General features: G+C 63.5%; 50 protein-coding genes and 1 pseudogene (2 of these 51 running past the window's edge). 17 read left to right on the plus strand and 34 right to left on the minus strand.

Translation table 11 applies throughout. The annotated features are described in order from the left end of the window. A protein-coding gene (locus AT302_RS20545; protein ID WP_058375608.1) for a chloride channel protein crosses the window boundary here: on the plus strand, window positions 1-123 show its 3' portion. Its footprint begins 1,632 nt before the window's first position; 123 of the gene's 1,755 nt are visible here — the last part of the coding sequence; the start codon falls outside the window, past its left edge; its stop codon occupies window positions 121-123. 79 nt (window positions 124-202) lie between these two features. Here the strand turns inward: AT302_RS20545 and AT302_RS20550 are convergent, their stop codons facing one another. Next, a complete protein-coding gene (locus AT302_RS20550; protein ID WP_058375609.1) occupies window positions 203-1,585 on the minus strand; it encodes an MFS transporter in 1,383 nt (460 codons plus the stop codon). Between the two features lie 238 nt (window positions 1,586-1,823). Further along, window positions 1,824-3,002: a 4-hydroxybenzoate 3-monooxygenase gene (locus AT302_RS20555; protein WP_058375610.1), complete on the minus strand. Its 1,179-nt coding sequence runs from the start codon at window positions 3,000-3,002 to the stop codon at window positions 1,824-1,826. Between the two features lie 253 nt (window positions 3,003-3,255). Here AT302_RS20555 and AT302_RS20560 point away from each other — a divergent pair, with 253 nt between their 5' ends. After that, on the plus strand, window positions 3,256-4,209 hold the full coding sequence (locus AT302_RS20560) for a helix-turn-helix domain-containing protein (protein WP_058379816.1): 954 nt from the start codon (window positions 3,256-3,258) through the stop codon (window positions 4,207-4,209). 20 nt (window positions 4,210-4,229) lie between these two features. Here the strand turns inward: AT302_RS20560 and pcaD are convergent, their stop codons facing one another. From pcaD to pcaH, 5 genes are all read right to left on the minus strand, one after another. Further along, on the minus strand, window positions 4,230-5,024 hold the full coding sequence (pcaD, locus tag AT302_RS20565; RefSeq protein ID WP_058375611.1) for a 3-oxoadipate enol-lactonase: 795 nt from the start codon (window positions 5,022-5,024) through the stop codon (window positions 4,230-4,232). 13 nt (window positions 5,025-5,037) lie between these two features. After that, window positions 5,038-5,463, minus strand: a complete 426-nt coding sequence (gene pcaC / locus AT302_RS20570) for a 4-carboxymuconolactone decarboxylase (protein ID WP_058375612.1) — start codon at window positions 5,461-5,463, stop codon at window positions 5,038-5,040. Next, complete coding sequence (locus AT302_RS20575) at window positions 5,460-6,836, minus strand: 3-carboxy-cis,cis-muconate cycloisomerase (RefSeq protein ID WP_058375613.1); 1,377 nt, start codon at window positions 6,834-6,836, stop codon at window positions 5,460-5,462. Before AT302_RS20575 ends, pcaC begins: the two co-directional genes overlap by 4 nt. Before the next feature lie 129 nt (window positions 6,837-6,965). Further along, window positions 6,966-7,565, minus strand: a complete 600-nt coding sequence (gene pcaG, locus AT302_RS20580) for a protocatechuate 3,4-dioxygenase subunit alpha (RefSeq protein WP_058375614.1) — start codon at window positions 7,563-7,565, stop codon at window positions 6,966-6,968. Window positions 7,566-7,568: 3 nt separating this feature from the next. Next, the gene (pcaH, locus tag AT302_RS20585) at window positions 7,569-8,279 is read right to left on the minus strand and encodes a protocatechuate 3,4-dioxygenase subunit beta (RefSeq protein WP_058375615.1); all 711 of its coding nucleotides are present in this window, start codon (window positions 8,277-8,279) and stop codon (window positions 7,569-7,571) included. A 140-nt stretch (window positions 8,280-8,419) separates the two neighbouring features. Here pcaH and pcaQ point away from each other — a divergent pair, with 140 nt between their 5' ends. Continuing rightward, the gene (pcaQ, locus tag AT302_RS20590; protein ID WP_058375616.1) at window positions 8,420-9,367 is read left to right on the plus strand and encodes a pca operon transcription factor PcaQ; all 948 of its coding nucleotides are present in this window, start codon (window positions 8,420-8,422) and stop codon (window positions 9,365-9,367) included. Window positions 9,368-9,376: 9 nt separating this feature from the next. Here pcaQ and AT302_RS20595 read toward each other — a convergent pair whose 3' ends face one another. The 14 genes from AT302_RS20595 to AT302_RS20660 form a co-directional block, all read right to left on the minus strand. After that, the gene (locus tag AT302_RS20595; protein WP_058375617.1) at window positions 9,377-10,285 is read right to left on the minus strand and encodes an amidohydrolase family protein; all 909 of its coding nucleotides are present in this window, start codon (window positions 10,283-10,285) and stop codon (window positions 9,377-9,379) included. After that, entirely contained in the window at window positions 10,282-12,003 is a 1,722-nt protein-coding gene (locus AT302_RS20600) for an acyl-CoA dehydrogenase family protein (protein ID WP_058375618.1), read from the minus strand. Before AT302_RS20600 ends, AT302_RS20595 begins: the two co-directional genes overlap by 4 nt. Window position 12,004: 1 nt before the next feature. Next, window positions 12,005-13,924 carry a feruloyl-CoA synthase gene (locus AT302_RS20605; protein WP_084656364.1) on the minus strand — a complete coding sequence of 640 codons (1,920 nt, stop codon included), beginning with the start codon at window positions 13,922-13,924 and terminating at the stop codon, window positions 12,005-12,007. Window positions 13,925-14,001: 77 nt separating this feature from the next. Further along, window positions 14,002-15,453, minus strand: coding sequence for an aldehyde dehydrogenase (locus AT302_RS20610; RefSeq protein WP_058375620.1), 1,452 nt, complete (start codon window positions 15,451-15,453; stop codon window positions 14,002-14,004). Between the two features lie 60 nt (window positions 15,454-15,513). Beyond that, window positions 15,514-16,344: a p-hydroxycinnamoyl CoA hydratase/lyase gene (locus AT302_RS20615; RefSeq protein WP_058375621.1), complete on the minus strand. Its 831-nt coding sequence runs from the start codon at window positions 16,342-16,344 to the stop codon at window positions 15,514-15,516. Window positions 16,345-16,505: 161 nt separating this feature from the next. Next, entirely contained in the window at window positions 16,506-17,642 is a 1,137-nt protein-coding gene (locus AT302_RS20620) for a porin (protein WP_058375622.1), read from the minus strand. A 151-nt stretch (window positions 17,643-17,793) separates the two neighbouring features. Beyond that, entirely contained in the window at window positions 17,794-19,050 is a 1,257-nt protein-coding gene (mhpT, locus tag AT302_RS20625) for a 3-(3-hydroxy-phenyl)propionate transporter MhpT (protein WP_084656365.1), read from the minus strand. A 328-nt stretch (window positions 19,051-19,378) separates the two neighbouring features. Continuing rightward, window positions 19,379-19,957 (minus strand): MarR family winged helix-turn-helix transcriptional regulator, encoded by a 579-nt coding sequence (locus AT302_RS20630; RefSeq protein ID WP_237171979.1) that lies wholly within the window; start codon window positions 19,955-19,957, stop codon window positions 19,379-19,381. A gap of 163 nt (window positions 19,958-20,120) precedes the next feature. Further along, window positions 20,121-20,486 carry a response regulator gene (locus AT302_RS20635; RefSeq protein ID WP_058375623.1) on the minus strand — a complete coding sequence of 122 codons (366 nt, stop codon included), beginning with the start codon at window positions 20,484-20,486 and terminating at the stop codon, window positions 20,121-20,123. 57 nt (window positions 20,487-20,543) lie between these two features. Beyond that, window positions 20,544-21,185: a chemotaxis protein CheX gene (locus AT302_RS20640; protein WP_058375624.1), complete on the minus strand. Its 642-nt coding sequence runs from the start codon at window positions 21,183-21,185 to the stop codon at window positions 20,544-20,546. Window positions 21,186-21,219: 34 nt separating this feature from the next. Further along, window positions 21,220-21,786 carry a hypothetical protein gene (locus AT302_RS20645; RefSeq protein WP_058375625.1) on the minus strand — a complete coding sequence of 189 codons (567 nt, stop codon included), beginning with the start codon at window positions 21,784-21,786 and terminating at the stop codon, window positions 21,220-21,222. A gap of 12 nt (window positions 21,787-21,798) precedes the next feature. Next, window positions 21,799-22,527: a methyl-accepting chemotaxis protein gene (locus AT302_RS20650; RefSeq protein WP_058375626.1), complete on the minus strand. Its 729-nt coding sequence runs from the start codon at window positions 22,525-22,527 to the stop codon at window positions 21,799-21,801. 74 nt (window positions 22,528-22,601) lie between these two features. After that, window positions 22,602-25,049, minus strand: a complete 2,448-nt coding sequence (locus AT302_RS20655; protein WP_058375627.1) for an MCP four helix bundle domain-containing protein — start codon at window positions 25,047-25,049, stop codon at window positions 22,602-22,604. Between the two features lie 283 nt (window positions 25,050-25,332). Further along, window positions 25,333-26,265 (minus strand): LysR family transcriptional regulator, encoded by a 933-nt coding sequence (locus tag AT302_RS20660; protein ID WP_064674983.1) that lies wholly within the window; start codon window positions 26,263-26,265, stop codon window positions 25,333-25,335. A gap of 122 nt (window positions 26,266-26,387) precedes the next feature. On the opposite strand from AT302_RS20660, the gene AT302_RS20665 reads away from it, so the two are divergent. Both AT302_RS20665 and AT302_RS20670 read left to right on the plus strand, forming a co-directional pair. Then, window positions 26,388-27,653 (plus strand): flavin-dependent oxidoreductase, encoded by a 1,266-nt coding sequence (locus tag AT302_RS20665; protein ID WP_058375628.1) that lies wholly within the window; start codon window positions 26,388-26,390, stop codon window positions 27,651-27,653. 140 nt (window positions 27,654-27,793) lie between these two features. Next, window positions 27,794-29,161 (plus strand): MFS transporter, encoded by a 1,368-nt coding sequence (locus tag AT302_RS20670; protein ID WP_058375629.1) that lies wholly within the window; start codon window positions 27,794-27,796, stop codon window positions 29,159-29,161. On the opposite strand, the gene AT302_RS20675 is transcribed toward AT302_RS20670, so the two are convergent. From AT302_RS20675 to AT302_RS20700, 6 genes are all read right to left on the minus strand, one after another. Continuing rightward, window positions 29,162-30,799, minus strand: coding sequence for a gamma-glutamyltransferase family protein (locus AT302_RS20675; RefSeq protein WP_058375630.1), 1,638 nt, complete (start codon window positions 30,797-30,799; stop codon window positions 29,162-29,164). Between the two features lie 102 nt (window positions 30,800-30,901). After that, on the minus strand, window positions 30,902-31,840 hold the full coding sequence (locus tag AT302_RS20680; RefSeq protein WP_218918970.1) for an ABC transporter permease: 939 nt from the start codon (window positions 31,838-31,840) through the stop codon (window positions 30,902-30,904). 22 nt (window positions 31,841-31,862) lie between these two features. Beyond that, complete coding sequence (locus AT302_RS20685) at window positions 31,863-32,807, minus strand: ABC transporter permease (protein WP_058375632.1); 945 nt, start codon at window positions 32,805-32,807, stop codon at window positions 31,863-31,865. 16 nt (window positions 32,808-32,823) lie between these two features. After that, entirely contained in the window at window positions 32,824-34,326 is a 1,503-nt protein-coding gene (locus tag AT302_RS20690) for an ABC transporter substrate-binding protein (protein ID WP_058375633.1), read from the minus strand. A 45-nt stretch (window positions 34,327-34,371) separates the two neighbouring features. Next, on the minus strand, window positions 34,372-35,451 hold the full coding sequence (locus AT302_RS20695) for an ABC transporter ATP-binding protein (protein WP_058375634.1): 1,080 nt from the start codon (window positions 35,449-35,451) through the stop codon (window positions 34,372-34,374). Further along, window positions 35,448-36,479, minus strand: coding sequence for an ABC transporter ATP-binding protein (locus AT302_RS20700; RefSeq protein WP_058375635.1), 1,032 nt, complete (start codon window positions 36,477-36,479; stop codon window positions 35,448-35,450). Before AT302_RS20700 ends, AT302_RS20695 begins: the two co-directional genes overlap by 4 nt. Window positions 36,480-36,600: 121 nt before the next feature. Here AT302_RS20700 and AT302_RS20705 point away from each other — a divergent pair, with 121 nt between their 5' ends. Beyond that, the gene (locus tag AT302_RS20705) at window positions 36,601-37,482 is read left to right on the plus strand and encodes a LysR substrate-binding domain-containing protein (protein ID WP_058375636.1); all 882 of its coding nucleotides are present in this window, start codon (window positions 36,601-36,603) and stop codon (window positions 37,480-37,482) included. Between the two features lie 75 nt (window positions 37,483-37,557). Here AT302_RS20705 and AT302_RS20710 read toward each other — a convergent pair whose 3' ends face one another. After that, the gene (locus AT302_RS20710; protein ID WP_058375637.1) at window positions 37,558-38,892 is read right to left on the minus strand and encodes an MFS transporter; all 1,335 of its coding nucleotides are present in this window, start codon (window positions 38,890-38,892) and stop codon (window positions 37,558-37,560) included. A gap of 159 nt (window positions 38,893-39,051) precedes the next feature. On the opposite strand from AT302_RS20710, the gene cyoA reads away from it, so the two are divergent. From cyoA to AT302_RS20735, 5 genes are read left to right on the plus strand one after another with little or no spacing between them, the layout of a single operon-like run. Further along, a complete protein-coding gene (cyoA, locus tag AT302_RS20715; RefSeq protein WP_084656366.1) occupies window positions 39,052-40,155 on the plus strand; it encodes a ubiquinol oxidase subunit II in 1,104 nt (367 codons plus the stop codon). Window positions 40,156-40,208: 53 nt separating this feature from the next. Beyond that, window positions 40,209-42,212, plus strand: coding sequence for a cytochrome o ubiquinol oxidase subunit I (cyoB, locus tag AT302_RS20720; protein ID WP_058375638.1), 2,004 nt, complete (start codon window positions 40,209-40,211; stop codon window positions 42,210-42,212). Then, window positions 42,205-42,873: a cytochrome o ubiquinol oxidase subunit III gene (cyoC, locus tag AT302_RS20725; RefSeq protein ID WP_058375639.1), complete on the plus strand. Its 669-nt coding sequence runs from the start codon at window positions 42,205-42,207 to the stop codon at window positions 42,871-42,873. Before cyoB ends, cyoC begins: the two co-directional genes overlap by 8 nt. After that, the gene (gene cyoD, locus AT302_RS20730; protein ID WP_058375640.1) at window positions 42,870-43,277 is read left to right on the plus strand and encodes a cytochrome o ubiquinol oxidase subunit IV; all 408 of its coding nucleotides are present in this window, start codon (window positions 42,870-42,872) and stop codon (window positions 43,275-43,277) included. The genes cyoC and cyoD overlap by 4 nt, the downstream gene beginning before the upstream one ends. Before the next feature lie 12 nt (window positions 43,278-43,289). Then, window positions 43,290-44,105: an SURF1 family protein gene (locus AT302_RS20735; protein ID WP_305790814.1), complete on the plus strand. Its 816-nt coding sequence runs from the start codon at window positions 43,290-43,292 to the stop codon at window positions 44,103-44,105. On the opposite strand, the gene pdxR is transcribed toward AT302_RS20735, so the two are convergent. Then, window positions 44,074-45,522 carry a MocR-like pyridoxine biosynthesis transcription factor PdxR gene (gene pdxR, locus AT302_RS20740; RefSeq protein WP_058375641.1) on the minus strand — a complete coding sequence of 483 codons (1,449 nt, stop codon included), beginning with the start codon at window positions 45,520-45,522 and terminating at the stop codon, window positions 44,074-44,076. The two genes, AT302_RS20735 and pdxR, sit on opposite strands and share 32 nt — an antisense overlap. Before the next feature lie 169 nt (window positions 45,523-45,691). Here pdxR and AT302_RS20745 point away from each other — a divergent pair, with 169 nt between their 5' ends. Further along, window positions 45,692-46,351, plus strand: coding sequence for a M24 family metallopeptidase (locus AT302_RS20745; RefSeq protein WP_058375642.1), 660 nt, complete (start codon window positions 45,692-45,694; stop codon window positions 46,349-46,351). 570 nt (window positions 46,352-46,921) lie between these two features. After that, complete coding sequence (ggt, locus tag AT302_RS20750) at window positions 46,922-48,544, plus strand: gamma-glutamyltransferase (RefSeq protein ID WP_371328738.1); 1,623 nt, start codon at window positions 46,922-46,924, stop codon at window positions 48,542-48,544. A gap of 87 nt (window positions 48,545-48,631) precedes the next feature. Here ggt and AT302_RS20755 read toward each other — a convergent pair whose 3' ends face one another. From AT302_RS20755 to AT302_RS20765, 3 genes and pseudogenes are all read right to left on the minus strand, one after another. After that, complete coding sequence (locus tag AT302_RS20755) at window positions 48,632-49,276, minus strand: methionine ABC transporter permease (protein ID WP_058379821.1); 645 nt, start codon at window positions 49,274-49,276, stop codon at window positions 48,632-48,634. Between the two features lie 73 nt (window positions 49,277-49,349). Beyond that, window positions 49,350-50,150, minus strand: a pseudogene (locus AT302_RS20760) (methionine ABC transporter ATP-binding protein); the annotation flags it as partial. 18 nt (window positions 50,151-50,168) lie between these two features. Further along, entirely contained in the window at window positions 50,169-50,999 is an 831-nt protein-coding gene (locus AT302_RS20765) for a MetQ/NlpA family ABC transporter substrate-binding protein (RefSeq protein ID WP_058375643.1), read from the minus strand. Window positions 51,000-51,355: 356 nt separating this feature from the next. Between AT302_RS20765 and AT302_RS20770 the strand changes: the two genes are divergently transcribed. Further along, window positions 51,356-52,600, plus strand: coding sequence for a serine hydrolase (locus AT302_RS20770; protein WP_064674984.1), 1,245 nt, complete (start codon window positions 51,356-51,358; stop codon window positions 52,598-52,600). Window positions 52,601-52,633: 33 nt separating this feature from the next. Here the strand turns inward: AT302_RS20770 and AT302_RS20775 are convergent, their stop codons facing one another. Then, complete coding sequence (locus tag AT302_RS20775) at window positions 52,634-53,416, minus strand: IclR family transcriptional regulator (RefSeq protein ID WP_058375644.1); 783 nt, start codon at window positions 53,414-53,416, stop codon at window positions 52,634-52,636. Between the two features lie 226 nt (window positions 53,417-53,642). Here AT302_RS20775 and AT302_RS20780 point away from each other — a divergent pair, with 226 nt between their 5' ends. Together AT302_RS20780 and AT302_RS20785 are read left to right on the plus strand one after the other, a co-directional pair. Then, window positions 53,643-55,082 carry an MFS transporter gene (locus AT302_RS20780; RefSeq protein ID WP_084656369.1) on the plus strand — a complete coding sequence of 480 codons (1,440 nt, stop codon included), beginning with the start codon at window positions 53,643-53,645 and terminating at the stop codon, window positions 55,080-55,082. Between the two features lie 34 nt (window positions 55,083-55,116). Continuing rightward, window positions 55,117-55,563 (plus strand): type II 3-dehydroquinate dehydratase, encoded by a 447-nt coding sequence (locus AT302_RS20785; RefSeq protein ID WP_058375645.1) that lies wholly within the window; start codon window positions 55,117-55,119, stop codon window positions 55,561-55,563. Window positions 55,564-55,624: 61 nt separating this feature from the next. On the opposite strand, the gene AT302_RS20790 is transcribed toward AT302_RS20785, so the two are convergent. Next, the gene (locus tag AT302_RS20790; protein ID WP_058375646.1) at window positions 55,625-57,139 is read right to left on the minus strand and encodes an MFS transporter; all 1,515 of its coding nucleotides are present in this window, start codon (window positions 57,137-57,139) and stop codon (window positions 55,625-55,627) included. Between the two features lie 327 nt (window positions 57,140-57,466). Here AT302_RS20790 and AT302_RS20795 point away from each other — a divergent pair, with 327 nt between their 5' ends. Further along, on the plus strand, window positions 57,467-57,671 hold the 5' end (the start) of the coding sequence (locus AT302_RS20795) for an OPT family oligopeptide transporter (RefSeq protein ID WP_058375647.1). Its footprint extends 1,877 nt past the window's final position; 205 of the gene's 2,082 nt are visible here — the first part of the coding sequence; the start codon lies at window positions 57,467-57,469; the stop codon falls past the right edge of the window.

The following is a 57,671-nucleotide window of genomic DNA, read 5'->3' on the forward strand; positions in this document are numbered from 1 at the left end:
GCCACCTCGCGCCGTCTCATCGGCATCATCAGCCGCAGCGATCTGGTCAAGCCTGCCGAGCACTGGCGCGCCGAAGAGCAGGTGCGCGAGCGCATGCTTCATCTCGGACGTAAGCACAACTGAAGCCTGCCAATTCAGCGTCCCATAAAAAACGCGGCGCACAAGGCGCCGCGTCAACACTGCTACTACGGTCAATCGGTTGTCAGTGCATCGCCGCCGACTTGTGCGCCTGAGCGGCGTCGTCGGACGACAGTTGATCGCCACGTGCACGCTCCCACGCATTCTTAGCGAGCAAGGCGATGGTCGCAATCACTGCCGGAATCGCCAGCAGCGAGAACGTTGCCGAGAAGCCCAGATGGCGGCGCATCAATTCCGCGCCGAGCAACGCACCGGCAATGCCGCCAAAGCGGCCGATCCCGAGCATCCACGCCACGCCGGTGGCACGGCCGTGCGTCGGGTAGAACATCGCGGCGAGCGACGGCATCGACGACTGCGCACCGTTCATCGCGGTGCCTGCGAGGAAGATCAGCGTGACGAGCATGCCGATGTCGCCCATCGCCTGCCCTACGGCGTAGACCAGTACGGCCGTCAGCGCGTAGCCGACCGCCACCACTTTCTGCGCATTGAACTTGTCCATCAGCCAGCCCGACAGAATCGTGCCGACGCCACCACCCAGCGGGAACAACGCGGTAATCAATGCGGCACGTTGCACGGTGAAGCCAGCATCCTTGAACAGAATCGGCATCCAGCTCGTGAGCAGGTAGAAGATCACGAGTCCCATGAAGTACGTCAGCCACAGCATCACCGAGCCGAAACCGTATTGCTTCGAGAGCACCACGCCGATGGGGGAACCCGCACGCTTCGGTGCGGCCTCGTTGACGGTAAACGTCGTCACGTCATCCATCGACTCCCCGGCAATGCGCGACAGAATGCGACGCACGCGCTCGACCGGCTTCTGATGCACAACGAGATACTTCACCGACTCGGGCAGCAGGAAGATCAGCAACACCGAGAGCAACAGCGGCAGCACGCCGCCAAGCACCAGCACGCTGTGCCAGCCGAACGTCGGAATCAGCCACGAGGCGACAAACCCGCCGACCGATGCGCCCAGCGGAAACCCGCAGAACATCGTGTTGACGATCACGGCGCGGCGCGCTTCGGGCGCAAACTCCGAGATCAGCGTCACGGCATTGGGCATGGCTGCGCCAAGGCCGAGCCCGGTGAGAAAGCGCAGTACCGTCAGCGTCGTCAGATCCTGCGCGAAGGCGGTCGCCAAACTGGCCACGCCGAAGAACACAACCGACAGCACGAGCATCGTCTTGCGACCGACGCGGTCGGCGAGCGGGCCGGCAAAGATCGCACCGCCAGCGAGGCCAAACAGCGCCGCCGAGAGCACCGGGCCGAGCGAGCCCTTGTCGATATGCCATTCCTGCACGAGGGCGGGCGCGATGTAGCCGATGGCTGCGGTGTCGAAACCGTCGATGGCGACGATGAAGAAACACAAGATCAGCACCAGCCACTGAAAGCCGGAAAACCGTTGTGCGTTGATATAGGCGGGCACATCCACCGTGCGCGTCTGGGTCATGAAGCTGTCTCCTCGGAGCTTTGCCGCTCCGTATGTCGTCGTTCTGAAACCGGGTTACGTCCCTCTGGGGGCCGCGGGGGGTCCCGATTTCTGCCGCTACTGTACGTGTTTCGCCCGCCTCTCGAAATGATCTTTCGTCAGATCATCCATAACGGGCGGTTATGCCCCCGGCAGGTGCCACCGGGGTGCGAGAACCTTATAGCACGGCCAGTCATCAAGCCGTCTGGCCATCAAGCCATCAGGCCAGCGGCAGCCCGACGTAGTTTTCCGCCAGCGTCATCGACGCCGCACGCGAGCTCACCACGTACTCCAGCTCGGCGCGCTGCATCTGTTGCTCGAACGGCGACGCGTCGTCCAGACGGTGCAGCATGCGCGTCATCCAATACGAGAAGTGCTCGGCACGCCAGATCCGCTTGAGCGCCGCCTCGGAATACCCCTTGAGCGCGCCTTCCGTATCGCGATGGAAGAAGTCGTCGAGCGCACGGGCCAGACGCCACACGTCGGCGACGGCCAGATTCATCCCCTTGGCGCCCGTGGGCGGCACGATGTGCGCGGCATCCCCTGCGAGAAAGAGCCGGCCGTGTTGCATCGGCGTTGCCACGAAACTGCGCATGGCGATGACCCCCTTCTGAAAGATGCGCCCTTCCTTGAGTCGCCAGCCATCGTCGCTTTCGGTGCGCGTGTGCAGTTCGTGCCAAATGCGCTCGTCGCTCCACGTCTCGGCACGCTCGGTCGGGTCGCACTGGAAGTACATGCGCTGCACCATCGGCGAGCGCGTGCTGATGAGTGCGAAGCCACGTTCGTGCGCGGCGTAGATCAGTTCGTCGGATGACGGCGGTGCCTCCACCAGCACGCCGAACCAGCCGAACGGATACACGCGCTGGTATTCGTTGCGCACGTCCGACGGCACCGCTGCACGGCACACGCCGTGGAACCCGTCGCAACCCGCGATGAAATCGCAGTTGAGGCGGCGCGTCTGTCCGCCCACCGTGAACTGCACACTCGGTTGCGTGCTGTCGACGTCGTGCACTGAAACGTCGGACACCTCGAACAGAATCTCGCCCTGCGCCGCCTCGCGGGCCGCGATCAGGTCCTTGATGACCTCGTGCTGCGCGTAGACCGTGATGGCACGCCCGGTCAGTTCGGTGAGCGCAATGCGGTGGCGAGCGCCGCCGAATGCCAGCTCGATCCCGTGGTGCACCGCGCCTTCGCGACGCATGCGCTCGCCCACGCCCGTCTCGTTGAGAATGTCCATCGTGCCCTGCTCCAGCACACCGGCGCGAATGGTCGATTCGACGGCTTCACGCGAGCGCGATTCGAGCACGATCGATTCGATGCCTTGCAAGTGCAGCAGATGGGAAAGCAGCAGGCCGGCGGGACCGGCACCGACGATGACGACGGGGTAATGGGTACGCATGAGGTTGTCTCCTTAAATTTGCGTCGCCCTCTCCAGACACAAACGGCATGCGCGAATGTTGTATTTCTTGACCGCGCTTCACGCATTGCACCAACTTAGGACTGCGCGTAAACGAGCATGTCGAAACACGCGCGCACGCCTTGTCATGAGGGGCGAATGCGTCATATCTTATGGACCGCGCGCGTCGCATTGAATGGATGAATCGACGAGTTTCTTGTACTTTTTCGACAACTTCGCCCAAGGGAAAACCAGTATGTCAGGCTCGTCATCCCGGCTGCGCGCGGCGCGCGACACGATTCCGGAGTTTTCGCTTTACGGTGAATTGCACGAGACCGACAGTGCCGATTTCGTCCACATCGAGTGGATCGAAACGCGCAGCCGTCTGTACGACTGGCACATCGACACGCATCGCCATCTGGGACTGTTTCAGGTACTCGCGATCTTCGAGGGCACCGTCGAGGCGAATGTCGACGACGAGACGTGGGAAGTCGAAGGCCCGGCAGTGATTACCGTGCATCCGTCAGCCGTGCATAACTTCCGTTTCAGTCGCGGCGCGCACGGCTTTGTGCTGACGATGGCGCAGAGCGTGCCGTTCGATGCCGCGTTCGGGGTCGATGCCGATGTCGAATCGCTGCTGCGTAAGCCGTGGCTCTTCGCGCTGGCCGACGCGCCGCAAACACGCGACCGTCTCTATACCCTGCTGGGCCTGATCATGGACGAGTTTTCGCGCCCGCAGCTCGGGCACGCGGAGATGGTCGGCTGGCTCACGCGCAGCGTTCTGCTGCTGCTCACGCGGCTGCGGGCGCATCACGATTCGGCCACGCGCACCGGGCGGACCGAGCTCGATCTGTTTGCACGATTTCGCGCACTAGTCGAAACGCACTACACCGAGGCGTGGAGCGTGCCCGCGTACGCGGAGCGGCTGCATGTGACTGAGAGCAAGCTCAACCGCCTATGCCGGCGCATCGCGGGCAAATCGGCGTTCGATCTGGTACAGGACCGGCTCATGCTCGAAGCCCGCCGCAAGCTCATCTACATCCCCGCGCCGGTCTCGCACGTCGCCTACGAACTCGGCTTTCAAGACCCGGCGTACTTCTGCCGGGTGTTCAAACGGCACGTGGGCGTCACGCCCTCGGCATTCCGGCGCTCGGCCCAGCATGAACATCTCGGCGACGAAGTGCCGGCCGAGATGTCAGACGAGACCTAGGACGAAATTTAAGTCGAAATTTATGCCGCCCCGCGCAGGAACGACGACAGCGCGGTCGTGACCGCCGATGCGCATTCGATGTTCGACAGATGCGCGCCCGGCACCACCACCTGCTGCGCGCCGGCAATGCGCTCGACGATGGCCGTCGACATGGCCGGCGGCGTCGCCATATCTTCCGACCCGGTAATCACCAGCGTCGGCGCCTTGATGGCGGCAATCTCATCGAGCTGATTCATATCGCGCACCGCACCGCAGGCCGCCGCGTAGCCTTCCGGCGACAGCGAGCGGAACATGGCCTTCATGCCGTCCACGGTGGCGGGCTCACGCTGCGGATACGACGGCGTGAACCAGCGCGACACGACGGCATCGGTCACGGCGCCCATGCCGTCAGCAAACACGGTACGGATACGGCCGTTCCAGCCATCCTCACCGCCGATGTGCGCCGACGAGCAGACAATCGCCAGACGCTCAAGACGCTCCGGCGCGTGAATGCCCAGCCACATACCGGTCATGCCGCCCATCGACACCCCTGCCAGACTGGCACGGGCAACGCCGAGGGCATCGAGCAGTGCCACCACGTCGCGCCCGAGTTGCGCGATGTTGTATGGCCCCGGCGTCACCGACGAGCCACCGTGTCCGCGCGTGTCGTAGCGAATCACACGGAAGTCGCGCGCCAGCGCGCTCACCTGCGGCGCCCACATTTCAAGCGTGGTCCCCAGCGAGTTGGACAGCACCAGCGCCGGGGCGTGGTCGGCTCCGTCAATCGCCACGCGCAGCGTGGCGTCACCCACGTCGATCAGACGTTCTACGGTCATTCGAATCGTCTCCTCAACCTTGTGCGTCGTCACGCACACGCGTGGTCGAACCCGGCTCGGCCGCTTCCATTTCCGCGAACACCTTCTCGGCATCGTGAATGGCCTGATTCGCCGCAGGCAAGCCGCAATACAGCGCGGCGTGCATGAACAACTCCTTCATCTCGTCGCGGGTCACGCCGTTGTTGAACGCGGCGCGCACGTGCATGCGGAATTCGTCGCCGCGATTGAGGGCGATGAGCAGAGAGAGCGTGATCATGCTGCGCATATGGCGCGTCAGCCCCGGACGCGTCCAGATATCCCCCCAAGCAAAGCGCGTGATGAAGTTCTGAAATTCGTCGTTGAATTCATTGCGCCGCGTAAGCGTGCGATCGACGTGTGCGTCGCCAAGGACGGCGCGACGCACCTGCATACCGTTGTCGTAGCGTTCCTGATCGTTCATTGAGATGTCCCGCCTTGAAGAGAGTCAGGTGCCGCCGCGTCTGCGAGCGCCAATACGCGGCTCACGAACGTCTCGGCAGCGCCCAGATAGTGTTGAGGGTCCGTCAGACGCACGAGGGCGTCGTCGGAGAGAACGCGCGTGATCTCGTCGTCTTCGCGCAGCACGTCGAGCAGATCGCGCTGCTGGGCCACGGCGTCGCGGCAGCGGGCTTCGATGCGGCGATGCGCTTCGAGCCGTCCCATTGATTCGCCAAGCGCCATCGTGACCGCTTCCGCCATGATCAGGCCGTGCGTCATGTCGACGTTGGCGCGCATGCGCACACTGTCCACCGTCCATCCGTCGATCAGCGTGCGCGATGTCGCCAGCGCACCGCCGCACAACATGAGCAGTTCGGGCAACGTTTCCCACTCGGCGTGCCACGTGCCCAGCCCGCGCTCGTGGTCCTGCTGCATCGCGCCGAACAACGTCGCGACGAGTTGGGGCGTGCGTGCTGCGGCGGCAAGAATGGCGGCGCACCCGACCGGGTTGCGTTTGTGCGGCATGGTCGACGAGCCGCCCCGGCCCGGACCGGATGCCTCGCCGATCTCGCCCACTTCCGTTTGCGTAAGCATGGCCGTATCGCGCGCAAACTTGCCGAGCAGACCCGTGAGCGATGCCGCCCAACTCCCCACGCGCACGATGCGATCACGCTGGCCGTGCCACGGCGTGGCAGCGTCCGACAAACCGAGATGTTTCGCCAGTGCAGCGCTCACGGCCGGGCCTTGCGTGCCGAGCGAAGCCAGCGTGCCCGCCGCACCACCGAACTGCACGCACAGCACTTGCTCCCGCAACGCGAGCAGGTCCGTGCGCGCGCGCAACAGCGCGTCGAGCGTGCCGGCCAGCTTCAGGCCGAAGGTGATGGGCAACGCGTGTTGCAACCACGTGCGGCCAATCATGAGCGTCGCACGATGCGCGCGCACCTGATCGGCGAACTGTGCAATCAGACCGTCGAGGTCCGCGCCGAGATCGTCGAGCGCGCCACGCACTTGCAGCATGAGACCGGTATCGATCGCATCCTGACTGGTCGCGCCCCAGTGCACGAAGCGGGCCGCTTCTGGGTCGAGCGCTTTCACGCGCGCGGTCAGTTGCTTGACCAAGGGAATGGCGAGATTGCCCGCGCACGCGGCGGCGTCGCGCAGGGCGGGCCAATCGAGATCGGCCGCGCGGGCAGAGGCGGTAATGGGGGCGACGGCGGACGCCGGGATGAGGCCGGTATCGGCTTCGGCGTGCGCGAGCGCCACTTCGAAGTCGAGCATGCCCTGAAGCGTGGCGTCGCGCGAGAAGCGCGCCGACACGGCAGCGCCGCGCAGCAATGAGTCAAGCAGTTCCGTCATCGGAGAGTCGATGGTGGTTGTTGCATTGCAAAAATGCAGAGACGGCCACGGGCCGCCAGCACGTTCATGCCGGTGGCCCGAGGCCGCGCCAATGTCAGAAAGACTTCAACCGACGTCAGGGGTCGAACGTCAGAGGTCGAGGAATACCGTCTCCGCATTGCCGCCGTGGCTCTGCATACGGATATCGAAACGGTACGTCACACGCCCGCCGATCACCTCGCGGCGCGCCACCAGCGTGTGGCGCCGCTCGGCCGGTACCTGTTGCAGCACGGGGTCTGCCGCGTTGGCAGTTGCCTCATCGTCGAAATAGATACGCGTAAACAGATGATTCAGCAAGCCCCGCATCGTCAGCACCACGTCGATGCGCGGCGCCTCGCCCTGCCCGGTCGAGCCCGGCTTGATCGTCTCGATCACGAAACGGTTCTCGGCGTCGGTGCCCGTGCCGCAACGCGCCGCACCCGCAAAGCCGGTGCGCTCGATGTCGTCGGCCGTCTCGACATACCGCCCGTCGGCGTCGGCCTGCACGATCTCGATGAGCGCGTCGTTGATCGGGTGACCGGCACCGTCGATCACCTGACCGATCAGGCGGATGGCTTCACCCTTCGCGCGGTCGGTGGCGGCCACCGGCGTGAAGGCGCTCTTGAAGTCGTACAGGTACTGCTCGGGCGAGAGGCCATAAGCGAAGTACGGGCCGACGGTCTGCGACGGCGTTTGCTTGTAGTCGGACATGGCTCAGGACTCCATCGGCGTTTGGTCGGCACCGCGCAGCACGATGTCGAATTCGTAACCCAGCGCGTAGTCGGGCTCGGTGATGTCCATCGAAAAGCGCGCGATCAGGCGGTTGCGGGCATGCGCCGGCGTGGCCTCGAAAATCGGGTCGTAGGCGAGCAGCGGGTCGCCCGGGAAATACATCTGCGTGACGAGCCGGGTCGCGAAATACTGGCCGAACACCGAGAAGTGCAAATGCTGCGGACGCCACGCGTTGTGGTGGTTCTTCCACGGGTACGCGCCCGGCTTGATCGTCAGAAACTTGTAACGCCCTTCGGCATCGGTCATCGCGCGCCCGGCACCGAGGAAGTTCGGATCGAGCGGCGCGTCGTGCTGATCGACCTTGTGCACGTAACGGCCGCAGGCGTTCGCCTGCCACAGTTCAACGAGGGTATTGGGCACCGGACGGCCGCCTTCGTCGAGCACGCGGCCGGTGACGATGATGCGCTCGCCAAGCGGTTCGCCATTGCGCACGGCATTACGCGTCAGGTCGCTGTCCAGCGCCCCGATGATGCCGTTGCCGTAGACCGGCGAGCGCAGGTCTGCGAGATTCTGTTTAACCGGAACCAGCAGTTCCTTGGGGCCTCGCAGCGCGGTGGACTTGTACCCGCTGTCGATGAGTTTGGGATGGGAGTCCCAATCGCGCGGGCGCAGGACGGTTGTCGACTTCGACATGGTCTCACTCCATTTTGTGTTGACGGGCCTGGCTAGGGTGAACAAACCCTTCCAGTGTGTTTAGTTCGTTTGCAACACTATATCCATAATCAACGGATATATTTATTGACATTTTCTTAGGCTTTTCATAACTTTTCGGCATGGAAAGACACTTACTCGACGGGCGTATCAAGCTGCGCCATTTGCAATGCCTGCTCGCGGTCGCGCAGCACGGCAGCCTGCAACGGGCGGCCGAAGCGCTGTCCATCACCCAGCCGGCCGTGAGCAAGACCATTGCCGAGCTTGAAGCGCTGCTCGGCGTGCGCCTGTTCGACCGTGGCCGTAACGGCGCGCGCCCGACCGCGCAAGCCGAACTCTTCCTGCGCCATGCGGGTGCCAGCGTCAGCGCGCTGCGGCAGGGCATCGACGTCCTCTCACGCGCTGTCGGTCAAACCGGCGGCGTGATCGAGATCGCCGTACTGCCCACGCTGGCGGCGGCGATGATGCCCGCCGTGCTCGAAACCTTCCGGCGGGAATGGCCCGGCATCGTCGTGCAAGTCCACACCGGCGCCAATCAGCAGTTGCTCACCCAGTTGAAATCGGGACAAGTGGCGCTCGCGTTGGGGCGTCTGTCCGGTCCGGAAGGCATGACCGGCCTCACGTTCGAACATCTCTACGCCACCCCGCTGTGCATCGTGGTGCGCCCCGGGCATCCACTCGTGAAGCAGCGCACCGTGTCGATTGCGGATATCGCCCGCTACCACGTCGTGCTGCCGCCCCACGGCACCATCCTGCGCCATACCGCCGATAGTTTCTTGCGCGCGCATGGCGTCGGCGCGCTGGACGACTATTCGGAACTGCTCTCCATGTCGCTCGCCCGCGCCATGACACTGCGCGACGACGTGGTCTGGATCGCCTCGGAAATCACCGTGCAGGACGATCTGGCCGACGGCGTGCTGTGCGCCCTGCCCTTCGCCACCAAGGGCACCGAGGAGTCCATCGGCATTCTGTGGCGCAACGACACCATGCCCACACCGCCCGAACAGACGCTCATCAGCGCCATGCGTGAAGCCGCGCGCGTGCGTTATGGCGTGCCCGGGCTTCGTTGAGCGCCGCTATCACACCACGGCTGAGGCAGTTGTCTCCGCGACCGCCCCCAGACCCAGCATGCGCACGGCGTTCTCCTTGAGCACCAGCGGTTTGACCTCATCGCGAAAACCCGCCGTCTCGAAGTCGCGCAGCCAGCGGTCCGGGGCAATCAACGGGAAGTCCGAGCCGAACAGCATCTTTTCGCGCAACAGCGAGTTCGCGTACTGCACCAACTCTGGCGAGAAGTACTTCGGCGACCAGCCCGACAAGTCGATATAAACGTTCGGCTTGTGCAGCGCGATCGAGAGCGCCTGCGATTGCCACGGCCACGAGGGGTGTGCAATCACGATGTTCATTTCGGGAAAATCGGTCGCCACGTCATCGAGATGAATCGGCTCCGAGTACTTGAGCCGCAGCCCGCCGCCGCCCGGCATACCGGAACCGATGCCCGAATGGCCGCTGTGAAATACGGCAGTCAGCTGGTACTCCGCGATCAGCTCGTACATCGGATACGCCATCCGGTCGTTGGCGAAGAAGCCCTGCATCGTCGGGTGGAACTTGAACCCGCGCACACCGAATTCCTCCACCAGACGACGCGCCTCACGCACGCCCATCCGCCCTTTGTGCGGGTCGATGCTCGCGAACGCGATCATGATGTCTGCGTTCTCTTGCGCATAGCCCGCGATTTCCTCGTTCGGGATTCGCCGCCGGCCGATGTTGGCTTCGCAATCGACCGTGAACATCACGAAGCCGATATTGCGCTCGCGGTAATGCGCGATGGTCTCGGGAATCGTCGGCCGGCGGTTCTGCTTGAGCACCGTGCCGAAATATTTGTCCGCCGCGTCGTCGAATGCTTTGCCGAACAGATCCGGAGGCTGACAGCACGACACTTCGGCGTGAACGTGCGTATCGATAGCGACGAGTTTGTCGAGATTCATGCTGCGGTCTCCGGTTCGGCAATCTGCGCCGCGATGATGCCCATCGCCCGCCGTGTGTCGGGGAGTATGAATTTGAGCCAATAACGCGCTGCGCTGCGTTTGCCGTGGACATCGTCGCCATCGGCGAGCGCCGCCTGCGCCCAGAGGCCTGCCATCGACAAGCCGTGTACGACGCGCATCACCTCACCTGCCACACATAACGCCGCACGGGGCGATGCTTGCGCAAGTGCAATCGCATCCGGCATCAGTGCCTGCCATTCGTCGAAGCCAGCCAGCGCTGCGCGGAAGCCACCGGGTGCGTCGTCGGTCAAAGCCTCGCACACCTGAGCGCGCGCCCAGTCGAGCCACTGCCCCAACGTCGCGCCGTGATCGCGAACGATCTTGCGCATGAACAGATCGATGGCCTGAATCTCGTTGGTGCCTTCGTAGATCATCGGGATTCTCGCGTCACGCATGATTTGCGAGATGCCCGTTTCTTCCACATAGCCGTAGCCGCCGAACACTTGCAACGCCGCGCTAGCGCCTTCGAACGCCTTTTCCGTGAGCATCGCCTTGACGATCGGCGTCAGCAGCGCAGCAAGCGCATTGGCTTGCTGCTGTGCTTCAGGCGTCTCGGCGTGATGCGCCTCGTCAATCGCGAGTGCTGCGCGATACAACAACAAGCGAGCCCCTTCGACCGCGACGCGTTGCCCTTCAAGCAAACGCCACACGGCCGGATGCTCCGCGATAGGGGCTCCCGAAGCCGCCCCCGGCACACGCGACTGCACGCGCTCGCTGGCGTGTCGCGCAGACATCTCGAACGCGCTCTGTGCAAGCCCGAGACCGGAAGCGCCCACATGAAGCCGTGCCGAATTCATCATCGCGAACATGGCTTCGAGTCCCCCGTGTGGATATCCGACGAGATAACCAGTCGCGCCCTCGAATGCCATCGAGCAAGTGGCGCTGCCGCGAATGCCCATCTTGTGTTCGATGCCGGTGCAGTGCACGGCGTTGCGTTCGCCGTCGGGCAGCCACTTCGGCACGAGAAATAGCGATAACCCTGCGCTACCCGCCGGTGCATCGGGCGTACGCGCCAGCACCAGATGCACGATGTTCGGCCTGAAGTCCTGCTCGCCGCCGGAGATGAATATCTTCTCGCCGGTTACGCGCACCGTCTGATCGTCAAGCCACTCGGCGCGCGTGCGAATCTGTCCCAGATCGCTACCGGCGCCCGGCTCGGTCAGGCACATTGTGGCTAGCCATTCGCCGCTCACCAGCGGCGCAAGCCACGCGTCCTGCAACGCCTCGCTGCCGAAGCGGTGCACGCACTCGTACGCACCATGCAGAATCCCCGGGTACATCGTCCATGCGAGGTTCGCCCCGGCGGTCAGCTCCTGCAACGCCACCTGCGCGACGATGGGCAACCCCTGCCCGCCAACATCGGGATCGCAGGGCAGCGACGGCCAACCCGCCTCACGATACTGGCGATACGCCTCGGCAAACCCTGCGGGTGTGTGCACCTCACCGTCTTGCCAGTGGCAGCCCTCCCGGTCACCCACGGCGTTGAGCGGCGCCAGCACGTCGCGTGCAAAGCGCCCCGCTTCGTTGACCACCTGCATGAGCGTCGCCGTGTCGAACTCGCGAAACGGCGCCAATCGGGCAAGCGCATCGCCCACGCCGAGCCGGTCCAGCACGAACGCAATATCGTCCGTCGCACTACGCACTTCCCGATAGGCCATCTCAGCGTCTCGCGGGGGCCAGAATGGCGCGCAAGTCGTCCGCTTGCGCGGCATGCAACGCGTCGACGGTTGCCGCGCGATGATCCTGCACCGCACGCTGATTGATCGAGCCCTTATCGGTCACTTCGCCGCGATCGAGCGATGGCGGGGTGTCGAGCAACCAGAGTCGCGCCACATAGGTCGCGCTACCGCCCGCCTGCACGTTCAGTTGCTGCATCAGGCGGGCAAAGAACTCGCGCACTGGGGCAGAGGCCACCACCTCGGCCATCGACGCGTTCGCTGGCAGCCCGCTGAGCCGTCGGCAATCGTCGACGCGCGGGAATACGAGCAGACCGATATCGTCGCGATTGATGCCGGTCACAACCGCGTCCTGCACGTACGGCGCGCCTTCGGAAATCACACGTGCGCGCAGCGGCCCGACACTCACGAACGTGCCCGAACTCAGTTTGAAGTCTTCCGTAATACGGCCGTCGAATTGCAGCCCGATCTCCGGATGTGCGATATCCACGAAGGTTGCCGCGTCGCCGGTGCAGTAGTAGCCCTCCTCGTCAAAGACCGGATCAGACGCCTCATGCCGCCAGTAGCCGCCCATGACATTCGGGCCGCGAAAGCGCACTTCGAGCTTGCCGCCGACAGGTGCCAGTTTCACCTCGCAGCCGGGGGCCGGGAGTCCGATGTACCCAGCGCGCATGATCGGCCCGGTCGTGAACATGCAACTCGGCGACGTTTCCGTCATGCCCAGACCGGACATGATGCGAATGCGCTCGCCGCAGTGCGCTTCCGTCACACGTTCCAGCCGATCCCAAGCCGCCTGCGACAGCCCGGCACCGCCGAAGAAATACAGATTCACCTTCGCGAAGAAACGCTCGCGCAATTCAGCGTCTTTCTCCAGCGCGATGGCGAGATCCTCCCAGCCTTTGGGCACATTGAAATACACCGTCGGCGAAATCTCGCGAAGATTGCGCAGCGTCTCTTCGAACTTGCCCGCAACGGGTTTGCCGTCGTCGATGTACAGCGTGCCGCCGTTGTACAGCGCAATGCCCACGTTGTGACTGCCGCCGTAGGTGTGATTCCACGGCAACCAGTCGATCAGCACAGGTGGCGTCTCGCCGAACGTCGGGAACGTTTGCAGCAGCATCTGCTGGTTGCTGCACAGCATGCGCTGCGTGGTCGGCACGGCCTTCGGCTGACGCGTCGAACCTGAGGTGAAGAGAATTTTGGCGATGGTCTGTCCATCGACCTTCGCATGCGCCGCATCGATATCGCGCGGCACGGTGTCGAGCAATGCGTCGAATGCCAGCGTGCCATTCGCACCATTGCCGGTCACACGGATCACATCGTCACCGAGGACGGCATCCATTGCACGGCCGTAGGCGCTGGCGTCCGAGGCATAGACAAGCCCCGGTTGCAGCAGACCCAGCGTATGGCGCAATTTGCCGAAATCGGTCGACACGATGGAATACGCGGGCGAAATCGGCGCAAACGGCACCCCCGCGAACATCGCACCGAGCGCCAGTTGAAAATGTTCGAGATCGTTGCCGGAAAGAATCGCAATCGGACGCGCCTGCGACAGCCCACGATCGAGCAGCGCCTGACCGATGGCCCGCGCCCGCGACAGCATCTCGGCGTACGTGATGCCGACCCACTCGCCGTCAGCGCCACGGCGCGCGATGAGCCACCGCTCGGGGTGCTTTGCCGCGCCGCTCACGAGACGGTCGGTCAGGCGCTCGGGAAACTCACCGAGCGCTTCGCGCGACCGCAGATACCAGAACTCGCCGTCGCGCAGCAGTTCCACGCCGGGGTTGCCGATGGCGACGTGACGATAGCGATGCGCAGCAGCGTCGGCTGCGGCCGGGATGTTGCCTTGGTTCAAAACACTGTCTCCTGCTTCCGGCCTGCCGCGCGGCGCTCTCGGGCGCATGTCGCGACGGGCACTTCCTAAGTGGCTTTGCAGGCAGGCGCGACAACCGTGCGCCCTGCCGCAAATGCCGTCTGCGATCAGATCGGGTAATGCCGGGGCGTGGTCTGCACAGTGATCCAGCGCAGTTCGGTGAACTCGCCAATCGACGCCTTGCTGCCGAACCGGCCGTAGCCGCTCGACTTCACACCGCCAAACGGCATCTGCGCTTCGTCGTGCACCGTCGGGCCGTTGATATGGCATATCCCCGACTCGATCCGCTTGGCCAGTTGCAACGCACGCGCCACATCGCGGCTGAATATCGCCGCCGACAAACCGAACTCGCTATCGTTAGCCACACGGATGGCCTCGTCATCGCCGTCGACACGTTGAATCGTGACAACGGGGCCGAACGATTCCTCGCGATAGAGCCGCATCGCAGGGGTCACGCCGTCGACGATCGTCGCCTGCATGATGGCGCCCTCGACACGGCATCCCAGCGGCAAACGCGCGCCGTTTTCACGGGCGTCTTCCACCAGCGCTGCCACCCGTGAAGCCGCTTGCGCACTGACCATCGCACCCAGCACGCTGTCGGGCGATGTCGGCGAACCTGCGTGAAGCTTCGCGGCCTTGGCCGTCAGCTTTTCAACGAAGGCATCGGCAATGCGGGCCTCGACAATCACGCGCTCCGTCGACATGCAGATTTGCCCTTGGTTGAAGAAGGCACCGAAGGCGATACCGTCCACGGCGGCATCGAGGTCAGCGTCGTCCAGCACCAGCACCGGCGCCTTACCGCCCAACTCGAGCAACGCGGGTTTGAGATGCTCGGCGGCCACGCGCGCGATGATGCGCCCAACATGCGTGGAACCGGTGAAATTCACCCGGCGCACGGCCGGGTGCGCAATCAGCCGCGCGACGATCTCGCCAGCATCGGCCGGGGCATTGGTCACGATGTTGACCACGCCGTCACCGAGGCCGGCGTCGTGCAGGCACGCCCCAATCAGCGCGTGAACGCCCGGACATTGTTCCGACGCCTTCAGTACCACGGTGTTGCCGCAGGCGAGCGGCATGGCCAGCGCACGTGTCGCGAGAATCACCGGCGCGTTCCACGGCGCGATGCCCAGCACCACACCGACCGGCGAGCGCACCGCGAGCGCGAGACTGCCGGGCACGTCGCTCGGAATCACGCTGCCGTCGATCTGCGTGGTCATCGCAGCGGCTTCGCGCAACATGTTCGCGGCGAGCATCACGTTGAAGCCATACCAGTTCGCCATCGCGCCGGTCTCGGCTGCCCCCACGGCGATGAACTCGGCGGCGCGGGCATCCATGCGCTCGGCGGCGGCCAGCAGACGCGCACGGCGCGCTCCCGGCGACAGCGCCGCCCATGCGGGAAATGCGGCCTGCGCGGCATCTACCGCTGCGTCGGCGTCAGCCAACGTTGCGGCCGGTGCGCGCGAGGCGATGTCGCCCGTAACGGGGTCGATGCGCTCGAACGTGGCGCCATTCTGTGCGTCTCGCCACTGCCCGCCGATCAGCATCCGGACTTCATGCATTGCTTTGTCTCCTCTCGCTTCCACTCATCATCGCGGGCATGCCGCGCCGCCCAACCGCCTTCAACGCTTGTAGGCTTGCAGACCCGGCTTGATCGACTTGTCGTCGAGGAATTGCTTCAGGCCCTGCTCGCGGCCATGCTCCGGGTCGCGCAGTTGTGCCTGATCGAGCTTGGCGTACAGATAGTCTTCGCACTGCTCCCACGTCAGCTCACGCGAGCGCTTGAAGCCATGCTTGGCCGCGCGAAGCACCACGGGGTTCTTCTCCAGCAGCTTGCCTGCCAGCGCGATGGTTGCCTCGCGCAGTTGGGCGAGCGGCACGCTCTCGTTCACCAGCCCCATCTCGGCGGCTTGCGCACCATTGAAGGTGTCGCCGGTCATGATGTAGTGCAGCGCACGGCGATGACCGACCGTATCGGCCATGGCCTTGCTCACCAGATTGCCCGGCGGAATGCCCCAGTTGATTTCCGACAGACCGAACACGGCGTCGTCGGCCGCAATGGCCAGATCGCACGCCACGAGCGGCGAAAAGCCACCGCCGAAGCACCAGCCGTTGACCATCGCGATGGTCGGTTTGGCGTACATGCGCAGACGGCGCCATTGCCAGTCGGAGGCGTCGCGGCGAATGCGCTCCTGCACGATCTCCGGGCCGCCGTCGATCTCGCGGAAGTACTCCTTGAGGTCCATACCGGCCGTCCACGCAGCGCCTGCACCGGTGAGCACGACCACGCGGGCATCGCCGTCGAGTTCGAGCGCATCAAGCACCTGAATCATTTCGCTGTTGAGCGTCGGGCTCATCGCGTTGCGCTTCTCCGGACGATTGAAGGTGACCCAGCCAATGCCGCCTTCCACCTTCACGTCGATCGTTTTCCAGCGTCCTTCGTATGCATTCATTTTGCGTAAATCCCAAGTGTCCGGCGTTCTCTCGCCGCGCGCCGGGAGTGGCGCGCGGTGCTGCCTATGGACACATTTAATATCAGGTAGCCTTACATTGCAAGCTCGATGATTTCAGGGGAAACCCTGAGCATGCAACGCGAGTGTTCAGTTCATATGGATCAGAACGTATGACGCATGCCGAGCATCACACCGGTTTGGCCGACACCTGCGGGCGGCGTCGTACCCCCACCGCCGCCGCTGACCGAATAGGCTGCCTTGGCGCTGTTGAACAGGTAGGCACCTTGCGCATAGACCGCCGTGCGCACCGAGAGCGAATACGTCGCGCGCAGCGTGGTCATCGTGCCGCGCGTGTCGTGGTCGCTGTTGACGATGCGATAGACCTCGCCATCGACCAGCCACGCAGGCGTGAAGTTGTACGCCGCGCCGAGATAGAAAAGGTTCGAGTGCGTGTTGACCGATGCGGTCGTCACGCTGCGGCCCAGCCAGCCGCCACCGACTTTGAGCGCACCGTATTTGTAATAGGCGCCCAAGGTGGTGCGCGCGTCCTTGTCGCTGCTGCTGGTAAGCGCCGTCGTTGCGAGCCCGTCGAAGAAGTTGGCGGCGGCGTTGGTGCCCCCGCGTTGCTCTTCATACGACGCTGCCACACCGAAGTTGCTCGCGTCGTACTTCAGCATCACCGACCAGTCGCGGCATTGCGTCGATTGCCCCGGCACTTGCCCGGCACAGGTGCCCTGCCCCGGCGAGTTGCCGGTGCCGCCGCTGTCGCGCCCGAACGAATAGGCCACACCGAACGACAGCCCCTGCCAGCCGACCTGATAGGCGATCGAGTTGTCGGTACGCGCGTTCGGAATATAGGCGTCGAACGAGCCCATGCCGTAGATGTCCGGGCCCAGCACATCGGAGCCGAGCAGCGCGTAGTACGTCATCGAATACTGACGCCCGATGGATAGCGTGCCGTAGGGGCTCTTCACACCCACGAACGCCTGCCGTCCAAACAGGCGGCCGCCCTGCCCCAGATCGCCGCCGCGCAGGTTGAAGCCGCTCTCCAGTTGAAAGATTGCCGACAGGCCGCCGCCCAAGTCTTCCGAGCCGCGCAGACCCCAGCGCGAGGGCAACTCGCCCGTCACCCCCGGCATGCGCCACACGGCGCCGTTGGCGCTCGCGTGCGAGACGTATTCGATACCGGTGTCGACGATGCCGTACATCGTGACATTCGATTGTGCGGCGGCCAAGCCGGGTGCCATGAGCGCGGCAGCGGCAGACAAAATGCCCAGCGAGCGTGCGGAAAGTGCCATGCGAGTCTCCATTGTTATCGATGTAGTTTTGGTGTTTGGGTCTGCGTCGGCAGGAACAGATGGCGTGCAAGGGCTGCACGCGAAAAAACGCGACGGGGGGCGTGCCGTACGCCATCCGTCGCGGTAAGCGAAGCCGACCGGCGATGTCGAATCAGTCGGCTGCGCGGGGACGACGGATGAGCGTGAGTGCCGCGAGCGCGGCGACGATGACGACCGGCACACTGGCGCCGATCACCACGGCAGCACTGCTGCCCACAGCGAGCAACATGCCTGCGGCGAGCGGTCCGACCACCGAGCCGATACGCCCGATCGCCACCGCCGCGCCAACACCGGTGCCGCGCATGGCAGTCGGGTAATAAGCCGCGGCGAGTGCATAGAGCACCGACTGGCCGCCGATGATGAACATGCCGGCGAAGAAGGCCGCTGTCGCCAGTACGGCGAAGCCTTGCGCCGCCGCCAACCCGATCAGCGAGGCAATCATGCCGAGATACATGCCACCGATGACGACCGACATGCGCACGCGGTCCATCAGCAGGCCAAGACACAACACACCGACAGCACTGCCGACGTTGAAGAGGATCTGCACCCAGCCGATTTCACCGCGGGCGAGACCACGCGAGCCCATAAGCGAGGGCAGCCAGTTGAGCAGGAAGTACAGCACGATGAGCGTGCAGAAGTAACTCAGCCACAACTGCACCGTCGACACGCCGCGCCCCTCGGAGAACAGCACCGACATGAACGGTGCAGGCGTGGTGCGCTGACCTTGCGACGTGGCCTCGGCAAACGCCTTCGACTCGGGCAGGAAGACGGCAAGCAGCGGCAACAGCAACAACGGCCCGACACCGCCGACGTAGAAGATGTGGCGCCAGTCGGCATCGCTCACGGCGAGCATGCCGATGGTGGCGGCAATGCCACCGCCCAACGGGATACCGCAGTACATGATGCTCACCGCCGTGCCACGCAGACGCGGTGCGACGGCTTCGGAGGAAAGTGCGATCAGGTTCGGCATGGCACCGCCGAGGCCGATACCCGTGAGCACGCGCACGATCACCAGCATCCAGAAATCAGACACGAACGCGGTGGCAATCGACAACACACCGAACAACGCTGCCGAGAGCATCAGCACGCGCTTGCGGCCGATGCTGTCAGCCAACCGCCCACCGACCATGGCGCCGGGCAACAGCCCGAATGTACCTGCCGAGAAAGCGATGCCCATCTGCGCGACGCTCAGCCCGAACTCCTTGGCCATGCCCCGTGCGGCCACCCCGACCGATTGAAGGTCGAGTCCTTCGAGCAATGCGACGGCAAAGCACAAGCCCAGCGTGAGCACTACCGTGTTGGCCGTGCTGCCCGTGCGCTCACTCGCAGGCAATATCGCCTGCGCACCACGCTCCCGAGTCGATTCCATAGTGTCTCCTGTGATCTTCATGGACTCCGGCTACCGCCCGCCAACCCGTGGCACGCGGCGCCCGATGTAGTTACCTGCGAAATTTGTCGCCGCCACACGCGCAATATAATCAGGAAACCTGATATTAAAGACGCAAGTGCAACGGGCGTGACGGTGCCGCAGCGGACTCCATTTAATATCAAGCTACCTGACAATACAAGCGCTCGGCGGGTCGGGATAAACCCGAAGCGCACGCCAAAAACGGCGTGCTAAGGCAGACGCAAAAACGACTGGGAGTCGGGAGAAAAGCTCAGGAGAACAAACGAGGGAAGCTGTGGATGACGGGGGCTCAGTCGCGCAGATTGCGCACGAACATTTCCAGATGGCGTTGCACGGCAGCGGCGTCCTCTCGACTGACGTCCGTACGCATGCGGGCGTCGATCTCCTTGGCGACAACCTCGCACTGGGCAAGCACACGGCGGCCTTCGTCGGTCAGTTGCAGGAGCACGATACGGCCGTGGTTCGGGTCGGGTTCGCGCGTAATCCACTGGCGCGACGCCATGACGCCCACGACCTCATTGGCTGACTGCGGCGTGATGAACGAGCGTTGCGCGAGTTGCGCGTTGGAGAGTTTGCCGCGCGCGTCGAGCACTGACAGCGCGGTGAACTGTGCGAGCGTGAGGCCAAGCGGTGCGAGGGCCTCGGACATGTGGCGGCGCAGCAGACGATCGAGGCTGGCGATGACGTACGTCAGGCGCAGCTTTGAGCGGCGCGGACGGCCATCGGCAGCATTGGCAGTATTGGCCGTCTCGGGCGTCACTTCAGCACCGGCGCCACCGGACGCCGGCGCGGCCGTCTCGGCCAGATCAGCCAAACCGGACGCAGCGGCCGCAGCGGCCGGCTTTTTTTTCGGGGAAACGACGCTCATGGTGAATAGCGAGAATGCGAGGACTCTCGCGCGATACGGGAAAGACAGCAGTGTAACGCCGACGCCACGCGGTGGCGACGGTCTTCCGCCCGAATCATCGTACCGATGAGCGCCGCGAAATCACGATGCGGCGCCGCCTTCGTTTTCGACGGAATCGCTTCGCTTAGCTCGCCAGCTTGCGGAACGTCTCCAGCACGGCATCGCCCTTGAACGGCTTGACGATCCAGCCGCGCACGCCCGCGGCCTTGCCGCGCTCTTTCATTGCCGGGCTGCTCTCGGTCGTGAGCATCACCACGTTGACCGAGCTGTTGGCGAGTTCGCCGCGAATCTTCTCGACCATCGTCAGGCCGTCCATGTTCGGCATGTTCACGTCGCTGATGACGAGCTTCACGCCCGGGCTGGCCTTGATCTTCGCGAGGCCGTCCTTGCCGTCGACGGCCGTGTCGACATCCAGGCCGTTCTTGCGCAGGAAACCCGCGACTTCGTCGCGCACAGTGCTCGAATCGTCGACCACGAGAATCTTCGACATGGTGTTGTCCTTGTGAATGGGTAAGTGAATATGAGTGTGAATGGGTGAGCCCGAGGCTCAGAACATTTCCAGCGCACCGGTCTCGACCGGCTCAGTCACGGTCTGCGCCGCTTCGCGGAACGCTTCGGGCGACCAGTTCAGGCTGAAGACGAAATGCTGATGCAGCGTGACGATCTGTCCGCTCACCGGGTCCGTCAGCTGATAGACGAAGCACAGCTGCGGGTTATCGGTACCGAACGAGATGTACTTCTGCTTGTGGTTGATCAGCAGCGGCACCTGCACCTGCGTGTGGTCCACAGCCGCCGGGTCGCCCATGAAGCGGCTCTTGAACGCGCCCCAGATGAGATTGGTCATCTCGCCCAGCATGCCGTTGAGCTCACGAAAGCCGGCCTGCCCTTCGCAGCGGCCCGTGTGTTCGAGCAACTGCATGAACGGCACCTGCTCGGCCTGCATCATCATGTAGCCACGGCACCAGGCGCTCTCCAGCGGAATCAGGCTGAAGACTTCGCCGAAGATGATGCGATCGCGCACCACGCTCGGCGACTCGCACGTCACAGTGACGTCGCCGAACAGGCCACGAATGGCGCCATCGGTGATATCGATCATCCCGCGCACGAGCGCTTCGGGATATTCGTGTTCGACGTTGTCGTCGAGGATCAGGAAGTGGTTGACCGACTCGCGGGGGGTGGTTCGGTTCATCGTATTGGGTTCCTTGCCAAGACGTGGGGCGAATTCAAAACAGTTCCAGCTCGCCGCCGCTGTCCTGCGTCTCGCTCACTTCGGCGACGAAGTCGAGCGGCGCATGCGCGCAAACGCACAGCGTGGCAGCCAGGCGGACCGAGCCGTCGAGAGTGATCTCCCACGACGCCAGGTGATTCGGCTTGAGTTGAGTCAGATGCGGCACACAGCGCGCGCTCAGCACATACGGCGTCGACATGCCCAGATCGGGAAAGTAGTTCAGCAGCTCTTGATTGATCGCGCCGCAGCACAGATTGCTGATTTCGAGAAACGCCTCGCGAAATGACTTGTCCTGCGCTTCGCCAAGGAAGTAAGCCGCCGTCGCGTCGTCCTCGTCGAAATGCAGAATCAGCAGCATGCGAAAGCCGATCGACGAAATCGTGAGCACCACCACGTTCGCATGCCGTTTCGCGAGATCGACATCGGCGTCGTTCGCAGGCTCGGACTGGCGCGTGCGCAACGGCACGATCTCGCAAGGCGCATCGACCGAACGGGCCAGCCGCGTGCGTGCCGCCTTGTGCAGAATGCGCTCGAAACTGTCGCGTGCGTGAGTGCTGATCAAAACGCCACCTGCCTAGTGAAGACGGGAATGCAACTGGTGCGCCAGCGACTCGACGCTCGAGAGCGATGCGGCAATCATCTTGCCGCCCGCCTGAATGTCCTGAAACGTCGCCGTGGTCGTCACGTCGTTGCGATGCAGGCTGTCGCGATAGCTCTTCGACAGCTCTTCCGAGCGCGTCGCGAGCGAACGCACTTCGCTGGCGACGATGCCGAAACCGCGCCCGGCCGTGCCCGCGCGGGCCGCTTCGATCGACGCGTTCAGCGAGACGATCAGCACGTGCCGCACGATCGATGCCAACTCGTGATTCTTCGCGTGCATGTCCTGATTCTGTGTCATGAGCGAGATCATCTGCTCGTGCCAACGCTCGAACGTCGCCGCAAGCCCGCGCAGACGCGCCGCCTCACCGGCGATGCGCTGGGCTTCTTCCTGCCACTGCGTCTTGGCGTCGAGCACGGCGGCTTCGGATTTGCGTGCGACTTGCAGATCCGACTCGGCTTGTGCCAACTGCGCTTGCAGCGCCGCCAACGCGGCGGTGTGCGCTTCGGCGATCTCGTCGTTACTCGCTTGCGCCGCGCGTTCGCGTTCAAGCGCCTGTTCGAGGGCTTCCTCGTGCGTCTTTTCCAGCGCGCGCCAGTGCGCGACGGCCTGCGCCATGCGCCAGCGATGCACGATGAAGCCGATCACGCCCGCACCCGCAACACCGGCGAGGGCGCCCGCCGCGATCCATTCCACTGCTGCCATGCTCTTGATGCCTCCGAAAGCGGCGCGGCGGCCGCAGACCGGTCAGGTCTGCGCCGCCGTAAATTCATACTGGGTCAGACCTTACCGGCGTTCGAGAGATTGGACAGGTCGTCGCGAACCTCACGCGGGTCGAGCTTATCGATCGACTCGATCTGCGCGCTCGGCAGGTCCACCGCGTCGGCTGCCACGCTGTTCATGTCGAAGCCATCGACCACCAGATTGTCCGGCAGGCACACCACCGTCTGGAACTGGCGGAATTCCGCGCCCTTGCGATCGTCGGTGAAGCGCAACTCGATGCGGCCATGTTCGCGGCGCACGAAGTCCTGCACGGCGTCCATGCCCACACCACGCCCCGACACTTCGGTCACCTGCGCGGCCGTCGAGAAGCCCGGGCGGAAGATGAACTGCGCAATCTGCTCGTCCGTCACATAAGTTTCCGACGTGATCCAGCCACGCTGCACGGCGATGCCGCGAATGCGATGCAGCGCCAGACCGCGGCCGTCGTCGGTCAGCGTGACTTGCAGCATGTTGTGATCGAGACCGACTTCGATATCGATGGTGCCTGCGGCGGGCTTGCCCTTCGCGCGGCGCTCGTCACCACTTTCCAGCCCGTGGTCCATCGAGTTGCGCAGCAAGTGCATGAACACGTCGCGCAGAATTCGCACGGCCGGCGAGCGCAGACGATAACCGTTGTCGTCGATACGCACGGCCGGGGCCGGTTTGCCGAGTTCACCCGCCAGCGACGGCAGCGAATCGAGCACACCGCCCAACGCTTCGCCTACGCCTTCGGTGCCCAGCAAACGCAGCGTCTGGTGCACGGCGTCGCGCATCGCAACCAGTTGATGCAGATCGTTCGGGTCAGCCGCCTCAAGCATGCGCAGGCTGGCACGGATATGACCGCGATCCACCACCATCGACTGTTCGTCAGCGGTGCGGCCCGGGCCCTTGCGGCCCAGACTCATTTCGTTGATATGGGCGTACGTGTCGACCGCGTTACGCACGCGTTCGAGTTCGCGCATCAGGTGGTCCTGATCCCACGGCAAGCCCGCTTCCGGCTGACGCAGCTCGTGGTACTGCTGCTCGGTCTCGTGCACGACGTTGGTCAGGTATTGCAGGTTGTACGTGCGCGCGTTGCCCTTGATCGTGTGCATATTGCGGAACAGCTCAGCAATCGCTGCGCTGTCGGCCTGCGAGTGCTTGCGGATGATGCGCTCGTTCTCGCGAATGAAGTCGGTCGAGCTTTCGATGAAGTGGTGGAACTTCTCCTGACTCACCGCCAGAATCTCGCCGATCATTTCGAGGCGCTGCTTCTGCTGGTTCGCTTCGGCGGCCAGCTCACGCAGTTCGGTCACGTCACGCACGCACAGCATCAGGCGCAGGATCGTGTCGGTCTCGTCGGTAATGGCCGACCACGTGAGATCGAGTTGCTTCACGCGGCCATCGGGCATGCGCTTGCCGATTTCGCCCACGAGCAAGTGTTCGTTGAAGGCGAAGTTGATGGCGTCCTGACCGATGCAGGCATCGACGGCGGCTTCGACTTGCGACAGCGCGTCGGAACCGAGATCGCTGTCACCGAACACCAACTCCATCACGCCACGGCCCGCGATGTCCTGCGTTTCGAAAATCGCTTCGAGATAGGCCGAGTACTCGGCGTGCACCTTCGAGCCGTCGACCACCGTCAGAATGCCCTGCTGCATGTTCTGCAACATCGCCTGAATATCGGCCGTCTTCTGCTTGAGTTGCGCCGAGCGCTCCTGAATCTTCTCGATCATGCCGTTGAACGCGACGATCGAGTGACCGATTTCGTCCATCCGGCCGACCGGCACGCGGCGGGTGAAGTCCTGACTGCTGGCGATCTCGCTCATCATGCCCTGCATGCGCGAGAGCGGGCTGGTGATCTGACGGTAGAGCAGCGCACCGATGGCGGTCAGCAACAGGATCGCGAGGCCCGTGACGATGGCGATGGCCGTCGTCGTGGTCGAGAGCGTGTCGTTGAGCGTGGCGATCGCAGAATCCTTCTCGCGGTTCTTCTCCACGCGCAGCGTGTTCACCACACCTTCGAGTTCGTCGCGGTATTGCGCCACGTTCGCAAACAGGAACGCCTGCGCCATCTCGGCCTTACCGGCCTGTTTGAGCTTGGCGGTATCGGTGATCGCGTTGAAGTAGTTGTCGACGCTCTCGCGGGCCTGTGCCACCAGCCCCTTCTGTGCCGCGCTGGCGGCGCCGTCGGCTTGACGGGCCAGCGATTGATCGATGTCGGCGCGCAGCTTTTTGAGATTGTCGAGCGCCTGTTCGACGACGGTCTCGTCAGGCGCGTAGACCAGCGTCATCGTGGCGATCTGAACTGCCTTGACTTGCGAGACAAGATCGGCAGAAGCGAGCGCGCTCGGTACCACACCTTCGGTTACCTGCCGCACTTTTTGAGCGCTGGCACGCGTCTGGTACACCGCGTAACCACCAATGATCGAGAGCGCGACAAACGTCAGGATCACCAATAGCGTTATTCGATGACGGATGGTCATTGCGTCATTTCCCCGGGTCGCACCGGCGCCCGGTGCCCCGCGTGATTGACGCAGTAGATCGGCCGCCGAATTAGTTTGTAAATTCCTCGTGCGACGTGATTATCAGGGGCGAACTGTGACGATTCGATGAATCAACGGAAGCTTCACGTATCACCCGATCGGCAATGGCGTGTAGGAATCCGAGATGGGTAAGCACTAACTTTCCGAGGGGTGAGTGCTTGCTATAGAGACGCATCGTCCTCACCACGTCCCCCTCGCGAAGATGGCTTCACGATGACGTCGGCTAACGTGCGCCTTCATCGGCCATTGCGTCGATACGACGCAATGACCCTGCCGCCAGCTCGGTGAATTGACGCCACAGTTCCGGCTTGGCGCGACCGCGTTTGACGATGCGGTGAAAACCAAGCGTCACTTCAGGGGAAGTGAGCACATCCCAACGCACCGCACGCGCTCGGCAGGCCGGCAATGTGAATGTCGGCACGATGGCGGCGCCGAGCCCGGCTTCGGCCATGCCGATCAATGTCTCGAAGCGGCGAAACACTGCACGCGGCTCGTCGGCGCGGCCGATGCGCGCGAGATGCGTCTCCACGAGCTGCTGAATAGGATTGTCGGGCGGCAGGCTGATGAGCTTCTCGTCGCGCAGGTCATCCCAAGGGACACCGCCCTTGGCCGTCTTGCGCGACAACGCTCGCTTGCCTGCCGCCGTCACGCGCATCAGGCGAAACGATTGCAGCAGCGTGCGCTCGATACCGTGCGACGCCTTCGTGAAGAAGCCGAAGCCCAGATCGGCCTCGCCCTGCTCAACAAGCGCCTGCACTTGCGCGAGTTCGGCTTCCACCAGCCGCAGATCCACGTCGGGATGCTCGCTCGCAAAGGCGCCGAACCATTCCGGCATCAGATGCGACGACACGAGCGGCGTGGCAGCAATACGCAACGTCTTGCGCGCCACCTGACCAAACGCGGCGATCTGTCCGGCCACCGCATCGAGTTGACCGACGGCCGCACTCGCCACGGGCAACAACGCGTGACCGGCCTGCGTGAGGGTGACGCTGCGAGTCGTCCGGTCGAACAAACGGCTGCCCAACTGCGTTTCGATCTCGCGCATCATCACCGACAGCCCGGCCTGCGTGATGTGCAATCGCTCCGCCGCGCGGGTGAAGTTGCCCAGCGTGGCGACCAGCACGAACGCTTTCAATTGACGCAGTGAGATGTTCATCCGTCACTCATAACCATTGAATATTAATTCATATGATAGTCAAAATTCCCTAATGACTGGCGGCGCGCTCTAATGGTGTTCATTCCAACCTCACAGCGCATTGCCGCGCAGGAGACACCTCCATGTCCTCATCCGTCGATGTGGCCATCGTCGGCGCCGGTATCGGCGGTCTGACGCTCGCCCTCACCCTTCACGACGCAGGCATCGCCTGCCGCATCTACGAAGCCGTGTCCGAGATTCGTCCACTGGGCGTCGGCGTGAACATCCTGCCGCACGCGGCGCGCGTGCTCGACGAGTTGGGCCTCACTGCCGCGCTACGCAACGTTGCTGTGACCACGCGCGAATCGGCGTTCTTCAATCGGTTCGGTCAATTCGTCTATAGCGAGCCCGCCGGTGAATATGCCGGATACGCGTGGCCGCAGTTCTCCATCCATCGCGGCGATCTGCAAGGCATCCTGCTCGCTGCAGTGCGCGAGCGCCTTGGCGACGACGCGGTGGTCGAAGGGCATCGCTGCACCGGCTTCGAACAGAACGACGACAACGTCACCGTCCGGTTTGCATCGCCCGATGGCGACGCCCTGCCGCCGGTCAGTGCGCGTCTGCTCGTGGCCGCCGACGGCATTCACTCGGTCGTGCGCAAGCAGTGCTATCCCACCGAAGGGGCACCGCGCTATTCGGGCGTGAATATGTGGCGCGGCAGTGTGGTGCTGCCACCCTTCCTCTCGGGCGCGACGATGGTGCGTGCCGGTTGGCTGTCGGTTGGCAAGATGGTGATCTATCCGATTCGCAACAACGTCGACGGTCAAGGCAATCAATTGGTGAACTGGGTCGCCGAAATCGAATCGCCGCAGCCGGCGCGCCGCGACTGGAATGGTGTGGGGCGGCGGGAGGATTTCTTCCCGGCGTTTGCCGACTGGCATTTCGACTGGCTCGACGTGGCCGGGATGATCGAGGCCACCGAGACCATTCTCGAATATCCGATGGTCGATCAGGACCCGCTGCCGCGCTGGACCTTCGGCCGCGTCACGCTGCTCGGCGACGCCGCGCACCCGATGGTGCCGCGCGGCTCGAACGGCGCAGGGCAGGCGATTCTCGACGCGCCGTGTCTGGCCGCGCAGCTTCGCGAGCACGGCCTGAGCACGGCGGCACTCGACGCTTACGAACGCATTCGCGGCAAGGCCACCGCCGATGTCGTGCTGATGAACCGCACGGCGCCGCCGGACGCCATTCTGCAAACGGTGCATGACCTGAGCGGCGACAAGCCGTTCGCGCGGATCGAGGATGTCATCAGCAACGCCGATCTCGCCGAGATTTCGAATCGCTACAAGAACGTGGCCGGACTCAATCGGAAGACGCTCAATGCCAAACAGGCCGCTGCCGCCCGCTGACGCCTGACCGGCGCCCCCGAAAACCCATCGACAACGACCTGCGTGCGCGCCCGACGGCCCGCACGCTTTTGCATTTGCATTTGCATTTCCCACACTTACGACAGAGCCTCGCCAACGAGGCCATTCGTGGAGACAAACGTATGCCTACGCCCCGCATCGACCTGCGAGCGCTCATCGACGAGCGGCCGTTCGGCCGCTACCAGTTGCTCGTCACCGCGCTGTGTGCGCTGATTGTCTTTCTCGATGGCTTCGACACGCAGGCCATCGGTTATGTCGCCCCCGCCATCGTGCACGCGCTGGGTATCGAACGAGCAGCACTCAGTCCAGTCTTCTCGGCGAGTCTCGTCGGCCTCACGCTGGGCGCACTGATCGGCGGCCCATTGTCCGACCGGCTGGGACGCAGACCTGTGCTGATCGCAGGCATGCTCATCTTCGGCGTCATGTCGCTCGCGACGGCGCTCGCGCAATCGGTCACGGCATTGCTCATCTTGCGGCTCGTGACGGGCATTGGACTGGGCTGCGTGATGCCCAACGCCATTGCCCTCACCGGCGAGTTCGCGCCGGAGCGTGTGCGCTCGACGGCGATCATGGTGATGTTTTGCGGCTTCTCGCTGGGTGCCGCGCTGGGCGGGCTGGTGGCCGCCGGGTTGATTCGGGACTTCGGCTGGCAATCGGTGTTTGTCGTTGGCGGCTTGTTGCCGCTGGCCGCCACGGTGCTTGCGTGGCGCTGTCTGCCCGAATCGCCTCGCTTTCTGATCGCCCGCGCGAAAGACCCGGCCCGCCTGCGGGCGGTGCTGCGCAAGCTCGCGCCCGATCTTCCAGCCGATGCGCAGATCGACGGCGGCGTGGACGTGCACGCGTCGGGTCATGCGGGTGTGCGTGCGCTATTTGCCGACAAGCGAGTGCGTATCACCCTGCTGCTGTGGGTGATCTTCTTCATGAGCCTGATGGATCTGTACTTCCTGTCGAGTTGGCTGCCGACCGTAATTCACGATGCGGGCATCCCTCTCGATACAGCCGCCCTCATCACGTCGATGCTGCAAATCGGCGGCACGCTGGGCACGCTCACGCTGGGACGCGTCTTCGACCGCGTGCCGCCCTTCAAGGCGCTCAGTGCGGTGTATCTGTGTGCGGCGGTGTGCATCGTGCCGGTGGGGCTGGCTGGCACCTCGGTGGCCGTGCTGGCGGCAACGATCTTCGGCGCGGGTTTTTGCGTGGTCGGCGGGCAGATCGGTGCGAATGCGCTGGCCGCGCGCACCTACCCGACGACGATTCGGGGCACGGGGGTCGGCTGGGCACTCGGTATCGGCCGCATTGGGTCCATCGTCGGGCCGATGGTCGGTGGCGTGTTGCTGGCGCTGCAATGGGACCCGCAGCACCTCTTCATGATGGCTGCTGTCCCCGCGCTGATTGCCAGCGTTGCGGCACTGGCGATCAGCGTGGGCGTTCGGCACTCGGGTGGCGAGCAAGCTCGCCAACCCGATGCCACGACGACAGAGACTGCCTGATCAGAAACCAGCAGCGAGGCCGTCGCGACGGCTGTCGCTGGCGGCCACGTAGCCGCGCTCCGGATCGTTGCGATCCAGACGCCAGATGTACTGCCCCGAGCCGAAGTCCATATACGGATCGTCGATGGACTTCAGCTTGTGGCCCAGTGCAAGCAGCCCGGCCACCGTCTCACGGTCGAGCGTGGATTCCACGTCGATGGTGAAATCGCGGTTGACCTTCCAGCGCGGTGCGTCGCATGCCGCCTGCGGCTGCTGACCGTAGTCGAGCATGCGCACAATCGACTGCAAGTGGCCTTGCGGCTGCATGTCGCCGCCCATCACGCCGAAGCTCATCACGGCCTCGTGCTGACCGTTGACCTTTTGCGTGAGGAACGCCGGAATGATCGTGTGGAACGGGCGCTTGCCGCCTTCGACCACGTTGGCCGACTTCGGGTCCATCGAGAAGCCGCAGCCACGGTTTTGCAGCGCGATGCCCAGATCGGGCACGACCACGCCGGAACCGAAGCCCATGTAGTTCGACTGGATGAAGCTGACCATCATGCCGCTCTCGTCGGCCGTCGACATGTAGATCGTGCCGCCGGCCTTGGGCATGCCGAAGTCGAACTGCGTGGCGCGGTCCGGATCGATGAGCTTTGCGCGCGCCGTCAGGTAGGCGTCGTCGAGCATCTGCTCAGGCGTGACTTCCATCGAGCGCGGGTCGGCCACGTACTTGTACAGATCGGCAAACGCGAGCTTCATCGCCTCGATCTGCAAGTGCTGCGAGTGCACGCGGTCGACGGCGAGACGCGACACGTCGAACTTCTCGAGAATGCCCAGCGCCATCAACGCGGCAATGCCCTGCCCGTTCGGCGGAATTTCATGCACGGTGTAGCCGCGATAATCCTTCTCGATCGGCTTGACCCAGTCGGCGCGGTAGTTGCGCAGATCGTCGGTCGTCATCGACCCGCCGTGCTCGCTCGACCAAGCGACGATGCGCTCGGCGATCTCGCCTTCGTAGTAAGCACGCGGCCCTTGTTCGGCCAGCATGCGCAGCGTGCGCGCGTGGCCCGGGAAACGCATCATTTCGCTGGTCGTCGGTGCACGGCCATGCGTCATGAACGTCTGCGCGTAGCCCGGCTGGTCTTTCAGTTCCGGCACGGCGGCGGCCCACTTGCGCGCAACGATGTTGGCAACCGCGTGACCCCGCTCGGCGATCTCGATGGCCGGTGCCATCAGATCGGCGAACGGCAGCTTGCCGAACTTCGCGTGCAGCGCTTCCCAGCCGGCGATCACGCCGGGCACGGTGACGGTGTCTACGCCGCGCGTCGGTTGCTTCGCGATGCCGTGCTGCTCACCGTATTTCTTGCGGAAGTAGTCGACATTCCACGCCTCAGGTGCCACACCCGAAGCGTTCAGGCCGTGCAGCTCCTTGCCGTCCCAGATGAGCGCGAAGCAGTCGCCGCCCAGACCGTTCGAGACCGGCTCGACGATGGTCATGCAGGCGGCTGCGGCGATGGCCGCGTCGACGGCGTTACCGCCCTGCCACAGGATGCGCAGGCCGGCTTGCGCGGCGAGCGGGTGCGACGTCGACACGATGTTGCGGGCGAACACCGGCAGGCGCGGTGTCGGATAAGGGTTCTGCCAGTTGAATTGCGTCATGACGCTTTCACTTACCTTTGTCTCGAATGGGTGGAGTTGGCTGCCGGGGAGGCCCGCGCTGCAACGTTAGGACGCTCACGTTACGCGCGGGGGACACCCTCGTTACTGTTCGCGCGGATCGAGCGCATCGCGCAAACCGTCTCCCAGCAGGTTGAATCCGAGTACCGTCAAAAAGATGGCGATACCGGGGAAAATCGACATCCAAGGCGCTTGTTCGACGAAGTCCTTGGCGGTATTGAGCATCGAGCCCCACGAGGGCATCGGCGGCAATTGGCCCAGCCCTAGAAACGACAGACTCGCTTCGGCAATGATGGCCGTCGCCACCGTCAGGCTCGCCTGCACGATGATCGGGGGCAGCACGTTCGGCAGGATGTAGCGCACGATGATGCGCGTATCCGACAGGCCGATGGCGCGCGCGCCTTCGACATATTCTTCCGCCTTGACCGTGAGCGCTTGCCCTCGTGCCAACCGCACAAAACGCGGCATGGCGGACACGCCGATGGCGATCATGGCGTTGGTCAGGCTCGCCCCGAGAAACGCCGCCATGGCGATGGCGAGAATCAGGAACGGGATCGAGAGCAGCGCATCGGCCAGACGCGACACGATGGCATCGACCCAGCGGCCGAAGTAACCGGCGAGCAGCCCCAGCGGCACACCGATGATCACGGCAATGCCTACCGACACGACACCGGCCGCGAGCGACGCACGGGCGCCGTAAATCATGCGCGCGAGAATGTCGCGCCCGAGTTCGTCAGTCCCAAACCAATGCAGCGCGCTGGGCGCCTGACGCACGGTCATGAAGCTGGTGGCGATCGGATCGTAAGGGGAAATCAACGGCGCGAGCAGCGCGACAAGCACGGCGAACGCGACGATGATCGCACCGGCGACCGCCGCACGGTTGCGTGCGAATTTACGCAGCCCGCGATGACGGCGGCGCGGCAAACGCTCCGCACTCGCTGCTGCCGATACGGAAGCGGCGACAAGTGTGGGCGGCGTGGGCGGCGTGGACGGTGTGGAGGGAGTCGTGGGCAAGGCGGCCATGTTCAGTCGGAAAGAATAAGCCTCAGGCCCGGCGCAGGCGCGGGTTGAGCAACACATACAGCACGTCGGCCACCAGATTCAGCGCGATAAAACTCACCGCCGTCACCAGCACGACGCCCTGCACCACCGCGTAATCGCGGTTGAACACCGCGTCGACCACCAGCTTGCCGAAGCCCGGGATCGTGAAGACCTGTTCGGTCAGCACTGCCCCCGCGAGCAATTCACCGAAGAGCAGCGCGAGCACCGTGACGATCGGGATCAGCGCATTACGGAACGCATGCTTGAGCACCACGGTGCCGCGCAACAAGCCCTTGGCGCGCGCGGTGCGAATGTAGTCGGTGCGCAGCACGCTGAGCATGGCACTGCGCGTATGACGCATCAGTTGCGCGCCCAGCGCCGCCCCCAGCACGAAGGCCGGCATGATCATCGTCTTGAAACTCATCCACAGGTCTTCGCCCGGCGGCACGTAGCCCGACGACGGCAGCAACTGCCAGCGCACCGACACGAGAAAGATCAGCAGGATGCCCAGCCAGAAGTTGGGGATCGACATGCCCGAGAGCGCCAGCACGTTGGCACCGTAATCCACCGCCTTGCCGCGATTCGCCGCCGACAGAATGCCCAGCGGAATACCGATGCCGATGGCGATGAGCAGACCGAGCGAAGCCAGTTGCAGCGTCACCGGCAGCTTCTGCGCGATCAGCGTCGTCACCGGTTCGCCGGTGCGCAGCGAATTGCCGAGGTTGCCATGCAGCACGTCACCCATCCACAGCGCGTATTGGGTGGGCAGCGGCTTGTCGAGGTGATACTTCTCGCGCAACGCCGCGATGACCTGCGGGTTCTGGTCCTCGCCAGCCATCGCGAGCACGGGATCGCCGGGCAGCATTTTTTGCAGCCCGAAGATCAGCATCGACACGATGAACAGTGTCGGAATGGCGACGAGCGCGCGATGGAGGACGAGACGCAGCATGGCTTACCTCGCTCCCTCAGCCCTTGAGGCTCACGCCGCGCAGACGGATCAAACCGTCGGGATACGGCACGAAGCCCTGCACCTTCTTCGTGAGCACATACGGCCACGGCTGCACGTACAGATACAGAATCGGGTTGTCGTCGGCGAGGATCTTGTTGGCCGCGTCGTACAGCGGCTTGCGCTCGGCCACGCTGGACTTCACGCGGGCGTCGTTAAGCAGTTTGTCGACGTCGGCATTGCAATACTGACCGTAGTTCAGGTTGCCCTTGCAGGTCACAAACTGATGCAGGTTGCCGTCCGGGTCCACGCGGCCCGACCAGCCGTTGTAGAGCACATCGAAGTCGCCACGGTGCGCGGCGTCGAGGGCAGCGGCGTAGTCCATCGGACGCAGCTTCAGCGTAATGCCCGCCTCGGCGAGCATTGCCTGCAACATCTGCGCCATCTGGTTCGACACGGTGTTGTTGCCGAAGCTCAGCGTCACGTCCACCTTCTCGAAGCCTGCCGACTTGAGCAGTGCCTTCGCCTTGGCAACATCACGCTTCGACGTCTTGATCGCCGTGTCGTAGTACTGGCCGCTCTTGGGCAGCGCTTGATTGGCAGGGGTGAAGATGCCGCCACCGATCACCTGATTGATGGCGTCGCGGTCGATGGCCAGATCGAAGGCTTCACGCACGCGTTTGTCGCGCAGCGCCTTGGGCGCGTTGGCGGCCACGTTGAACGTCAGGCCGTAGTAGCCCAGACCGTCGATGGTCAGGAAATTCAGATTGGCATCGCGCTTGACCGACTTCACGTCGGACGGCGACAGACGCTCAAGCATATCGAGCGAGCCGGAGCGCACGTTCGCGAGACGCACGGTGGTGTCGGGAATCGGCAGGAAAGTGACCTTCTGGATCGGGTATTTGTCGGCATCCCAGAAGCCTGCGAATTTCTCCAGCACGACACGGTCGTTCTGCACGCGCTGCACGAACTTGTACGGGCCCGAGCACACCGGGCGTGCTTGCACGGCGGCGTCATCGGCCAGTGTCTTGGGGGCCAGCATCATGCCGGCGCGATCGGACAACGTGGCGAGCAGCGCCGAGTCCGGGGCCTTGAGCACGATGTTGACGGTCGAATCGTCCACCACGTCGACGTGATCGATGGACGACAGCTCGCTCTTGCGATTGCTCGCGGGCATGCTGCGTGCGCGGTCGAGATTGGCCTTCACGGCCTTGGCGTTGAACGGCTCGTCGTCGTGGAACTTCGCGCCCTGACGCAGCTTGAACGTCCACGTCTTGCCGTCTGCGCTCACGCTCCACGACGTGGCCAGCATCGGCACGAACTTCAGATCCGGCGAGATATCGACCAGCGAGCTGCACAGCGAGCGCAACACCATGCGGTCGACAACCTGCGAACTGCGCGCCGGGTCGAGCGAACCGATATCTTCCTGCAAACCAATGCGGATGGCCGACTGGGCCATCGCCGACGCGGCGCCCGTGGTCAGTGCGGCAGCCAGAGCGAAATCGAGCAGAACGTTGCGCATGCGTGAGGTCTCTCGTGAGTGTTTATCGGAATAGTGTGGGTGTTATTAGCTGACGACAGCCGCGTCGGCCTGCGCCTGCCGTGCGCGATACAGCGCCAGACGCGCCGTCAGCTTTTCGCTCGGCGGCGTGACGAGTGTGGGGCTCGCCCCCGCATTCTGGATGTCCCGCCAGAAGTGGCAGGCCACCTGCCGGCCGTCGGGCAAGACTTCGTCAATCGGGCGTTGCTCGCGGCACACCTCGCGCGCATGCGGACAGCGCGGGTGAAAACGGCAACCGGGCGGCGGTGCCGTCGGGCTCGGCAATTCGCCGCCCAGCGGCGCGCGGCTGCGGCGCACGTGCGGGCTGCTTGCCGGAATCGCCTGCAACAGCGCCTGCGTGTACGGATGCAACGGGTTGTCGAACAGCGCATCGGCGCTGGCCAGTTCCACAATCTCGCCCAGATACATCACCGCAACGCGGTCGCTCATGTGACGAATGACGGCCAGATCGTGGGCCACCATGATGAGCGTGAGGCCGAGATCGTGCTTCAGACGTTCGAGCAGGTTGATGACCTGCGCCTGTACGGAAACATCGAGCGCAGAGACAGGTTCGTCGCCGATGATCACGCGCGGCTCACCCGCGAGCGCGCGGGCGATGCCGATGCGCTGGCGCTGGCCGCCGGAGAATTCGTGCGGAAAGCGCTGTGCATAGTCCGGTTGCAGACCGACGGTGCGCAGCAGGTCGGCCACCCGGTCGTCGCGTGCGCGGCCATGCGCGAGCCCGTGCAGCGCAATCGGCTCGGCAATCAGGCTGCCCACGGTCATGCTCGGGTTGAGCGAGGCGAACGGGTCTTGAAAGATGATCTGCAATTCACGTCGCAGACGCCGCATCGCGCCGGCACCCAGCTTCATGATGTCTTCGCCCTGATAGCGCACTTCCCCGCGCGTGGCATCGAGCAGGCGCAGCAACAAACGGCCGAGCGTGGATTTTCCGCAGCCCGACTCGCCGACGATGGCGAACGTTTCGCCCGCCTGCACCGAGAACGAGACGCCATTCACGGCGTACACCGTGGGCGCGCGCGAAAAACCGACGCGGTGGCCGCCGAAGTGTTTGGTCAGATCGCGAGCTTCGAGCAACGCTGTCATGCGGCCACCTCTTCCATCGGGGTTGCGGGCGGCGTGAGCGCGTCGACCGGTGCGAGCCAGCACGCGACGCGATGCGTGCCGGACAGTGTGCGCTCAACCGGCGCCTGCTGCGTGCAGCGCGCCTCGGCAAACGGACAGCGCGGCGCAAAGCGGCATCCGGCCGGCATGCGCTCGGGCGACGGCACCGAGCCGCGAATAGTCGCGAGCGTGCCTTCGCGCTTGCCGATGGACGGAATCGCGCCCATCAGGCCAATCGTATAAGGGTGTTGCGGATCGTCGAAGATCTCGTCGACGCTGCCGTATTCCACGATGCGCCCCGCATACATCACGGCGACGTGATCGGCCACCTCTGCCACCACGCCGAGATCGTGCGTGATCAACACCACGGCGGTCCCGGTCTCGCGTTGCAGCGTCTGAATCAGCGTGAGCACTTGCGCCTGAATGGTGACGTCGAGCGCGGTGGTCGGTTCGTCGGCGATGAGCAGGGCCGGGCGGTTGGCGAGCGCCATCGCGATCATCACGCGCTGGCGCATGCCGCCGGAGAGTTCGTGCGGATAGTTGTCGAGCCGTGTCTCGGGCGCCGGAATGCGCACCAGCTTCAGCATCGCCAGCGCTTCGGCACGCGCCGCTTTGCGGTCCAGACCGCGATGACGGCGAATGCCCTCTTCAATCTGATGGCCGATGGTGAACGCCGGGTTCAGCGACGTCATCGGCTCCTGAAAGATCATCGCAAGCCGGTTGCCGCGCATGTCGGCGAACTCGCGCTCGGGCAACGCCAGCAGATCATGCCCTTCGAACATTGCGCGACCCGCGACCAAATTGGCCGGCGGGCTCGGCAACAGCCCCATGAGGGCGAGCGACGTCACGCTCTTGCCGCAGCCCGACTCGCCGACGATGCACAGCGTCTTGCCGGGGTGAACCGCGAACGAGACGCCGTCAATCAGATTCGGCGCATCGGCGGCGCGGGAGAACTTCAGCGACAGGCCGGTCACATCGAGCACCGGCGCGGGTTCTGCGGGCAGGGTCATGGGTGCGTTGTTATGGGCTGGCTCGGTCATGAGCGGAATGCATGACACGATTATGTCCCCCACGGATCAATAGAAAATATTAATATTTCTTTTCAATACGTAAATTATTTTTACCTCCCAAATGCTCACACTGCGCATGATGAAAACGTTCCGGCTGGTGGCACAAACCGGCTCGTTTGCCGCCGCTGCCGAACGTGCCGCGCTCACGCAGGCGGCCGTGAGTCTGCAAATGCGCGGGCTTGAAGATGCCGTCGGCCAGCGCCTGTTCGACCGTCGCGGGCGGCAGATCACGCTCACCCGGCAAGGGCGCGAACTGTTTCCGCGCGTCGAGCAGATTTTGGCGCTCACCGCCGACCTGACGGCCTCGCCTCTCGATGCGATGCAGGGGCCGGTGACCATCGGTGCCGTCGTGTCGGTCATCGGAGCGCTCTCGCTGGTGGTGGCCGAACTGAAAACCGCGCATCCCGGGCTCGATGTGCGCCTCACGTCCGCACGTTCCGATGAGCTGACCGATCTCGTCGAACAGGGCGAAGTCGATATTGCTGCCGTGGTCGCCCGTGCCGACGATGCGCGCCCCGACGGGCTGGTGTGGACGCCGCTCTATACCGAGCCGATGGTGATGGTCGTCAATCGCGAAGTCTGGGATGCCACGCCGGACGCCAATCCGCAGTCCGTTCTCGATGAACACGCGTTCCTGCGCTTCGACCGGCGCGTGCGCACGGGACTCGTGGTCGAGCAGGCGTTGCGCGCAGCGAAACTGACCGTCACGGAATATCTCGAATTGAACTCCATCGAGACCATCGTCGCGCTCGTGCGCAAGAACGTCGGCGTGTCGGTATTGCCGCTGCTGCATCGCGGCGACTGGCAGGCCGACCCGCTGCTGCGCATCGTGCCGATTGCGGCGCCACCGCTGTTGCGCACGGTCGGCATGATTCATCGTGAACACGACTCGCGCACCCGCGACATCACGGCGGCGATTGTCGGCATGCTGCATGACGTGTGAGGGTGTGAGGTGTGAAGGCTGTGGAAACGAAACGGCGCGGTCAAAGCCGCGCCGTGGCGAGGAACACTGAAACAATCAGTCGCGGGTTTCCAACGCCTTGTTGATGCGCAGCGCCAGCAACGTGCAAACGGTCCCCGAGAGCAGATAGACGCTCACGGCAACCAGCCCGAATTCCGCTGACAACCCCAGCGCGACGAGCGGTGCGAATGCCGCGCCGAACAGCCAAGCAAAGTCGGTGGTGAGCGCCGCCCCCGTGTAACGGAAGCGCTGCTCGAAATTCGACGTCACCGTCCCCGCCGCCTGCCCGTACGACAGGCCGAGCAACCCGAAGCCCACCAGAATGAAGATGTCCTGCCGGGTCGAGCCACCGCCCATCAGGTAGGGCGCGAAGAGCGCGAAGATGCCGATGAAGATCGCGAAGAGTCCGAGTGTCGTGCGTCGCCCGAGCCGGTCGGCGATGCGCCCCGAAATCACCGTGCAAATAATGGCGATGACGGCACCGCACAATTGCACGATCAACACACTGTCGAGATCTTGCGTGTTTTGCAGAGAAATCCACGACAACGGGAACACCGTCACCAAGTGGAACAGCGCGTAGCTGGCGAGCGCAGCAAACGCGCCGAGAAAGATGTTGTAGCCCTGCGAGCGCACCATCTCACGCGTGCTGATCGGCTCCAGTTGCCCTTCTTCGAGCATCTCGGTGTACTCGTTCGTGACCACCAGACGCAGGCGCGCAAACAGCGCCACCACGTTCACAGCGAAGGCCACATAGAACGGATAACGCCAGCCCCACGTGAGAAAGTCGTCGCTCTCCAGACTCCAGTGCAGGAACAGGAACAAGCCGCCCGCGATGAGAAAGCCGATCGGCGCCCCCAACTGCCCCATCATCGAATACCAGCCGCGACGGTGCGGCGGCGCGTTCATGGCGAGCAGCGACGGCAGACCATCCCACGAGCCGCCGAAGCCGATGCCCTGCACCAGACGGAAGAACGCGAGCAGCCAGATCGCACGGTCGCCCAGCACCGCATAGCCCGGCAGGAACGCCATGCCGGCCGTCGCCGTGCCGAGCACGAACAGCGCCGCCGTGAGCTTGACGCTACGGCCCCAGCGCCGCTGCACGTTCATGAACAGCGTCGTGCCGAACGGGCGCGAAATAAACGCGAACGAGAAGATCGTGAACGAGTACAGCAGGCCGTGCAGGCCGTCGGCAAACGGGAAGAAAACGTGCGGAAAGACGAGAACGGCAGAAATGCCGAACACGAAGAAATCGAAGTACTCGGAGGCGCGTCCGACGACAACGCCTACCGCGATTTCCTCAGGGGCAATGCGAGACTTGTTGCCGTGATCGTGCGCAGTCGAAGCACTCGGCGAACCGGGTGGGGTCGGCGATTGATGAGCACTGCTTGACATTATCGGACCCCCTTGCGGATCGGGATGACGATGACACTCGTGCCCGAAAAGCATCGCAGGTTACTCGAATCGACGCTATCGGGTTTACCCTAGTATCTTGCATCGGGGTGTGAAGTCCATGATGGGTCCGGTCCACGGCTACGGTTCATCGATCGCAGCATGACTTCCCCCAAGTTCCTTCGCGGGGTACTTTTGCTCCCCGCCGCCGCTTTGCTGTCCGGCTGCAATACCGTTTTGATGTCGCCTGCGGGCGATCTCGCGGTGAGGCAGCGGGACATCATTATCGTTTCCACCATCCTGATGCTGCTGATCATCATTCCGGTGATCGCACTCACGCTGCTCTTTGCCTGGCGATACCGGGCATCGAACAAGGATGCCGTCTACACGCCCGAATGGGATCACTCGACACTGCTCGAGCTGCTGATCTGGGCGGCGCCCCTGCTCATCATCATCGCGCTCGGCGCCCTCACTTGGGTGAGTACGCACAAGCTCGATCCGTATCGCCCACTGGAACGGATCGACGCCAAACGCGAGATTCCCCCCGACACGCGCCCGTTGACGGTGCAAGTGGTGGCGATGGACTGGAAATGGCTGTTCTTCTACCCCGATCAGGGCATCGCCACCGTCAATGAGCTGGCCGCGCCGGTCGACCGCCCGATCCGCTTCGAAATCACGTCGACGACGATGATGAATTCGTTCTTCGTGCCCGCCCTCGCCGGTCAGGTCTACGCCATGCCCGGCATGGAAACGAAGCTGCACGCTGTCATCAACAAGCCCGGCGTCTACGACGGCTTCTCGGCGAACTACAGCGGCGCGGGCTTCTCGGGCATGCGCTTCAAGTTCCACGGCATGACGGCAGAAGAATTCGACGCGTGGGTGCAACAGGTCAAGGCGAAGGGCCAGAATCTCTCGCGCGACAAGTACGAAGCCCTCACGCAGCCCAGCGAATGGGTGCCGGTGCAGTACTACGGCGATGTCGCACCCGATCTCTACGATGCGATTCTGAACCGCTGTGTCCAGGCCGGGCAGCCTTGCCTGAAGGACATGATGGATCAGCCCAATCACAAGCATGCGGCCAACGAAGCGCGTGATGGCAATGTCGGCACGACGTCGTGGAAGATGCGCGGCGGCAAGACCGATGCGCTGCTCGCCGACGCCATGTGCACCGCCGACAACACCTCCCAGTTTGCAACCCGTCTGAGCGGCGGTCCGCTCGCCGACGCCACGCTACGGCGTGCCCCCGGCGAAGGGCTCACACAGTGAGGCGCCGCGCGCCCAACCCTCGACAATGACGCGCCCCGCGCGCGAATGATCCTATGCTCGAGCACCTGGACATCGTCAAACTGATCTTCGGCCGTCTTACGCTGGAGGCCATCCCCTACCACGAGCCCATTCTTCTCGCGACGTTTGCGGGGGTCGCCTTCGGCGGCATCGTGGTACTGGGTGCAATCACGTACTTCAAACTCTGGGGCTATCTCTGGCGAGAGTGGTTCACGAGTATCGATCACAAGAAGATCGGCATCATGTACGTGATGCTCGGCATCGTTATGCTGCTGCGCGGCTTTGCCGACGCGGCGATGATGCGGCTGCAACAGTCGGTGTCGTTCGGCGACAACATGGGCTATCTGCCGCCCCACCACTACGATCAGATCTTCACCGCGCACGGCGTGATCATGATCTTCTTCGTGGCGATGCCGCTCGTCACTGGCCTGATGAACTTTGTCGTGCCGCTGCAAATCGGCGCCCGCGACGTGGCGTTTCCGTTCCTCAACAATTTCAGCTTCTGGATGACCACGAGCGGCGCGGTGCTCGTGATGATGTCGCTGTTCGTCGGTGAATTCGCCCGCACGGGCTGGCTGGCGTATCCGCCGCTGTCGGGCATTCTGCAAAGCCCTGACGTCGGTGTCGATTACTACATATGGGCGTTGCAGATCGCCGGGATAGGCACGTTGTTATCCGGGATCAACCTGCTGGTGACCATCGTGAAGATGCGCGCGCCGGGCATGTCGATGATGCGCATGCCGGTCTTCACGTGGACCTCGCTGTGCACCAACGTGCTGATCGTGGCTGCGTTCCCGGTGCTGACCGCCGTACTCGCCCTGCTCGCGCTGGACCGCTACGCCGGCACCAACTTCTTCACGAACGATCTCGGCGGCAACGCCATGATGTATGTGAACCTGATCTGGATCTGGGGCCACCCCGAGGTCTACATTCTCGTGCTGCCGGTGTTCGGCGTGTTCTCCGAAGTGGTGTCCACCTACTCTGGCAAGCGCCTGTTCGGTTACGCGTCGATGGTGTACGCCACGGTCGTGATTACCGTGCTGTCGTATCTCGTGTGGCTGCACCACTTCTTCACGATGGGCTCGGGCGCGAGTGTGAATTCGTTCTTCGGTATCACGACGATGATCATCTCGATACCGACCGGGGCGAAGATGTTCAACTGGCTGTTCACGATGTATCGCGGGCGCATCCGCTTCGAAGTGCCGATGCTCTGGACCCTCGGCTTCATGGTGACGTTCGTGATCGGCGGCATGACCGGTGTGCTGCTGGCAGTGCCGCCCGCCGACTTCTCGCTGCACAACGGTCTGTTCCTGATCGCCCACTTCCACAACGTGATCATCGGTGGCGTGATCTTCGGCATCATGGCCGCCATCACTTACTGGTTCCCGAAAGCGTTCGGCTACAAGCTCGATCCGTTCTGGGGCAAGTGCTCGTTCTGGTTCTGGTTCATCGGCTTCTACGTCGCGTTCATGCCGCTGTATCTGCTCGGCCTCATGGGCGTGACACGCCGGATGAGCCACTTCGACGATATGTCGTTGCAGATCTGGTTCCAAGTCGCGGCCGTCGGCGCCCTGCTCATCGCGCTGGGGATCGGGTGCTTCCTCATCCAACTGGTGGTCAGCTACCGCCGCCGGGACGAGTTGCGCGACGACACCGGCGACCCATGGAATGGCCGCACGCTGGAATGGTCGACATCGTCGCCGCCGCCGGTCTATAACTTCGCGTTCACGCCGATCGTTCACGACAACGACGCCTGGTGGCAGATGAAGCAGCACGGCTTCAAGCGGCCGGAGTCAGGCTTTCTGCCGATTCACATGCCGAAGAACACCGGCGCAGGCATCATCCTCGCCGGGCTGGCGACGGTGTGCGGCTTCGGGCTGATCTGGCACATGTGGCTGATTGTGATCGTGTCGTTCATCGCGCTGCTGGCGACGGCGATCGGCCACACGTTCAACTATCACCGCGAGTATTACGTCCCGGCCGATCAGGTCGAACACACGGAGGCAGCGCGCACGCAGCTGCTCGCCCAGCATGTCTGATACGACCGCACCCTTCCCCGTCGGCGGCGCACCTGCCGCAGCGCACACGCCCGCGCCACCGCGCGAGGGCGAACTGCGCTTCATGATGTCGAGCGATTACCATCCGCCCAACGGCACACTGCTCGGCTTCTGGCTCTATCTGATGAGCGACTGCCTCGTGTTCGCCTGCCTGTTCGCGGCGTACGGGGTGCTCGGCCGCAATTACGCGGGCGGGCCCACGGGTGCAGAGTTGTTCGAGCTGCCGCTGGTCGCGGTCAACACTACGTTCCTGCTGCTCTCGTCGATCACCTACGGCTTTGCGATGCTGGAGATGCAGAAGCGCCGCCAAAGCGCGGTGCTGGGCTGGCTAGCGGTCACCGGGGTGCTGGGCGCGGCCTTCCTCTCGCTCGAACTCTACGAATTCGCCAACCTGATTCATGAGGGCGCCGGGCCGTGGCGCAGTGCGTTCCTGTCGTCGTTCTTCACGCTGGTGAGCACGCACGGGCTGCACGTCACGTTCGGGATCATCTGGCTCATTACGCTGATGGTGCAGGTCGGCAAGCATGGCCTGACGGCGCCGAACCGGCGCCGCCTGATGTGCCTGTCGATGTTCTGGCACTTTCTGGACGTCGTATGGATCGGCGTCTTCACGTTTGTCTATCTCATGGGAGTGCTGCCGTGAGTTCGCACGATTCGACGCTGCACGGTGCCGAAGGGCACGATCATGGTGACGACCACGGCCACGAGGACGAAGGCCCGCACAGCACGTTCCGTGGCTATGCGACCGGCTTCATCCTGTCGGTGGTACTCACCGCGATTCCGTTCTGGTTCGTGATGGGCGGGGTGTTCGAGAAATCGAGCACCACCGCGATCATGATTCTGTTTCTGGGCGCCATTCAGATCGTGGTGCACATGATCTACTTCCTGCACATGAACGGGAAGTCGGAGGGCGGCTGGAACCTGCTCTCGCTCATCTTCACGATCGTGCTGGTCGTGATCGCGCTCTCGGGTTCGCTCTGGGTGATGTATCACCTGAACCAAAACATGATGCCGGGTATGATGCAGGATACGAAAAACCTCCCTTGAACGGCATTACCCTTGAGCAGCAGTCAACTTCGTGATTCGGGGGACGCCCGCCGGCGTCCCTCCCCCCTCCGGCTGGTCTTTCTCGGCGTCATCACGCTGGTCCTGATCTCCGTGTTCGTATCCCTCGGTACGTGGCAGTTGCATCGCCGCGCGTGGAAGCTCGAATTAATCGAGCGTGTGAATACCCGCGTGCATGCGCCGCCCGTCGCCGCGCCTACCCGCGCGCAATGGCCGGCCATCACGGCGGCTGACGACGAATACCGCCACATCTCGCTCACCGGCACCTATGCGTTCGACAAAGACACGCTGGTGCAGGCCGTCACCGATCTCGGGGGCGGCTACTGGGTGCTCACGCCGCTGCGCACCGCGGATGGCAGCGAGGTAATCGTCAATCGCGGTTTTGTGCCGCCGGGCTGGAAGGAAGCCGTGCCGCCCGCGCCGTCTGGCGACGTGACGGTCACCGGGCTGCTGCGCATGACGGAAGCCGGCGGTGGCTTTCTGCGCAAGAACTCGCCTTCGGAAAACCTCTGGTATTCGCGCGATGTCGCTGCCATTGCCGCCGCACGCGGCCTGTCGGACGTGGCGCCGTATTTCGTGGATGCCGACGGGCCCGCCGGTGCCGCGCGCGCCGTACCCAATGGCGACGGCGAGGCCACGACGGGCAACATCACGAATACGCAAGCGCGCGACTACCCGGTCGGTGGACTCACCGTGGTGCAGTTCCCCAACAACCACATGAGCTACATGCTCACTTGGTACGCGCTGGCCATCATGTCGGCCGTCGCCGGATGGTTTGTCATCCGGCTGGAACTGCGCACGCGTCGATAACCCTCGCGACATGCTTCGCCACTTCGATGACGCGCGCGTCGTCGAAGGCGGCGTAGCCCAGCACCAGTCCGGGCGCCATGCGCTGTGCCCGGGCAAATTCCCCCAGCCCTTCGACAAACACGCCCTGCGCACGCAGCGCGTCGACCACCTGCGTTTCCGCTATCTGCGGCGGCAGCCACAGCACGAAGTGAAACCCCGCGTGCTCGCCCGTGACACGGCACGGCGTGCGCAGATTGGCGCGCAACGTATCGAGCATCAGATTGCGGCGCCGCAGATACACGCTGCGCGACGCGCGCAAATGGCGCGCGAAATCCCCGGCATCGATGTAACGCGCGAGCGCCATCTGTTCGATCAGACTGTTGGCGCGGCCCGACGCCGAGCGCAACGCGGCAATACGCGGCAGCAACGCCGGGGGCGCGAGCAGAAAACCAATACGCAACGACGGGAACAGCGACTTGTTGAAACTGCTGCAATGGATCACGCGCCCGTGCGTGTCGATTGCCTTGAGCGCAGGCAACGGCGCGCTGCCGTAGCTGAATTCGCTGTCGTAGTCGTCTTCGATGATCCACACGTCGCGCGCCTCGGCCCACGCCAGCATCTGCATGCGACGGTTGATCGACATCGTCGTCCCTAGCGGGGCCTGATGCGCAGGCGTCACGTAGGCAATGCCCGGGCGGCCGACGCGATCCGCCACGTCCGCACAGAAGCCCTCATCGTCGATAGGCACACCGACGCAACGCTCCGACGGCGCGCCAATCAGCGACGCGAGATTCTTGTAGCCGGGATCTTCGAGGTAATAAGTCGTGTCGGCATCAGCCAGCACGTCGCTCACCAGATCGATGGCGTGGCGGATGCCCGTGGTCATCACAATGTGGTCGGCGTCGCAGGTGATGCCACGCGTGACGCGCAAGTACCGGGCGATGCTCTCCCGCAATGGCCCATAGCCGCGCGGATCGGTATCGGCCAGTTCCGCCGAGGTCACCGTGCGCAGTGCGTAATTCATGTGCCGACGCCACGCGGGCAGCGAGAACAGTGCCACGTCGACCGAGCGCCCCGTCTTGAGCGACAGTGACGCCGCTGTCTCGAACGGTGGCAATGGGGACGGCGAGGGTTCGTCGGCGTCATGTGCTACCGACGACGGCTCGCTCAGATCCGCCACGACTTCCGTCCCCGCCCCCACCCGGCTCGCCACGTAGCCTTCAAGCGTCAGTTGCTCGAATGCCAACTCGACAATGCCGCGCGACACCCCCCAACGCTCTGCCAGCGTGCGCGTGGACGGCAGCCGGTCGCCGCGTCGTAACTCCCCCGCCACAATGCGCTCGCGCACGCAGCGGTACACCCACGCCTGCCGCGTTTCTTTCTCGCGCCGTTCGGTGAGCGGCAGTTCAAGCGATTCGCTGATGTGGCGTCGGCGCATGGGAAGGAGGGGTTGAATGCATTCAAAGTGGCCCAATCAAATGATCGGGAAATGGCGCTTCGAATTATACAAGTTAGCCATTATCCTGAACGCCATGACGCTCGCCTCCCCCCGGCCTTTCACGGCGGCGAGCGCTCCCCACAAGTGTTGAATATCGCGGAGAAATGAGATGGAGTTGGCAGAAAGAGAAGCCGTCGGGGCAAAATTCAGCGCCGCCGCCATGCAGCGCGCCCAAGCCCTCACGTGCGACGCCACGGAGAAGATCTCGGCCCTGATCAAGCCGGGCATGCGCGAGTCGGAGGCTATCGCCGCCAGCAAGGCTTTGCTTGGCGAACTCGGCATGGACCGTATCTGGCACCCGGTGCTGATCCGCTTCGGCAAGAACACGCGGCTGACCTTCAGCGAGCGTAGCGACGACGATCCGGTGCTCGGCGACGACGACATCTACTTCATCGACATCGGCGTGGTATTCGGCGCGCACGAAGGCGACTGCGGCTTTACGCGCACCACCGGCAGCGACCCCGACATGCAACGCTGCGCGGACGACGCCAAGCGCTTATTCGGGATCGTGAAAGACCACTGGCGCACGCATGGCGTGAGCGGGCAGGCGCTGTACGAGTTCGCCAAAGCGCAGGCCGAGGTGCTGGGCTGGGTGCTCAACTTCGACATGAAAGGCCATCGCGTGAGCGACTTCCCCCACGCGATCTACAAGGCCGGCAAGCTCGCCGATCTGGCCGACACGCCCAGCGGCGGCCTGTGGATTCTCGAAATCCAGATCGCCCATCCGACGCGGCCGTTCGGCGCGTTCTACGAAGACCTGCTGGTCTGATTCCGGTCTGATTCCGGTTTGATTCCGATCGTCGCCACGACGTCAATTTTTCGCCGTCAAACCGGCGTGGCGACGATGCAACATCCCCTCGGCGATTTCACGCGCCAGCGCCATCGTTTCGGCGGCCAAACACTCGAACCAATCTGACCCCATATCGAACTCAACGCTTACCGGCGAAGGGTTTGACGCACTCCGCACATTTGTCCAGTGCCACGCCAATACGCGCAGTGGCCCGTCGTCCGGACTTTTGACGCATCTTTCCCCAATTACGCAATTTGCGTTACCGTCTCATTTGCCGACGGAACTTTTCCGCACGACGGCAATAAGGCAGCGGAGACATCGCCCCCCGACGGTGCCAGCCTCAGGCACCCGTCAGTTCGAGCGAGCTGCCCGTCCGTGCGAAACGTCGCGCGCGCAATTCAGCAGTTTCCTTATGTCGCTCAATCGCTCAAGAACAGAAAGACGATGAAAAATCAAACCTTCTCCAAAGCGTTACTGGCCACAGCCCTGAGCTGTGCGCTGTTCAACGTTCACGCGGCGTCGCAGGCGCCGGTGGGTGCCGAGAACGGCATGGTCGTGACCGCGCAGCACATCGCATCGAAGGTCGGCGTCGAAGTACTCAAGTCCGGCGGCAACGCGATCGATGCCGCAGTGGCCGTGGGCTATGCGCTGGCCGTGGTGTACCCGGCAGCCGGCAACATCGGCGGCGGCGGCTTCATGACGATTCAACTCGCCGACGGCCGCAAGACCTTCCTCGACTTCCGCGAGAAGGCCCCGCTGGCTGCCACCGCCAACATGTACCTCGATAAGGACGGCAACGTCATCAAGGGCGCCTCCACCACCGGCTATTTGGCTGTGGGTGTGCCGGGCACCGTGTCGGGCATGGAGTACGCACGTGAGAAGTACGGCACGAAAACGCGTCAGCAACTGATCTCGCCGGCCATCACGCTGGCCGACAAGGGCTTCGTGCTCGATCAGGGCGACGTGGACATGCTGTGGACGTCGACCAAAGACTTCGAGAAAGACCGCGCCAACTCGGGCGCCATCTTCATGAACAAGGGTCAGCCGTTCCAGCCAGGCGAGCGTCTGGTGCAGAAGGATCTCGCGCGCACGCTGCGCCTGATCAGCGCCAAGGGCACCGACGGTTTCTACAAGGGTGAAGTCGCGAGCAAGCTGGTGGCCTCGATGAAGGCAGGCGGCGGCATCATCACGCAGGCCGACCTCGACCAGTACAAGACGCGCGAACTGGCCCCGGTGGAATGCGATTACCGCGGCTATCACGTGGTCTCGGCCCCGCCCCCGAGCTCGGGCGGCGTGGTGATCTGCGAGATCATGAACATCCTCGAAGGCTATCCGATGAAGGAACTGGGCTATCACTCGGCCCAGGGCGTGCACTACACCATCGAAGCCATGCGTCATGCCTACGTCGACCGCAACAGCTATCTGGGCGATCCGGACTTCGTGAAGAACCCGCTCGCGCATCTGCTCGACAAGGACTACGCCGCGAAGATTCGTGCCGCGATCAACCCGCAGAAGGCCGGTATCTCGCAAGAGATCAAGCCGGGTGTGCCGCCGCATGAAGGCAGCAACACGACGCACTACTCGATCGTCGACAAGGACGGCAATGCTGTGTCCGTCACCTACACGCTCAACGACTGGTTCGGCGCGAAGGTCATGGCTAACGGCACGGGCGTGTTGCTCAACGACGAGATGGACGACTTCACGTCCAAGGTCGGTGTGCCCAACATGTACGGCCTGATTCAGGGTGAAGCGAACGCCATCGGCCCGGGCCGTCGCCCGCTGTCGTCGATGAGCCCGACCATCGTCACCAAGGATGGCAAGACGGTGATGGTCGTCGGTACGCCGGGCGGCAGCCGCATCATTACGGCCACGCTGCTCACGATGCTCAACATGATCGACTACGGCATGAACCTGCAAGAAGCCGTGGATGCCCCGCGCTTCCACCAGCAGTGGATGCCGGAATCGACCAACATCGAAGCGTTTGCCCTGAGCCCGGATACGCAGAAGATTCTCGAGAGCTGGGGCCAGAAGTTTGCCGGCCCGCAACCCCCGAATCACATCGCTGCGATTCTGGTCGGTGCTCCGTCGCTGGGCGGCAAGCCGATTGGCAAGAACCGCTTCTACGGTGCTAACGATCCGCGCCGCAATACGGGTCTCGCGCTCGGGTATTGATGGATTGATGACCTGATCGCTGCATGACGATGGGGCCGCCTGATTCACTCAGGCGGCCCCATTTCTTTGCCTTATTTTTTGCTTCATCTATCGCCGATGGTCGACACGTCGCGCGAGACGCTCGCCCGCAAATTGCACGAAGGTCACCAGCGCCACGAGAATGATGATCACGTTGAACATCACGCTCGTCTCATAGCGTTCGTAGCCGTAGCGCACTGCCAGATCCCCCAGACCACCCGCCCCCACGGCACCGGCCATGGCCGACGCGCCGACCATCGCGATCACCGTCACCGTCGCACCGCCGAGAATGGCCGGCAACGCTTCGGGCAGCAGCACGTGGCGCACGATGTGCCAACGGCGGCACCCCATCGCACGGGCTGCTTCGATCAGCCCCGGATCGATCTCGCGCAGCCCCACTTGCGTGACGCGCGCGAAGAACGGAATCAGGTGCACGGCCAGCGGCACCACCGCCGCCCAAGTGCCCATGGTCGTGCCGACGAGCCAGCGCGTGACCGGCAGCAGTGCCACGAGAAGAATGATGAACGGCACGGCGCGAAACAGGTTCACGACGACGGACAGCGCGCGATTGAAACGCGGACGCGGCGCCAGACCACCCGGCGCGGTAAGCACCAGCACCACGGCAATCAGCATGCCGGCGGCAAAAACGATGGCGCACGCGCTGGTGACCATCAGCAAGGTCTCGCCCAGCGCGCGCAGGTATTTGTCGATCATGATGTGATATTTCGGTTGGTGCTCAGACGGCGCGTTGACGTGTCGCGGCTGCGGCATTGCGGCCCTGCCACGCGTGTTGCAACGGTCGCAGCAATGCGCGGGTGGCGTCGGCCAACGGGTTCTCGAATACCTCATCAACCGGGCCCAGTTCGGCAATGCGCCCTTGATCGAGCACTAGTACGCGGTCGCAAGCCTGATGAATCACGCCCATGTCGTGCGTGATCAGCACCACGGTCAGGCCGAACTCGCGTTGTACGTCGCGCAGCAGTGTGAGGATGGCGTCGGTCGTTTCCGGGTCGAGTGCCGACGTCGCTTCGTCGCACAGCAGGATTTCCGGCCGGTGCACGAGCGCCCGCGCAATCCCCACGCGTTGTTTCTGCCCGCCCGAGAGCATCGCCGGGTAGGCGTCGGCCTTGCCGGTCAGCCCAACCAGCGACAACAGCTCATTCACACGTGGCGCGATCTCGGCTTTCGACACACCGGCCACGCGCAGCGGCAACGCCACGTTCTCGAACACCGTCTTTGCCGAGAGCAGGTTGAAGTGCTGAAAGATCATGCCCACGCGCTGGCGCAAGCCGACGAGGGCGTCTTCGTCGAGCGTCGCCACATCGACACCGTCGACTTTGACGTGCCCTTCACTCGGGATTTCCAGTGCGTTTATCGTGCGCAGCAGCGTGGATTTACCCGCCCCGCTACGGCCGATGATGCCGAAGCTCTCACCGCGCTGCACGGCAAACGACACGTCGTGCAGTGCGGCGCTCGATGCGCCCGGGTACACCTTGCCCAGTGCGTCGAAGGTGATGTGGGCAATCTCGCGCGGCGCTGCCGTAGGCAAACGCGTGACGGGGGCGGCGGCAGTCTGTCGTAACGTCATCGCGTATTTTTCCTTGGTTCAGAAGGCCGGAACGACCGAGCCCTGATACTTGGTCTCGATGAACTTGCGCACTTCTTCCGACTGATAAGCCTTGATCAACGGGGCGACCCAAGGCGCGTTCTTGTCCTTCTCGCGCACGGCGATGATGTTCACGTACGGGTTGTTTTCGCGCTTTTCCACCGCAATGCCGTCGCGCGTGGCGATCAGGCCCGCCTGATACGCGAAGCTGTTGACGATGGCTGAAGCGTCGACGTCGGGCAGCGAGCGCGCGAGCACGACGGAGGCGCTTTCGATGAAGTCGAGCTTGCGCGGGTTAGCGGTGACGTCGGCCAGCGTGGCCGTGCCGGTGTACGGATCGAAGCCGTCGCGCAGCTTGATCAGACCGTGGTCACGCAGGATGACGAGCGCACGCGTCTGGTTGCTCGGGTCGTTCGGCAAACCGATCTTGGCGCCGACCGGCAGTGCTTCGAGCGACTTGTACTTCTTCGAATAGAAGGCGATGGGCGAGATCAGCGTGTCGCCCACGGCCACGATCTTGTAGCCGCGCTGCTTGACCTGATCGCGCAGGAACGGGATGTGCTGGAACGAGTTGGCATCGAGGTCGCCGCTGTTGAGCGCTTCGTTGGGGCTGGCCGTGCCGGTGACGACAACCGTCTCGACATTCAGGCCTCGCGACTTTGCCACCTTCGTGACCACTTCCCAGATCTCTTCGTCAACGCCGCCGCGTACGCCCACCTTGAGCGGTTTGTCGGCAGCCATCGCGCTCGTCATGCCGAGGGTGCCCATCGTGCCGATGGAGAGGGCCAGTGAAAGACTGCCGAACAAGCGAATGAGTTGGCGGCGTTGCATTGTGATTTCCCCTGACGTGATTGCGTTGTGATCGCGTTGTATTGATGCGCCCGATTCAGGCGAAGAGACAGTCTAGGAAGTGGTCGCATGCAGCGTCCAATAACCAATTTCGGAAAGCTAATTCATCCGGGCGCGCGGAGCTTTCGCGTGTGGATTGGCAATCACTTGTAACTTTTTGTAATACGCCGCGAGAAAGAACAGGAACTCCAGCGCCTCGTATCGTCCAACAGGGATTCCCCAAGTGTTGCACCCGCCTCTCGTGGGCGGCTCTCGTGCGCCGTTCTGCGCTGCACGAGGTGGCCGCTTTTTCGTGTGCAGCTGCCATCCGCCCCTTCTTTTTCTGGAACCGCCCGAAGATGTCTGCCCTGTGGGACCCAACGTTACCCCTGCTGTTCAGCCCCACCCTGCCCCGCCTGTATCGCATGTCCCCGCGTGTGGTGGCGCTCGCTCGCCTGATGCTGTTCGGCATCGTTCTGCTCATTGCGGGGCTGCCAGTGAGCGATGCGCTCGGTGCGACAGCACATCAGACCAGCGCAGGAAAACGCCGTCAGGAAGCGACGAAGAAGAAAAAGGCGGCGTCGAAGGTGGCGGCGAAGAAGCCTGTCAGGAAATCGGCGGCGAGTGCTCGGACAAAAGCGACGCGCAAGGCGACGCCGCCGCGCGCGGCAACGGCCGCCAAGCGTGGCGCGCCGGCGGCGAAACGGCGTGCGGCAGCGGCATTACCACCGAAAGCGGCGGTTGCGGGGGCAACGGCAGTAACAGCGCCATCGGCGTCCGCGCAGGTGTCGTCTGGCAAGCAGGTCAGCACCGATGCGCAGCCCCGCTTGCTGGCGCGCTGCGGTTTCACACCGGCTTCGCGCAAGCGGCTGTTTTCGCGGGCGGTCTATATCGTCGATGAGAAAACGCATACGCCGCTCTACGCCCGTAATGCCGATCGCGTAATGCCCATCGCTTCGGTTTCCAAACTGATGACAGCCGTCGTGTGGCTCGACAATCAACCGTCGATGCGACAGTCGCTCACCGTCACGCGAGACGATCTCGACACGCTGAAATTCACGCACTCACGGCTGGCCGTGGGCTCGACGCTGACGCGTCGCGACATGCTGCATATCTCGCTGATGGCGTCGGAGAACCGCGCGGCGGCAGCGATGAGCCGTGATTATCCGGGCGGTCGTCCTGCGTTTATTGCGGCGATGAATGCCAAGGCAAAGGCGCTCAACATGCCGAATACGCGCTTCGAGAATTCGACGGGGCTTTCACCGCGCAACGTATCCACCGCGCGTGAATTGGCAAGACTGGTGCGTGCCTCGAATGGCTATCCGCTCATTCGTCAGTATTCGATCGATCATCAGCAACTCGTGCGCACGGGCAAGGGCCAGTTGCAGTACGTGAATACCAATCGGCTGGTGCGCTACGGAAAAGTGCATGCAAGCGTGCAGAAGACCGGCTTTATCAATGAGTCCGGCCACAACATGGTCATGCGCGTGATGGTGCACAAGCGCCGCCCCGTCATCGTCACGATGCTCGGCAGCGACACGCCGGAAGGCTCACGTCTGGACGGCGTGCGCATCGCGCATTGGTTGTCGTGCTCGTTGCAGTGACTGCATGGCGTGCGATTGCGTTCGATGAATCGATCAGCTGATCCGCTCAAACAGCGGTGAGGCGTGACTCGCGGCGGCAAGCTCGGATGCGGCCGCCAGCAATGCGGGGCCGAGGCGCGCCATACGCGCCTCGTCGAGCCGAATCAGCGGGCCCGCAATACTGATGACGCCCAACGCCGGATAGCCCCGGCGCAAAATCGGGGCCGCCATGGCGGTCATCCCGGGCGCGAACACTTCGTTGATGGTGGCGTAGCCGCGCTGCCGGGCGGCATCGAGGAACGTGAGCAGTCCCTGCACGGTCGTGGGCGCATTGGGGCCATAGTCCTTCGGCTGCCCGAATCCCTGACGGCTGACCAACGCCATGGCGCGCTCGTCGCTCATCGTCATCATCCATGCATGACCGGTGGCCGAACACGACAGCACGGTGTCCATCCCCATATCCGGGTCGTACTTCAGCCCCTTCATCGCCCCCTGCGCTTTCGCGACCCACGTGAGGCGATCGCCATCGACGATGGCCAGACGCACCAACTCACCCGACGTCTCCGCCAGTCGATCGAGAATCGCCTGCGCCATGTCGATGATGCCCGACGTGCTCAGGAAGCTCAGCCCCAGCCCCACCAGCTTGGTCGTCAGCACATAGTCGCCGTGTTCGCGTAATTGGCGCACGTAACCAAACCCCTTCAGGTCGGTGAGCAACCGGTGGCAGGCACTGCGTGGGATATCGAGTTCATCGGCGATGAACGCCAGCGGCGTACCGCCGACTTGCTGCGCGAGCAGTTCGAGAATCGCGAGAGTGCGCTCCATCACGCCGTTCATACCGTCTCCGTTTTTGGGCTTGTTGTTCGATTTTTCCGCATTGTGACATGTGATTCCAGTCTGGAATAGCGTTCCAACAGGCTTATTACTATCTCGCTTGCCAGCCCGGGACACGCCCGGGCGGCCCCCGTCTTCGACTCACAGTGCTGGCAGATGCCGATTTTCCCGGCGCTCCGCAACTGCGACGATGGGGCATGACGACAGATCAAATAGTCAGGAGACAGGCATGACACACGTAGCGACCTCTGCGTCGGACGCGTCGATGCAGACACGGGCGGTCACCGCCGCCACCATCGGCACCGCGCTCGAATGGTTTGACTTCACTTTGTACGGTGCGTTGGCGGCGACCTTGCTGCCGAAGCTGTTCTTTCCCGCGATGGAGCCGACATCGGCCCTGCTCGCTTCGCTGGCGACGTTCGGCGTCGGACTGGCGGCACGCCCGTTGGGCGCAGTGATTTGCGGCTCGCTCGGCGACAAGTTCGGGCGGCGTAATCTGATGCTCGCCACGGTATCGGTCATGGGCGTGGCGTCGGTGCTCATGGGCTTGCTGCCCACGTACGCGCAAATCGGTGTGTGGGCGCCGATTCTGCTGGTGGTGCTGCGCATCGTGCAGGGCTTCGCACTGGGTGGCGAGTCGACGGGCGGCCAACTCATGGCCATCGAACACGCGAGTCCGGACCGGCGCGGCCGATATTCCGGCCTGCTGGGTATCTGCTCCCCCGTGAGTCAGATTCTCGCCAACGCGGCGCTATTCGGGCTATCGGCATCGCTCTCGACCGAGGCGTTCGAGTCTTGGGGATGGCGTGTGCCGTTCGTGATGAGTGTCTTGCTGGTGATCGTCGGCGTGTACATCCGGCTCAAGGTGCACGAAACCCCGGCGTTTGCCGCGATGAAGCAGGCAACGCAGGTCGTGAAGGTGAGCAACCCGCTGCGCGATGCCGTGCGCCTGCATTACAAGCCGCTCATTCGCTGGACGCTGTTCTTTTGCGGCCCTGCGGCGATCTTCTATCTGATTGTGGTGTTCTCGCTGAGCTACATCACCAAGACGCTTGGCGTGCCGAAGCAGACGGCTTTCATGTTGCTCATGGGCGCGAACATCTTCGCTATTTTCGGTGCGCTGATCGGCGGCACGCTGAGTGACCGGATCGGCCGCAAGAAGGCGCTGGCGATTGGCTCGTGCGCCACGCTGCTGATCTCGCTCGTGTATTTCTCCGTGCTCGACACGCGCAGCTTCGTGCCGATGTTGCTGATCATGGGGCTCTTTCTCGGCTTCACGCAGTACCAGAGTGGTATTCAGCCGGTGGCATTTGCCGAGGCGTTTCCGACCAACGTCCGTTACTCGGGCTCGGCGCTCGCTTATACCGGGGCCAATCTGCTCACGGGCGGGCCGATGCCGATGGTTGCCGTCTGGCTGCTCTCGATCAGCAACGGTTCGCCTTGGGCCGTTGTGGCGTTGTGCGCTGTGCTCAATGTGATTTCGCTGGCCGCCATTCTGATCGGGCCGGAAACACGCGGCATCGACATGCACCGCACCGACTCGACGCATGCGCTCACGGGAGATGCCGCGGAGGCTGAACACTTGGCGACGCTCGGCACCGGCGGCGCGGCCAACGTTTCTCGCGTCACGCCAGTCGACGGTGCGCATGGCATGCGCAACAGCCACTGATTATTTGTCTTTCACGGGAAACGCATTCACCACCATGTCCGATCTTGTCTACATCCTTAACGGACCGAACCTCAACATGCTCGGCAAGCGCGAGCCGCACCTCTACGGGCACACCACGCTCGCCGAGATCGAAACGACCGTGCGGTCAGTGGCCGCGCAGCTTGAACTGCGGTGCGAGTTCCGGCAGACGAACAGCGAAGCCACGATGATCGACTGGTTGCAGGAAGCGTTCGAAGCCGGCGCGGGCGTCATCCTCAACCCGGCCGGCTTCTCGTTCCGATCCATTCCGGTGCTTGACGCTGCGAAGCTCATTGAGCGTCCGTTGATCGAGGTGCATATCACCAACATCCACAAGCGCGATGAGATTTACCGGCACTCGTTGATTTCGACCGTGGCGACGGGCGTGATCTGCGGTCTCGGCGTGCAGTGCTACCCGCTGGCACTGCACGCGATGGCCGGGATGTTGAGGGCAGCGCGCTAGACGTTGGCGTCCCTTTCAGCGCATAAGCGTTAACGGCCGGTGGCGCTGCACCGGCGTTGCATTAACGCGCTCGGGCGTGCCAGCGTCCCCACGCGGCGGTAGCGATCAGCAAGATGGCTGCCGCCGCGATCACGGCATTGAAGCCTTGATCGAAGGCGGTATTCGCCAGACGCGTAAGCGACTCGGCGAGTGCCGCCGGCAGTTGTTCGGCAACGATCTGCGCCTCGTCGAGGCTATCGCGCACTACGCTCGGCAGTGCATCGGTCTGTGGCACTTGCATGCCACGGGCGTACACGAATGACAGCAGACTGCCCATAAACGTCACACCCAACGCCCCACCCAGTTCGTACGAGACTTCCTCAACCGAGGCCGCCATCCCGGCACGTTCCGGCGGCGCACTCTGCATGATCGTGCTCGACGCAGCGGTCATCGTCGCGCCGACGCCGAAGCCGAGAATGGCCAGTGTGACGATCGACGGCATCAGCCCCATGTCGCGTACGAACAGATAGCCCGCCATCCCGATCCCCGAGATCAGCAACGCGATCGGCAGCATACGGGCGCCACCCAGACGCGGCAGCAGTTGACCGGCAATCGGCCCAGCGACGAAGGCGGCGAGCGGCAACGGCACGATGGCCCAGCCGGCTTCGAGCGGCGAGTAGCCGAGCACCAGTTGCAGACGTTGACTGAACACCAGTTCCATCCCGATCAGCGATGCCGATGCGACGAGCGCCGCGACGACAGCGCTTGCGAATGCCGGATTGCGGAACAGTTTGAAGTCGAGCAACGGGTGGGCACTGCGTTGTTGACGGCGCACGAACGCCGCGAGGAAAACACCGCCCACGACAAGCGCCACGCCCACTGTCGACCAGTCGGGAGAAGGCTTGCCGGCCGTCTTGATCGCATAGGTCAAACCGACCAGCCCCACCATGAAGAGCACGGAACCGAACCAGTCCCACGGCTGCGTCGACGTCGCACCACCTTTCGGAATCAGCCAGTACGCCAGCGGCAGCGCCAGCAACACGATCGGTACGTTGATCAGGAAGACCGAGCCCCACCAGAAGTGTTCGAGCAGCGCGCCGCCCACGACCGGGCCGAACGCGGCACCGCCGGACGCGACCGACGCCCAGATGCCGATGGCCAACGCACGTTCGCGCGAATCGGCAAACGTGAGGCGAATAAGAGAGAGCGTCGCCGGCATCATCATCGCGGCACCTACGCCAAGCAGTGCGCGAGCGGCGATCAACAGGTTGGCGTCGGGTGAGAAAGCTGCCGCCAGTGAGGCGATACCGAAGACGGCCAGCCCCGCGATGAACAGACGCTTGTGACCGAGGCGGTCACCGAGCGTGCCCATGCCGAGCAAGAGGCCCGAGACGACAAGCGCGTATGCGTTGACGATCCACAGCTTGGCGGACGCCGTCGCTGCAAGATCGTGGGTCAGACGCGGCAGTGCCGTGTAGAGCACCGTCATGTCGATCACGATGAGCAGCAGCGCCACCGAAACGATCGCGAGCACCAGCCAGCGACGACGGTCGCTGGTTTGAGGCACCGGATGCGAAGAGGTATGCAGACTGGACATCGAAGAACTCCTTTATGCGCGGATCCCTTTGTATTCGCCTTGGTGGATCCGGGCTTTGTTATGCCCAAGGGAAAACCCGAATCATCCATCATTAAATGAATTAGGAAAAGTTAGATTCCATCCGAAAAGTAGATGGGTGTGCGCGATATTTAGCCAATTCTTGTGGATAACGGGGTTTCGCATTGGATTGGCCGCTGCATTTGGGATTTAGAAGTGGGATTCGAGCAGGCGCACAATCACGGCCGTCAAGACTGGCGGCATGACAGCCGGACGCATACAATCTGCGCCACATTCCCATCGGGCGAAAATCCCCCCTAATTCGTACACATGGCTTCTCAACCGACTCGTATTCCCGACGCAGTTTCGCTACCTGAATTAACGGTACGCGGCATGATTCTTGGCGCGCTGATCACCGTGGTGTTCACCGCCTCCAATGTTTATCTCGGCTTGAAAGTCGGCCTCACCTTTTCATCGTCCATTCCGGCGGCCGTGATCTCGATGGCCGTGCTGCGCGCGCTGCGTGGCGGCAATA

The organism is Pandoraea norimbergensis (genome assembly GCF_001465545.3).
Taxonomy (GTDB): Bacteria; Pseudomonadota; Gammaproteobacteria; order Burkholderiales; family Burkholderiaceae; genus Pandoraea; species Pandoraea norimbergensis.

Excerpts from the sequence above, each read along its gene's own strand:
- AT302_RS20550 (WP_058375609.1), bottom strand. The coding sequence starts at position 1,585 with ATGACCCAGACGCGCACGGTGGATGTGCCCGCCTATATCAACGCACAA.
- AT302_RS20555 (WP_058375610.1), bottom strand. The coding sequence starts at position 3,002 with ATGCGTACCCATTACCCCGTCGTCATCGTCGGTGCCGGTCCCGCCGGC.
- AT302_RS20560 (WP_058379816.1), top strand. The coding sequence starts at position 3,256 with ATGTCAGGCTCGTCATCCCGGCTGCGCGCGGCGCGCGACACGATTCCG.
- pcaD (WP_058375611.1), bottom strand. The coding sequence starts at position 5,024 with ATGACCGTAGAACGTCTGATCGACGTGGGTGACGCCACGCTGCGCGTG.
- pcaC (WP_058375612.1), bottom strand. The coding sequence starts at position 5,463 with ATGAACGATCAGGAACGCTACGACAACGGTATGCAGGTGCGTCGCGCC.
- AT302_RS20575 (WP_058375613.1), bottom strand. The coding sequence starts at position 6,836 with ATGACGGAACTGCTTGACTCATTGCTGCGCGGCGCTGCCGTGTCGGCG.
- pcaG (WP_058375614.1), bottom strand. The coding sequence starts at position 7,565 with ATGTCCGACTACAAGCAAACGCCGTCGCAGACCGTCGGCCCGTACTTC.
- pcaH (WP_058375615.1), bottom strand. The coding sequence starts at position 8,279 with ATGTCGAAGTCGACAACCGTCCTGCGCCCGCGCGATTGGGACTCCCAT.
- pcaQ (WP_058375616.1), top strand. The coding sequence starts at position 8,420 with ATGGAAAGACACTTACTCGACGGGCGTATCAAGCTGCGCCATTTGCAA.
- AT302_RS20595 (WP_058375617.1), bottom strand. The coding sequence starts at position 10,285 with ATGAATCTCGACAAACTCGTCGCTATCGATACGCACGTTCACGCCGAA.
- AT302_RS20600 (WP_058375618.1), bottom strand. The coding sequence starts at position 12,003 with ATGGCCTATCGGGAAGTGCGTAGTGCGACGGACGATATTGCGTTCGTG.
- AT302_RS20605 (WP_084656364.1), bottom strand. The coding sequence starts at position 13,924 with ATGCGCCCGAGAGCGCCGCGCGGCAGGCCGGAAGCAGGAGACAGTGTT.
- AT302_RS20610 (WP_058375620.1), bottom strand. The coding sequence starts at position 15,453 with ATGCATGAAGTCCGGATGCTGATCGGCGGGCAGTGGCGAGACGCACAG.
- AT302_RS20615 (WP_058375621.1), bottom strand. The coding sequence starts at position 16,344 with ATGAATGCATACGAAGGACGCTGGAAAACGATCGACGTGAAGGTGGAA.
- AT302_RS20620 (WP_058375622.1), bottom strand. The coding sequence starts at position 17,642 with ATGGCACTTTCCGCACGCTCGCTGGGCATTTTGTCTGCCGCTGCCGCG.
- mhpT (WP_084656365.1), bottom strand. The coding sequence starts at position 19,050 with ATGGAATCGACTCGGGAGCGTGGTGCGCAGGCGATATTGCCTGCGAGT.
- AT302_RS20630 (WP_237171979.1), bottom strand. The coding sequence starts at position 19,957 with ATGAGCGTCGTTTCCCCGAAAAAAAAGCCGGCCGCTGCGGCCGCTGCG.
- AT302_RS20635 (WP_058375623.1), bottom strand. The coding sequence starts at position 20,486 with ATGTCGAAGATTCTCGTGGTCGACGATTCGAGCACTGTGCGCGACGAA.
- AT302_RS20640 (WP_058375624.1), bottom strand. The coding sequence starts at position 21,185 with ATGAACCGAACCACCCCCCGCGAGTCGGTCAACCACTTCCTGATCCTC.
- AT302_RS20650 (WP_058375626.1), bottom strand. The coding sequence starts at position 22,527 with ATGGCAGCAGTGGAATGGATCGCGGCGGGCGCCCTCGCCGGTGTTGCG.
- AT302_RS20655 (WP_058375627.1), bottom strand. The coding sequence starts at position 25,049 with ATGACCATCCGTCATCGAATAACGCTATTGGTGATCCTGACGTTTGTC.
- AT302_RS20660 (WP_064674983.1), bottom strand. The coding sequence starts at position 26,265 with ATGAACATCTCACTGCGTCAATTGAAAGCGTTCGTGCTGGTCGCCACG.
- AT302_RS20665 (WP_058375628.1), top strand. The coding sequence starts at position 26,388 with ATGTCCTCATCCGTCGATGTGGCCATCGTCGGCGCCGGTATCGGCGGT.
- AT302_RS20670 (WP_058375629.1), top strand. The coding sequence starts at position 27,794 with ATGCCTACGCCCCGCATCGACCTGCGAGCGCTCATCGACGAGCGGCCG.
- AT302_RS20675 (WP_058375630.1), bottom strand. The coding sequence starts at position 30,799 with ATGACGCAATTCAACTGGCAGAACCCTTATCCGACACCGCGCCTGCCG.
- AT302_RS20680 (WP_218918970.1), bottom strand. The coding sequence starts at position 31,840 with ATGGCCGCCTTGCCCACGACTCCCTCCACACCGTCCACGCCGCCCACG.
- AT302_RS20685 (WP_058375632.1), bottom strand. The coding sequence starts at position 32,807 with ATGCTGCGTCTCGTCCTCCATCGCGCGCTCGTCGCCATTCCGACACTG.
- AT302_RS20690 (WP_058375633.1), bottom strand. The coding sequence starts at position 34,326 with ATGCGCAACGTTCTGCTCGATTTCGCTCTGGCTGCCGCACTGACCACG.
- AT302_RS20695 (WP_058375634.1), bottom strand. The coding sequence starts at position 35,451 with ATGACAGCGTTGCTCGAAGCTCGCGATCTGACCAAACACTTCGGCGGC.
- AT302_RS20700 (WP_058375635.1), bottom strand. The coding sequence starts at position 36,479 with ATGACCCTGCCCGCAGAACCCGCGCCGGTGCTCGATGTGACCGGCCTG.
- AT302_RS20705 (WP_058375636.1), top strand. The coding sequence starts at position 36,601 with ATGCTCACACTGCGCATGATGAAAACGTTCCGGCTGGTGGCACAAACC.
- AT302_RS20710 (WP_058375637.1), bottom strand. The coding sequence starts at position 38,892 with ATGTCAAGCAGTGCTCATCAATCGCCGACCCCACCCGGTTCGCCGAGT.
- cyoA (WP_084656366.1), top strand. The coding sequence starts at position 39,052 with ATGACTTCCCCCAAGTTCCTTCGCGGGGTACTTTTGCTCCCCGCCGCC.
- cyoB (WP_058375638.1), top strand. The coding sequence starts at position 40,209 with ATGCTCGAGCACCTGGACATCGTCAAACTGATCTTCGGCCGTCTTACG.
- cyoC (WP_058375639.1), top strand. The coding sequence starts at position 42,205 with ATGTCTGATACGACCGCACCCTTCCCCGTCGGCGGCGCACCTGCCGCA.
- pdxR (WP_058375641.1), bottom strand. The coding sequence starts at position 45,522 with ATGCGCCGACGCCACATCAGCGAATCGCTTGAACTGCCGCTCACCGAA.
- AT302_RS20745 (WP_058375642.1), top strand. The coding sequence starts at position 45,692 with ATGGAGTTGGCAGAAAGAGAAGCCGTCGGGGCAAAATTCAGCGCCGCC.
- ggt (WP_371328738.1), top strand. The coding sequence starts at position 46,922 with ATGGTCGTGACCGCGCAGCACATCGCATCGAAGGTCGGCGTCGAAGTA.
- AT302_RS20755 (WP_058379821.1), bottom strand. The coding sequence starts at position 49,276 with ATGATCGACAAATACCTGCGCGCGCTGGGCGAGACCTTGCTGATGGTC.
- AT302_RS20765 (WP_058375643.1), bottom strand. The coding sequence starts at position 50,999 with ATGCAACGCCGCCAACTCATTCGCTTGTTCGGCAGTCTTTCACTGGCC.
- AT302_RS20770 (WP_064674984.1), top strand. The coding sequence starts at position 51,356 with ATGTCTGCCCTGTGGGACCCAACGTTACCCCTGCTGTTCAGCCCCACC.
- AT302_RS20775 (WP_058375644.1), bottom strand. The coding sequence starts at position 53,416 with ATGAACGGCGTGATGGAGCGCACTCTCGCGATTCTCGAACTGCTCGCG.
- AT302_RS20780 (WP_084656369.1), top strand. The coding sequence starts at position 53,643 with ATGACACACGTAGCGACCTCTGCGTCGGACGCGTCGATGCAGACACGG.
- AT302_RS20785 (WP_058375645.1), top strand. The coding sequence starts at position 55,117 with ATGTCCGATCTTGTCTACATCCTTAACGGACCGAACCTCAACATGCTC.
- AT302_RS20790 (WP_058375646.1), bottom strand. The coding sequence starts at position 57,139 with ATGTCCAGTCTGCATACCTCTTCGCATCCGGTGCCTCAAACCAGCGAC.